Source organism: Kocuria sp. 2SI (assembly GCF_005502825.1).
Taxonomy (GTDB): Bacteria; Actinomycetota; Actinomycetes; order Actinomycetales; family Micrococcaceae; genus Kocuria; species Kocuria palustris.
The window spans coordinates 1-56,732 of the sequence record NZ_SCNB01000018.1; the positions used below are offsets into that span (position 1 = coordinate 1).

General features: G+C 71.4%; 44 protein-coding genes. 28 read left to right on the forward strand and 16 right to left on the reverse strand.

Going from position 1 to position 56,732, the window contains the following annotated elements:
- The 3 genes from FFS25_RS10150 to FFS25_RS10160 all read right to left on the reverse strand — a co-directional run.
- Window positions 1-554: biotin/lipoyl-containing protein (locus tag FFS25_RS10150; RefSeq protein ID WP_283957218.1), on the reverse strand; the 554-nt coding region annotated here is incomplete at its 3' end.
- A gap of 90 nt (window positions 555-644) precedes the next feature.
- Window positions 645-2,012, reverse strand: a complete 1,368-nt coding sequence (lpdA, locus tag FFS25_RS10155; protein ID WP_137802827.1) for a dihydrolipoyl dehydrogenase — start codon at window positions 2,010-2,012, stop codon at window positions 645-647.
- A gap of 201 nt (window positions 2,013-2,213) precedes the next feature.
- Window positions 2,214-3,857, reverse strand: coding sequence for a leucyl aminopeptidase (locus tag FFS25_RS10160; RefSeq protein WP_137802828.1), 1,644 nt, complete (start codon window positions 3,855-3,857; stop codon window positions 2,214-2,216).
- Between the two features lie 327 nt (window positions 3,858-4,184).
- On the opposite strand from FFS25_RS10160, the gene FFS25_RS10165 reads away from it, so the two are divergent.
- The 7 genes from FFS25_RS10165 (at window position 4,185) to FFS25_RS10195 (ending at window position 12,227) form a co-directional block, all read left to right on the forward strand.
- Complete coding sequence (locus tag FFS25_RS10165; protein ID WP_006214866.1) at window positions 4,185-5,105, forward strand: PAC2 family protein; 921 nt, start codon at window positions 4,185-4,187, stop codon at window positions 5,103-5,105.
- Between the two features lie 59 nt (window positions 5,106-5,164).
- Window positions 5,165-6,397, forward strand: a complete 1,233-nt coding sequence (locus FFS25_RS10170) for an MFS transporter (protein WP_249933860.1) — start codon at window positions 5,165-5,167, stop codon at window positions 6,395-6,397.
- Between the two features lie 99 nt (window positions 6,398-6,496).
- Window positions 6,497-7,795: a hypothetical protein gene (locus FFS25_RS10175; RefSeq protein ID WP_137802830.1), complete on the forward strand. Its 1,299-nt coding sequence runs from the start codon at window positions 6,497-6,499 to the stop codon at window positions 7,793-7,795.
- 235 nt (window positions 7,796-8,030) lie between these two features.
- Window positions 8,031-9,680: an RNA polymerase sigma factor gene (locus tag FFS25_RS10180; RefSeq protein ID WP_137802831.1), complete on the forward strand. Its 1,650-nt coding sequence runs from the start codon at window positions 8,031-8,033 to the stop codon at window positions 9,678-9,680.
- A 162-nt stretch (window positions 9,681-9,842) separates the two neighbouring features.
- A complete protein-coding gene (locus tag FFS25_RS10185; RefSeq protein WP_137802832.1) occupies window positions 9,843-10,838 on the forward strand; it encodes a dihydroxyacetone kinase subunit DhaK in 996 nt (331 codons plus the stop codon).
- A gap of 10 nt (window positions 10,839-10,848) precedes the next feature.
- On the forward strand, window positions 10,849-11,556 hold the full coding sequence (dhaL, locus tag FFS25_RS10190; protein ID WP_137802833.1) for a dihydroxyacetone kinase subunit DhaL: 708 nt from the start codon (window positions 10,849-10,851) through the stop codon (window positions 11,554-11,556).
- Window positions 11,557-11,693: 137 nt separating this feature from the next.
- Window positions 11,694-12,227, forward strand: a complete 534-nt coding sequence (locus tag FFS25_RS10195; protein ID WP_137802834.1) for a GyrI-like domain-containing protein — start codon at window positions 11,694-11,696, stop codon at window positions 12,225-12,227.
- A gap of 98 nt (window positions 12,228-12,325) precedes the next feature.
- On the opposite strand, the gene FFS25_RS10200 is transcribed toward FFS25_RS10195, so the two are convergent.
- Entirely contained in the window at window positions 12,326-12,523 is a 198-nt protein-coding gene (locus FFS25_RS10200) for a DUF7455 domain-containing protein (RefSeq protein ID WP_137802835.1), read from the reverse strand.
- Between the two features lie 383 nt (window positions 12,524-12,906).
- Between FFS25_RS10200 and FFS25_RS10205 the strand changes: the two genes are divergently transcribed.
- The 5 genes from FFS25_RS10205 to cydC all read left to right on the forward strand — a co-directional run bounded on the left by FFS25_RS10205 (window position 12,907) and on the right by cydC (window position 22,949).
- Window positions 12,907-15,015 (forward strand): DNA gyrase/topoisomerase IV subunit B, encoded by a 2,109-nt coding sequence (locus FFS25_RS10205; RefSeq protein ID WP_137802836.1) that lies wholly within the window; start codon window positions 12,907-12,909, stop codon window positions 15,013-15,015.
- A gap of 106 nt (window positions 15,016-15,121) precedes the next feature.
- On the forward strand, window positions 15,122-16,156 hold the full coding sequence (locus FFS25_RS10210) for a malate dehydrogenase (protein WP_137802837.1): 1,035 nt from the start codon (window positions 15,122-15,124) through the stop codon (window positions 16,154-16,156).
- Window positions 16,157-16,403: 247 nt separating this feature from the next.
- Window positions 16,404-17,969, forward strand: a complete 1,566-nt coding sequence (locus FFS25_RS10215; protein WP_137802838.1) for a cytochrome ubiquinol oxidase subunit I — start codon at window positions 16,404-16,406, stop codon at window positions 17,967-17,969.
- 11 nt (window positions 17,970-17,980) lie between these two features.
- Window positions 17,981-19,051 carry a cytochrome d ubiquinol oxidase subunit II gene (gene cydB, locus FFS25_RS10220; protein ID WP_137802839.1) on the forward strand — a complete coding sequence of 357 codons (1,071 nt, stop codon included), beginning with the start codon at window positions 17,981-17,983 and terminating at the stop codon, window positions 19,049-19,051.
- Complete coding sequence (gene cydC, locus FFS25_RS10225) at window positions 19,044-22,949, forward strand: thiol reductant ABC exporter subunit CydC (RefSeq protein ID WP_137802840.1); 3,906 nt, start codon at window positions 19,044-19,046, stop codon at window positions 22,947-22,949. The genes cydB and cydC overlap by 8 nt, the downstream gene beginning before the upstream one ends.
- Window positions 22,950-23,008: 59 nt before the next feature.
- Here cydC and FFS25_RS10230 read toward each other — a convergent pair whose 3' ends face one another.
- Window positions 23,009-23,566 (reverse strand): GNAT family N-acetyltransferase, encoded by a 558-nt coding sequence (locus FFS25_RS10230; protein WP_137802841.1) that lies wholly within the window; start codon window positions 23,564-23,566, stop codon window positions 23,009-23,011.
- Window positions 23,563-26,112, reverse strand: coding sequence for a DNA gyrase/topoisomerase IV subunit A (locus FFS25_RS10235; RefSeq protein ID WP_137802842.1), 2,550 nt, complete (start codon window positions 26,110-26,112; stop codon window positions 23,563-23,565). Before FFS25_RS10235 ends, FFS25_RS10230 begins: the two co-directional genes overlap by 4 nt.
- A 118-nt stretch (window positions 26,113-26,230) precedes the next feature.
- On the opposite strand from FFS25_RS10235, the gene FFS25_RS10240 reads away from it, so the two are divergent.
- The 4 genes from FFS25_RS10240 (at window position 26,231) to FFS25_RS10255 (ending at window position 32,723) form a co-directional block, all read left to right on the forward strand.
- Window positions 26,231-28,975, forward strand: coding sequence for a bifunctional acetate--CoA ligase family protein/GNAT family N-acetyltransferase (locus FFS25_RS10240; RefSeq protein ID WP_137802843.1), 2,745 nt, complete (start codon window positions 26,231-26,233; stop codon window positions 28,973-28,975).
- 7 nt (window positions 28,976-28,982) lie between these two features.
- A complete protein-coding gene (locus FFS25_RS13610; protein WP_212742741.1) occupies window positions 28,983-30,812 on the forward strand; it encodes a serine/threonine-protein kinase in 1,830 nt (609 codons plus the stop codon).
- 94 nt (window positions 30,813-30,906) lie between these two features.
- Window positions 30,907-31,497, forward strand: a complete 591-nt coding sequence (locus FFS25_RS10250) for a DUF5998 family protein (RefSeq protein WP_006214884.1) — start codon at window positions 30,907-30,909, stop codon at window positions 31,495-31,497.
- Entirely contained in the window at window positions 31,494-32,723 is a 1,230-nt protein-coding gene (locus FFS25_RS10255; protein ID WP_137802844.1) for an alkaline phosphatase family protein, read from the forward strand. The genes FFS25_RS10250 and FFS25_RS10255 overlap by 4 nt, the downstream gene beginning before the upstream one ends.
- Before the next feature lie 84 nt (window positions 32,724-32,807).
- On the opposite strand, the gene sepH is transcribed toward FFS25_RS10255, so the two are convergent.
- Entirely contained in the window at window positions 32,808-34,436 is a 1,629-nt protein-coding gene (sepH, locus tag FFS25_RS10260) for a septation protein SepH (RefSeq protein ID WP_171004170.1), read from the reverse strand.
- A 389-nt stretch (window positions 34,437-34,825) separates the two neighbouring features.
- Between sepH and FFS25_RS10265 the strand changes: the two genes are divergently transcribed.
- Window positions 34,826-35,128: a DUF4193 domain-containing protein gene (locus FFS25_RS10265; protein ID WP_006214887.1), complete on the forward strand. Its 303-nt coding sequence runs from the start codon at window positions 34,826-34,828 to the stop codon at window positions 35,126-35,128.
- Between the two features lie 127 nt (window positions 35,129-35,255).
- On the opposite strand, the gene FFS25_RS10270 is transcribed toward FFS25_RS10265, so the two are convergent.
- The gene (locus FFS25_RS10270; RefSeq protein WP_006214888.1) at window positions 35,256-35,702 is read right to left on the reverse strand and encodes a DUF3093 domain-containing protein; all 447 of its coding nucleotides are present in this window, start codon (window positions 35,700-35,702) and stop codon (window positions 35,256-35,258) included.
- A 148-nt stretch (window positions 35,703-35,850) separates the two neighbouring features.
- Here FFS25_RS10270 and dut point away from each other — a divergent pair, with 148 nt between their 5' ends.
- The 4 genes from dut (at window position 35,851) to FFS25_RS10290 (ending at window position 38,423) form a co-directional block, all read left to right on the forward strand.
- The gene (gene dut / locus FFS25_RS10275) at window positions 35,851-36,279 is read left to right on the forward strand and encodes a dUTP diphosphatase (RefSeq protein WP_036307953.1); all 429 of its coding nucleotides are present in this window, start codon (window positions 35,851-35,853) and stop codon (window positions 36,277-36,279) included.
- Between the two features lie 100 nt (window positions 36,280-36,379).
- Window positions 36,380-37,144, forward strand: coding sequence for a DUF3710 domain-containing protein (locus tag FFS25_RS10280; RefSeq protein WP_171004171.1), 765 nt, complete (start codon window positions 36,380-36,382; stop codon window positions 37,142-37,144).
- Window positions 37,141-37,614 (forward strand): hypothetical protein, encoded by a 474-nt coding sequence (locus FFS25_RS10285; protein WP_137802847.1) that lies wholly within the window; start codon window positions 37,141-37,143, stop codon window positions 37,612-37,614. Before FFS25_RS10280 ends, FFS25_RS10285 begins: the two co-directional genes overlap by 4 nt.
- On the forward strand, window positions 37,611-38,423 hold the full coding sequence (locus FFS25_RS10290) for a DUF3159 domain-containing protein (RefSeq protein ID WP_137802848.1): 813 nt from the start codon (window positions 37,611-37,613) through the stop codon (window positions 38,421-38,423). Before FFS25_RS10285 ends, FFS25_RS10290 begins: the two co-directional genes overlap by 4 nt.
- A 21-nt stretch (window positions 38,424-38,444) precedes the next feature.
- On the opposite strand, the gene FFS25_RS10295 is transcribed toward FFS25_RS10290, so the two are convergent.
- Together FFS25_RS10295 and FFS25_RS10300 are read right to left on the reverse strand one after the other, a co-directional pair.
- A complete protein-coding gene (locus FFS25_RS10295) occupies window positions 38,445-39,194 on the reverse strand; it encodes a potassium channel family protein (RefSeq protein ID WP_024290332.1) in 750 nt (249 codons plus the stop codon).
- On the reverse strand, window positions 39,191-39,919 hold the full coding sequence (locus FFS25_RS10300) for a potassium channel family protein (RefSeq protein WP_006214894.1): 729 nt from the start codon (window positions 39,917-39,919) through the stop codon (window positions 39,191-39,193). Before FFS25_RS10300 ends, FFS25_RS10295 begins: the two co-directional genes overlap by 4 nt.
- A 58-nt stretch (window positions 39,920-39,977) precedes the next feature.
- Between FFS25_RS10300 and FFS25_RS10305 the strand changes: the two genes are divergently transcribed.
- From FFS25_RS10305 to FFS25_RS10325, 5 genes are all read left to right on the forward strand, one after another.
- A complete protein-coding gene (locus tag FFS25_RS10305) occupies window positions 39,978-42,077 on the forward strand; it encodes an APC family permease (RefSeq protein WP_249933861.1) in 2,100 nt (699 codons plus the stop codon).
- The gene (locus tag FFS25_RS10310) at window positions 42,074-43,543 is read left to right on the forward strand and encodes a class I SAM-dependent RNA methyltransferase (protein WP_137802849.1); all 1,470 of its coding nucleotides are present in this window, start codon (window positions 42,074-42,076) and stop codon (window positions 43,541-43,543) included. Before FFS25_RS10305 ends, FFS25_RS10310 begins: the two co-directional genes overlap by 4 nt.
- A 184-nt stretch (window positions 43,544-43,727) precedes the next feature.
- The gene (gene acnA / locus FFS25_RS10315) at window positions 43,728-46,409 is read left to right on the forward strand and encodes an aconitate hydratase AcnA (protein ID WP_137802850.1); all 2,682 of its coding nucleotides are present in this window, start codon (window positions 43,728-43,730) and stop codon (window positions 46,407-46,409) included.
- A gap of 180 nt (window positions 46,410-46,589) precedes the next feature.
- Window positions 46,590-48,659, forward strand: a complete 2,070-nt coding sequence (dxs, locus tag FFS25_RS10320) for a 1-deoxy-D-xylulose-5-phosphate synthase (RefSeq protein ID WP_137802851.1) — start codon at window positions 46,590-46,592, stop codon at window positions 48,657-48,659.
- A gap of 139 nt (window positions 48,660-48,798) precedes the next feature.
- A complete protein-coding gene (locus tag FFS25_RS10325) occupies window positions 48,799-49,143 on the forward strand; it encodes a YtxH domain-containing protein (protein WP_137802852.1) in 345 nt (114 codons plus the stop codon).
- A 92-nt stretch (window positions 49,144-49,235) separates the two neighbouring features.
- On the opposite strand, the gene FFS25_RS10330 is transcribed toward FFS25_RS10325, so the two are convergent.
- The 3 genes from FFS25_RS10330 to msrB form a co-directional block, all read right to left on the reverse strand.
- Entirely contained in the window at window positions 49,236-50,537 is a 1,302-nt protein-coding gene (locus tag FFS25_RS10330) for an HRDC domain-containing protein (RefSeq protein WP_137802853.1), read from the reverse strand.
- A gap of 71 nt (window positions 50,538-50,608) precedes the next feature.
- Window positions 50,609-51,205 (reverse strand): DUF3000 family protein, encoded by a 597-nt coding sequence (locus FFS25_RS10335; RefSeq protein ID WP_137802854.1) that lies wholly within the window; start codon window positions 51,203-51,205, stop codon window positions 50,609-50,611.
- Between the two features lie 153 nt (window positions 51,206-51,358).
- Window positions 51,359-51,856 carry a peptide-methionine (R)-S-oxide reductase MsrB gene (msrB, locus tag FFS25_RS10340; RefSeq protein ID WP_502704727.1) on the reverse strand — a complete coding sequence of 166 codons (498 nt, stop codon included), beginning with the start codon at window positions 51,854-51,856 and terminating at the stop codon, window positions 51,359-51,361.
- 178 nt (window positions 51,857-52,034) lie between these two features.
- Between msrB and FFS25_RS10345 the strand changes: the two genes are divergently transcribed.
- Window positions 52,035-53,492: an alpha/beta hydrolase family protein gene (locus FFS25_RS10345; protein WP_137802855.1), complete on the forward strand. Its 1,458-nt coding sequence runs from the start codon at window positions 52,035-52,037 to the stop codon at window positions 53,490-53,492.
- A gap of 93 nt (window positions 53,493-53,585) precedes the next feature.
- On the opposite strand, the gene FFS25_RS10350 is transcribed toward FFS25_RS10345, so the two are convergent.
- Together FFS25_RS10350 and FFS25_RS10355 are read right to left on the reverse strand one after the other, a co-directional pair.
- Entirely contained in the window at window positions 53,586-54,050 is a 465-nt protein-coding gene (locus FFS25_RS10350) for a SufE family protein (protein WP_137802856.1), read from the reverse strand.
- Window positions 54,047-54,958, reverse strand: coding sequence for a sulfurtransferase (locus FFS25_RS10355; protein WP_137802857.1), 912 nt, complete (start codon window positions 54,956-54,958; stop codon window positions 54,047-54,049). Before FFS25_RS10355 ends, FFS25_RS10350 begins: the two co-directional genes overlap by 4 nt.
- Before the next feature lie 196 nt (window positions 54,959-55,154).
- On the opposite strand from FFS25_RS10355, the gene zapE reads away from it, so the two are divergent.
- Entirely contained in the window at window positions 55,155-56,219 is a 1,065-nt protein-coding gene (gene zapE / locus FFS25_RS10360; RefSeq protein WP_137802858.1) for a cell division protein ZapE, read from the forward strand.
- 168 nt (window positions 56,220-56,387) lie between these two features.
- Here zapE and FFS25_RS10365 read toward each other — a convergent pair whose 3' ends face one another.
- The gene (locus FFS25_RS10365; protein WP_249933862.1) at window positions 56,388-56,588 is read right to left on the reverse strand and encodes an antitoxin; all 201 of its coding nucleotides are present in this window, start codon (window positions 56,586-56,588) and stop codon (window positions 56,388-56,390) included.
- Between the last annotated feature and the right edge of the window lie 144 nt (window positions 56,589-56,732).

The following is a 56,732-nucleotide window of genomic DNA, read 5'->3' on the forward strand; positions in this document are numbered from 1 at the left end:
ATCTCGAGCAGGGTGCCGGCCACCGGGGAGGGGACCTCGGTGTCGACCTTGTCGGTGGAGACCTCGAGCAGGGGCTCGTCGACGGAGATCTCCTCGCCGATCTCCTTGAGCCAGCGGGTCACGGTGCCCTCGGTCACGGACTCGCCCAGGGCGGGCAGGGTGACCTCGGTGCCGGAGCCGCCGGAGGACTTCTTGGCCTCGGCCTTCGGAGCCTCCTCGGCGGGCTTCTCCTCAGACTTCTCCTCAGCCTTCGGCTCCTCCTTCTCGGCGGAATCATCCGCGGAGTCGCTGGAGTCGTCGGAGCTGCCGGAGCCGGAGCCGTCGCCGATGACGACCAGCGGGGCGCCGACCTCGACGTCCTCGTCCTCCTGGACCAGGATCTCCTCGATCACACCGGCGACCGGGGAGGGGACCTCGGTGTCCACCTTGTCGGTCGAGATCTCGACGATGGCCTCGTCGACGGCCACCTCGTCGCCGACCTCCTTGAGCCAGCGGGTCACGGTGCCTTCGGTGACGGACTCACCGAGTGCAGGAAGGTTCACGGTTTCAGACATGTTCAGATTCTCTTTCTGACGTCAGGTCGATGCAGTGCTGGTGATCGGCCGGCGACGCTGTCAGCAGCGTCGCCGGCCGAGGTGGCCTGATCAGCCGTGCAGCGGGATGCCCGCCAGGCCCATGGCGGCCTCGCCGAGGGCCTCGTTCTGGGTGGGGTGCGCGTGGATGAACTGCGCGACGTCCTCCGGGTAGGCCTCCCAGTTGACGATGAGCTGGCCCTCGCCGATCTGCTCCGAGATGCGCTTGCCGATCGCGTGGAAGCCGACGATCGGGCCGTCCTTCTCGCGGACCAGCTTGATGATGCCGCCGGTGCCCAGGATCGAGGACTTGCCGTTGCCGAGCAGGTTGTACTCGAAGGTCTCGATGTTCTCCTTGCCGAACTTCTCCTCGGCCTTGGGCTGGGTGTAGCCCACCGACGAGATCTCCGGCTCGGTGAAGGTGACCTTGGGGACGTTGATGTCCTCGACGGGGATCGGGTTCAGGCCCGCGATCTCCTCGGCCACGAAGCGGCCCTGCTGGTAGCCGCGGTGGGCCAGCTGCACGCCCGGGACGATGTCGCCGATCGCGTAGATGTTGCCCACGCCGGTGTGCAGGCGCTCGTTCGGGGTGACGAAGCCGCGGTCCATGGGGATTCCGAGGTCCTCGTAGCCCATGTCCTCGGTGCGCGGGGCGCGGCCCACGGCGACCAGGACGACGTCGGCCTCGAAGACCTTGCCGTCGGCGAGGGTGACCTTGGCGCCGTTGTCGTCCTGCTCGACCTTCTCGAAGAAGGTGCCCAGGTTGGTCTTGATGCCCTTCTTCTTGAACTCCTTCTCGAGGTTCTTGATGATGGCGGGGTCCTCGTTGGGGACCAGGTGATCCAGGCCCTCGATGACGGTGACGTCCACGCCGAAGGAGTTCCACATGGAGGCGAACTCGGAGCCGATGACGCCGCCGCCCAGCACGATCGCGGACTTGGGGGTCCAGTCGATCTCGAGGGCCTCGGTGGAGGTCATGACCCGATCGCGGATCTCGATGCCCATGGTCTTCGAGTAGGAGCCCGAGGCCAGGATGATGTGCTTGCCGGTGTAGGTGGTGCCGTCGACGTCGATGGTGTTCTCACCGGTGAGCTTGCCGAAGCCGTCCACGACGGTGACCTTCTTGGACTTCATGAGTCCCTGCAGGCCCTTGAACTTGCCGGCGACGATGCTGTCCTTGTACTCGCGCACCTTGGCCATGTCCACGGAGACCTCGCCGATGCTCACGCCGTACTTCTCCGAGTTCTGGGCCTCGGTGGCCAGCTCGGCGGAGTGCAGGTACGCCTTGGTGGGGATGCAGCCCCAGTGCAGGCAGGTGCCGCCCAGCTTGGACTTCTCGATCAGCGCGACGCTGAAGCCCAGCTGGACTCCGCGAAGAGCTGCGGCGTAGCCGGCGGAGCCTCCGCCGAGCACCAGGATGTCGAATTCGTTGTCTGCCACGGATGACGCTCCCTTGCGATCTGTTCCACGTGCGCCCGGCGTCGTCGCCGTGCGTGCCCCTGACATGCCGTGCAGAGGCCTCGGTTCTGTTCGTCAGTCTAGCCCCGTCGCACGCGCGCGCCATGCGGGTGACGACCGTGCCGCACGGCCTGCCCGGAGGCCGTGCGGCATTGCTCACACGGCGAGCGTGCTCGAGTCTGCTCAGACCGGTCGTTCGGCCACGAGCTCGAGGGTCCGGAACAGGGTCAGCAGGCCCATGCCCGTGCCCTGGCGAGGGGTATAGCCCCACGGGGAGTCCTCGTTGAACGACGGTCCGGCGATGTCCAGGTGCGCCCAGGGGCCGGCAGGGCCCTCGGGGCGCAGATCATCGGCCGAGTCGGTGTGCTCGGCGCCGCCGAACTCCTGCAGGAACAGCCCGGCCACCAGCATCCCGCCCTCGCGGTCGCCGATGTTCTTCAGATCGGCGACGTGCGAGTCCAGCGAGGCGCGCAGGTGATGCGGCAGCGGCATGGGCCACAGGGACTCGCCCGAGTCGACCGAGGCCGACAGCAGCGCCTCGACGGCATCGTCATCGCCCATGACTCCCGCGGTGCGCTTGCCGAGGGCGATCATCTGAGCACCCGTCAGCGTGGCGACGTCGATGAGCAGGCCCGGATCCTCCTCGCGGGCGGCGACGAGGCCGTCGGCCAGCACCAGCCGACCCTCGGCGTCGGTGTTCAGGACCTCGACGGTGCGCCCGCCGCGGATGCGCAGTACGTCGCCGGGGCGGGTGGCGGTGCCCGAGGGCATGTTCTCGGCCAGGCACAGCCAGCCCGTGGTGGCCACGGGAAGCCCTGCCTCGGCGGCGGCCAGCACCGTGGCCAGCACGGTGGCGGCCCCTGACATGTCCGACTTCATGGTCATCATGGACGCCCCGGGCTTCAGCGACAGGCCGCCGGAGTCGAACGTGATGCCCTTGCCCACCAGCGCCACATGGTCGACGGGCTTGGCCGGCTCCCAGCCGATGCGCACCAGGCGCGGCGGGTGCGCCGCTCCCTGGCCCACGCCCATCAGGCCGCCGTAGCCGCCGGCGGCGAGCTCGTCCTCGGCCAGGACCTCGACCGAGAGCCGGCCCTTGGCCCCGGTGGAGGTCGCGGCCGCGAGATCGCGGGCCAGCTCGGCGAAGCTGTGCGGATACACCGTGTCCGGGGACAGATCGGTCAGTGTGCGCGACAGTGCCACGGCCCGCCCCAGGTTCTCCGCGCGGGTCAGAGCGGGAGCAAGCTCGTCCGCGGGAAGGCCCGCCGCGGCGATCGTGGCGCGGCGCAGCGGGGAGTCGCTGGGCTTGCGGGTCGCGTGCTTCTGGGCGGTGAACGTGAAGGCGCCCAGCGCCGCGCCCTCGGCCACGGCTGCGGCCTCGGCCACGTCCTGGGCCGGCAGAGCGAACACGGCGTGCTCGCGGCCGATCAGGGCGCGTGCGGCCGCCCCGGCGGCGCGGCGCAGCGACTCGGCGCGCGAGTCGGTCTCGCGGCCGTCGCCCAGCCCGCTCAGCACGATGACCGGCCAGGCCGAGCCCGAGGGGGCCGGCAGGGTGCGGACCTCATCTGCGGCGCCGGAGACGCGCAGCGCCTCCGCCTGCAGCTGCAGATCGGCGGGAAGGCCCTTGGCCTCCAGCGGCAGGGCCACGACGGGGCCATCGGGGGTCTTCTCCACGCCGAGCACCAGAGCGTCCGCGGACAGGGAGGACAGCTTCTTGGTGCTGCTGGTCAGGCTCAGCCCGCCCGAGGGGACGAGGTCGATGAGCGCGGGCGGGGTCTCGGCGCCGGGGCGTCGGCGGGTGGGAGAGCTGGAGGGGGTGCGGGCCATGGACTGTCCTCATTCCTCTGGAGGGTGATCGGCGCGCAGCGCGCGATCGGGGCGGGGATCGGTTCCTGCAGCGGTGCGGTGCGCCTGGCCTGCCTCCGGGCGATATGCCCGGAGCGGGGCCGGAGCGTCCAGCCGCTGCGTCATGTGCTCGAGGGTAGCGGGCGCCTCGGACGGGGCACGGCGAATGGGCGCTGCTCCTCATGGGTGCGAGACTGGTGGCTCGGCCGTCGCACGGAATAGAACACGCCTGCGGGGCCGTTGCATCCTGCTGAAGCGCCCGTGCCCGTGGAGGGGCGCGGCGCACGGCACGTCGATGGAGGAGCAACTGTGGCTGATGCATCCGAGCTGTACATGGCGAACGGGAGCCTGCTCGATGACCCCCGGCTGCACGGCGCTCCCATGATCGTGGCCCTGTCCGGCTACGCCGATGCGGGGCACCTGGCCGAGCAGGTCCGCGAGACCCTGCTGGGGGGACTGCCCTCGGAGGTCCTGGCCAGGTTCGACTCCGACCAGCTGCACGACTACCGGGCCCGGCGCCCGCACGTGCGCTTCGTCCAGGACCACTTCGAGCGCATCGAGGGCCCGGAGCTGGCCCTGCACCTGGTGACGGACCCTCTGGGACAGCACTTCACGGTGCTCTCCGGGCCGGAGCCGGACCTGCATTGGGAGCGCTTCCTGGACGCGGTCATGGACCTCGTGCAGCGCATGGAGACCTCGATCGTCACCGACGTCACGGGATTCCCCATGCCCGTTCCGCACACCCGACCCTTCCTGGTGACCCCGCACGGCTCACGCACGGATCTGGTGGGCTCGGGCTTCTCCAAGCTGCCGATCATCGAGATGAGCTCCTCGGTCGCCCAGCAGCTCGAGATCCGCCTTGCCGAGGCCGGAATCGACCACGTGGGCTTCTCGGTGCACGTCCCGCAGTACATGGCCGAAGCCGTCCTGCCGCAGATCGCGGTGACCGCGTTCGAGCACTTCTCCGCGGCCACGGCCCTGACCCTGCCCACCGACGCCCTGCGCGACGACTCCCGCGATGCCCTGCAGCGCATCGAGGAGCAGGTGGCCGAGTCGCCGGAGATCCAGGCCGTGATCTCCCAGCTCGAGCAGCGCTACGACGAGGCCGTCGAGGGCGCGCAGCCGCGCTCCCTGCTGGCCGGAGACGCCGACGAGCTGCCCGATGCCGATGAGATCGGGGCGGCCGCCGAGGCCTTCCTGGCGCAGCGCTCGGAGTCTGACGACCTGTGACGGGGGCTGCGTCTGGTCGTCCCCTCCCGCAGCGCGACTCGCGCACAGCCTTCCTCGTCATGGGGGTGGGCGTCTTCGCCTACATGATCGCCGTGGCGCAGCGGACGAGCTTCGGGGTGGCCTCGACCCAGGCCGCGGATCGCTTCGGCGCCGCGGCCTCCGAGCTGTCCCTGTTCACGATGCTGCAGGTGCTGATCTACGCCGGCATGCAGATCCCCGTCGGCGTGCTGGTCGACCGGCTGGGCAGCCGGCGGATGGTCGCCATCGGCGCCGGGCTGATGATCGTCGGACAGCTCATCCTGGCCGTGGCCGAGTCGATCAGCGTGGGCGTTCTGGCTCGCGTGTTCGTCGGCGCCGGCGATGCCATGACCTTCGTGTGCGTGCTGAAGATCGTCCCGGCGTGGTTCTCGCTGCGCTATTCGCCCATGGTCACCATGGCCGTCGGCGCGGTCGGCAACCTGGGCCAGCTGCTGTCGGTCGTGCCGTTCAGCCTGCTGCTCTCGGCGGCCGGATGGGTGCCGTCGTTCCTGTCGATGACAGGACTGTCCGTGCTGACGCTGGTCCTCGTGCTGGCCTTCCTGCGCGACTCCCCGGAGGGCTCGGCCCGCAGCGAGCGGCCCACGACCCTGCGCAGGGTGCGCATCCAGGTGCAGCGCTGCCTGCGCGATCCCTCCATCGGACTCGCGTTCTGGTTGCACTTCACGATCCAGTTCACCGGCAACGTCTTCGGACTGATGTGGGGCTACCCCTATCTGCAGCACGCCCAGGGCCTGTCGATGGGGGAGGCGTCGTTCGTCATGACGTTCTTCGTGCTGGCCAACATCGTCGTGGGCCTCGTGCTCGGCGGGATCGTCTCGCGTGCGCCCGATCGCCGGATGCGCCTGTCCTTCACCATCATCGGACTGGGTGCGGCCGCGTGGCTCGTGCTGCTGCTGTGGCCCGGGCATGCGCCGTTCCTGGTGGTGGTCGCGGCGGTCGTGCTGATCGCGATCTCGCTGCCGGCCTCCATGCTCGCCTTCAACGTGATCCAGTCGTTCGTCCCCGTGCGCCGGGCCGGCACCGCCACCGGGATCGCGAATGTCGGCGGCTTCGTGGCGGCCCTGATCGCGATCTTCCTCATCGGTGCCGCGCTGGATCTGCAGCTGGCGCTGGGGATCACCGACGAGCTGTACTCGCCGGCGTCGTTCCGAGTGGCCATGGCCACGCAGCTGCTGGTGACGGCCGTGGGCTCGGCCTTCTGCCTGCTGTTCACCCGCCGGGTCCGCAGCAAGTACGGCGCCAGCGCGGTCTGAGGGCTCCACAGCCTCCGTCTGCGCAGCCACGCGGGGCGGGATCTCCACGGTCGTCGGCTTCCGGACCCGGTGGCCGGCCCCGACGGCGACGCTGGGCCCATGAGCACAGACGCCGCGCACAGCGATCCCACTCCCTCCTCCCGCGCCGACCCCGGGCAGGACGTCGGCCGCGACCCGTTCACGCCCGTGGCGCGCACCGCCGCGGACATCCTCGCGATCATGCCGCACACGCTGGGGCAGTGGCCCAAGCGCTCGGCGGTGCTGCTGACCTCGACCGATTCGGAGCCCGGCCCGTGCCTGCGCGTGGACCTGCCCGAGGAGCGGGTGCTCGCCGATGAGCTCACGCTGCTCGAGTGGATCGCCGAGCTGTGCCGCCTGCTGGAGCACGATCCGGTGGGCGACCGCCTCTACCTGGCACTGTTCACCGACGGATCCTCCCTGGACGCACGGCAGTGCGAGCAGGTCGTCGACGCCGTGGGGGAGGCCGCGGCCCTGTCCGGGCACAGCATCGCCGGGTGCTGGGAGGTGGGGCCGCGGCAGTGGTTCGATCTGGAGGACTCCGAGCCCCGGATCGGCCGCGACGTGCAGGAGATCCGCTCGAGCGCGGTGTGGACGGCGCTCGTGGTCACCGGAAGCACGGTCGACGAGCCGGCCCCGACTCGGTCCGTCCGCGCCGAGCCGGAGCGCAGCGAGCTGCGGGTAGAGGACTGCCGGGGCCTGGTCCGAGAGTTCCAGCGGCGATGGAGCCTGCGCCGCGGCGCGGCCGGACCTGGTGCCGCCCAGTGCCTCCACCGCGACGTCGGACCCCAGGTGGCCGACTCCCTGGAGGCCTGGCAGCGCCTGCTCGATGACCGCTCCCCTGGCACGGCCGCCGAACGGGCCTCGGCGCTGGATTCGGCCGCGCAGTCGCAGCTGCTGGTCTGCCTGGCGGATCCGGTGGGATCGGACGCGCTCGCGGTGTCCGTGCTCACCGGCCAGCACGGACGCGCCCTGAGGGCCTGGTGGCAGCTGCAGGCCATGGTGCACGGGTCGAGCCAAGGCGAGGACTTCGGCTGGATGATCGAGGTGCTCAAGGGCCGGTGGGACGGGACGCCCGACTGGGAGCGGGTCGAGCAGTGCGAGGGCGTGCTCGAGCTGCTGCTGGACCTGCTGCACGGCGCCGCTGAAGCGGGGCCCGGATCGCCGGCCGGTGCCGATGCCGAGGCCTGGCTGTGGGTGGCCACCGCGCATCTGGAGCGCTTTCGCGCCCGGGGGACGCGGGCGACCCAGTGGCTCGAGCTGGCTGCGGAGGCCGTGCCGGGGCACCTGGGCGTGGCACGACTGCGTGCTCTGGGCACCCAGCATCCGCTGCCCAGCTGGGCGGGAGATCCGCAGCGCAGCTGGCATCGTCGCAGCTGAGCCCCGAAGTCCTGCCGTTGTTCGGACGAAAGCCGTGGGGCGCGCTCCAGCGATGTCAGAAAAAAGATCTGCGACATCCGCGATTCACGGAACAAAAGGCAGCGACCTCTGGTTGGATCCCACGGTAGGCCCTTCAGGATCCTTGGCAGCGCGTGTGCGCGAGCCGAGGGCTTGACAGGGTCATAGGCGTTCTGACGGTGAGTCGGGCGCTTCGTCTAGTGAGGAAAGGTCAACATTGTCCCCTGCTGCCCAGAACAAGTCGGCTGCCGCTGCGAGCGCGAGCGACCCCGCTGAGGTCGACACCGCGGGTGCGGAGTCCACGGGCGCAGCCCCGGCCAAGTCCGCCGCCAAGAAGACGACTGCGGCCAAGAAGACCACCGCCGCGCGCAAGACCACCTCGTCCGCGGCGAAGTCGAGCGCCGCCAAGTCCACGGCCTCCAAGTCGGCTGCCTCCAAGTCGACCGCGTCCCGCTCCACGGCCACCAAGGCCTCGGTCCCGGAGACCGGTGCTGAGGCGGAGGCCAAGACCGAGTCGCTGGAGGAAGCTGTGAAGGCCCCGGCCAAGAAGACTCCGGCCAAGAAGACCGCCGCCAAGAAGACCGCCGCCAAGAAGCCGACCACGCGCAAGACGGCGGCCAAGGCCGCCGAGTCCGACGAGACCGCCGCCAAGGCCGCGCCCAAGACCACCCGCCGCAAGGCGGCCCAAGCCGAGCCGGAGGACAGCGCGGACGAGTACGAGGACGCCTCGGGAGAAGACCTCGACTCGGCCGATGAGGCCGATGATTCCGCGGAGGAGGGCGAGGACGTCGTCGTCCAGGGCGACGACGCCGAGAAGGCCCGCTCCGGCACCGAGGTCATCGCCAAGCCCACGGGCAAGGAGACCGAGTCCAAGTCGGACAAGGTCCGCGGCTTCGTGCTGTCCAACAACGACGATGACGACGCCCCCGCGCAGCAGGTTGTCTCCGCGGGCGCGACCGCCGATCCCGTCAAGGACTACCTGAAGCAGATCGGCAAGGTCGCGCTGCTCAACGCCGAGCAGGAGGTCGATCTCGCCCTGCGGATCGAGGCCGGCCTGTTCGCCGAGCACAAGTACAAGGGCGAGGAAGCGGACAAGCTGTCCAAGGAGGAGCGCAAGGCCCTGCGCTGGGTCATCCACGACGGCAAGCGCGCCAAGAACCACCTGCTCGAGGCCAACCTGCGCCTCGTCGTCTCCCTGGCCAAGCGCTACACGGGCCGCGGCATGCTCTTCCTGGATCTGATCCAGGAGGGCAACCTGGGCCTGATCCGCGCCGTCGAGAAGTTCGACTACACCAAGGGCTTCAAGTTCTCGACCTACGCCACCTGGTGGATCCGCCAGGCGATCACCCGCGCCATGGCCGATCAGGCCCGCACCATCCGCATCCCGGTGCACATGGTCGAGGTCATCAACAAGCTGGCCCGCGTCCAGCGCCAGATGCTCCAGGACCTGGGTCGCGAGCCCACCCCGGAGGAGCTGGCCAAGGAGCTGGACATGACGCCGGAGAAGGTCGTCGAGGTCCAGAAGTACGGCCGCGAGCCCATCTCCCTGCACACCCCGCTGGGCGAGGACGGCGATTCCGAGTTCGGAGACCTGATCGAGGACTCCGAGGCCGTCGTGCCCGCCGACGCCGTGAGCTTCACGCTGCTGCAGGAGCAGCTGCACTCGGTGCTCGACACACTCTCCGAGCGGGAGGCAGGGGTGGTCGCCATGCGCTTCGGGCTCACCGACGGCCAGCCCAAGACCCTGGACGAGATCGGCAAGGTCTACGGCGTGACCCGCGAGCGGATCCGCCAGATAGAGTCCAAGACCATGTCCAAGCTGCGCCACCCCTCGCGCTCGCAGGTCCTGCGCGACTACCTGGACTGATCCTCCTGCGCTGACCGCGCAGCGTCCTTCCGACGGCCCTCCCTCCGGCTGCCCCAGCGGCGGCGGAGAGGGGGCCGTCGTCGTATTCCCCGGGCGCTGCGCCGTCGGAGGCCGCCCGTAGGATCCGCAGCACCGAGAGAACACCTCAGGTGAGGAGCGGCCATGCGCCGAAGCATCGTCAACGATCCCGATCAGCTGGTGCCGCAGGCCCTCGAGGGCCTCGTGCTCAGCCACCCGCAGCTGCTGGAGCTAGAGGCCGAGCACCGCTGCGTGCGCCGCCGCGAGCCCGCTCAGGACAAGGTCGGACTGGTCTCCGGCGGGGGTTCCGGGCACGAGCCGCTGCACGCGGGGATGGTCGGGCGCGGCATGCTGGACGTGGCCGTTGCGGGCGCCGTGTTCACGAGCCCCACCGCGCTGCAGGTCCTGGAGGCCACGCGCGCCGCCGATTCGGGCCGCGGTGTCGTCCAGATCGTCAAGAACTACACCGGCGACGTCCTGAACTTCCGGATCGCGGACGAGATCACCGGCGACGATGACATCGAGACCGAGATCGTGCTGGTCGACGACGACCTGGCCACCGACTCCCCGCACGGCGGACCGGGCCGCCGGGGGACCGCCGCCACCCTGATCGTGGAGAAGCTGTGCGGGGCCGCAGCCGAGCAGGGAGCCGAGCTGAGCGAGGTCTCCGAGATCGGCCGCCGCGCCGCGGCCTCGGCGCGGACCATGAGCCTGGCGCTGTCCGCGGGCACCCCGCCGGCGGACGGGCGCCCCCAGTTCGAGCTCGAGGACCACGAGGTCGAGCTCGGCGTCGGCATCCACGGCGAGCGCGCGGCCCGCCGTGGCGAGTTCACCGACGCCGACGGGCTGACGGACCAGCTGCTTGACCCGCTGCTCGAGCAGCTGGGCCTGGAGCAGGGGCAGGAGCTGCTCGTGGTGGCCAACGGCCTCGGCTCGGCCACGCAGCTCGAGCTGAGCCTCGTGGCGCGAGCGGCGCACCATCGCCTCCGCGGCGAAGGACTGTCCGTCGGGCGCTGGCTCGTGGGCTCGTACGTCACGAGCCTGGACATGCACGGCGTGTCGATCACGCTGATGCCGCTGGATCCGCAGACCCGTCAGCTGTGGGACGCCCCCGTGCGCACCCCCGCCCTGACCTGGTGAGGAGCAGAAGATGACCGAGCAGGAGAGTTCCGGGACGGCTCAGGGCCTGGGCGAGGACTTCGGGCGCCGATTCGTGCAGGGCGTGCAGCGGCTGCTGGGCGAGAACGCCGAAGCCCTGGGCGAGCTGGACCGTCGAGCAGGCGACGGCGACTTCGGCACCAGTGTGCGCACCGCGCTGTCGCAGCTGGACAGGGAGACCGAGCAGGAGCAGCCGAGCACCTACCGGCAGTGGCTGAGCTCGCTGTATCGCGGCTGGCTCGCCGTGGGCGGCACCAGCGGTCCGCTGTTCGGCGTGTTCTTCCGAGAGCTGGCCAAGGCCGGTGAGGCGGACGGCACTCCGCAGGTGGAGGAGCTCGTCGAGGCCCTGGCTGCGGGGCAGGCGATCGTGCAGCGCTACGGCGAGGCCGAGGTCGGGGACAAGACGATGGTCGATGCCCTGGCTCCCGCAGTGGAGGCCATGCGCCGAAGCCTGCACGACGGCGAGCCTTCGGAGCACATCCTCGAAGCCGGCGAGGCCGCAGCGGTCAAGGGCGCTCGCAGCAGTGCTGAGAGCCTCGCCCGACGCGGTCGAGCCAGCTATGTGGGAGAGGCTTCGCAGGGGGTGATCGACCCGGGCGCCGCGGCCATGGCACTGGTGCTGGGCGCGGCTCGTGCCGCCGCTGACGCCGGTCGGGGCGAGCAGCACCCGCGGGAGGTCGACACCGCCTGGTTCGTCTGAGGGACGGGCCTTCCGGCGCAGACGCAGGGGGAGGGTCCTCTCCTACGTCACCGGGACGACGACCTAGCATGAGCCCAGAACCGTGTCGCATCCGGAAGCCGCCCGCGCTGCGGGGGCACGATATACAGGAGAGACCCATGACGCAGGAATCCACCCTCTCCGGATCGCCCATGGGCCTGAGCCGGGAGCCCGTGAGCAGCCTCGAGGTCTTCGAGGCCCAGCAGGTCCCCACGCTGGTGCTGAAGGTCCACGGCCAGCCGATGGACCGGATGCCGGAGGTCTTCGACACCGCCTTCCGCGCGATCTTCCCGGCCATGGCGCAGCACGGGCTGGCCCCCAGCGGACCGGCCTTCGCCCTGTACCACCGCGCCCCGGACGAGACCGCGGACTTCGAGGTCGGCATGCCCCTGACCGAGCCGAGCGAGTCCGTGATCGACGCCGCGGACGGAGTGCGGCTGGAGCCGTCGTGGCTGCCAGGAGGACGAGCGGCGCGGATCTCCCACCTGGGCGGGTACGACCAGCTGTCGACCGCCTGGGCCGGGTTCATGGGTCAGGTCGCCTCCGCCGGTGAGACCCCCGAGCTGCCGTTCTGGGAGGTCTACGTCACCGAGCCGACCCCGGAGATGGATCCGGCGGACCTGCGCACCGACCTGTTCACGCGGCTGGGCTGAGCCCGAGGCCTCCGGCACAGCCGAGGGCCCCGTTCACCGATCGGTGAACGGGGCCCTCGTGCCGGCTCAGCGCCCGCGCTGCAGGGGATCCTGAGTGTTCAGGAGATGCGCTCGGTCTCGTCCTGCCACTGGGCGGCCATGGGGCGCAGCTTGTCCTCGTTGGCACGGGCGTGGTGAGCGCAGAAGAGCAGCTCGCCTCCGGTGGACTCGAGGACCACGCGGACGTAGGCCTGGGCTCCGCAGGCGTCGCAGCGGTGGGTGGCGTTCAGTTCTGGGGTCTCAAGTGTTGGGTTCACGATTCCTCCTCGTGCTCGGAGTCCGTCGGATCGTGCGATGTCCGCGACGGATTCGTCTGGTCCAGCATCGACGCTGGGCCGATACCGCGCATCCGATGTGCTCGGTCCTGCGAGGCAGGGGGTGCGGCGGTTCGGACTATAGAACCACGCCGAGCCCCCGGGAGCTTCCCCGCGGCACGCGATTTCGCCCACCGCGCATCCGGTGAGCGCCGCGTCACGGTGGGGGCCCGTCGTCGATCGCAACGGGCAGCGGCCCGCGCGGTGTCGCCGAGCCGGTCTAGAGTGGTCTGGCCCGCGCGCCGCCGGGCGGCCGCGCCGTGTGCGGCCACCGCCGGCAGCCGCACGCACGATCGACATCAGCGAACCGCAGGAGCCTCCCCGCCGTGACCCCCTCGACCTCCGAGTACAACGCCCGCCACCTCTCGGTGCTGGAGGGCCTCGAGGCTGTGCGCAAGCGCCCCGGCATGTACATCGGCTCCACCGACGGCCGCGGGCTCATGCACTGTCTCTGGGAGATCATCGACAACTCGGTGGATGAGGCCCTGGCCGGCTACGGCCAGCAGATCACGGTGATCCTGCACAAGGACGGCTGCGTGGAGGTCCACGACGACGGCCGCGGCGTGCCGATCGACAAGGAGCCGCGCACCGGGCTGTCCGGTGTGGAGGTCGTGTTCACCAAGCTGCATGCCGGCGGCAAGTTCGGCGGCGGCTCCTACACGGCCTCCGGTGGCCTGCACGGCGTGGGCGCCTCGGTGGTCAACGCTCTGTCCTCGCGCCTGGACGTCCAGGTGGATCGCGGCGGCAAGACCTACCAGATGTCCTTCCGCCACGGGGAGCCGGGCCGATTCGAGGACAAGGGCGCTCCGAGCCCGCGGGCGGCCTTCGAGCCGTTCGTCTCGGGATCGGAGCTCGACGTCGTCGGCAAGGCCAAGCGCGGCGTCACGGGCACCCGCGTGCGGTACTGGGCGGACCAGCAGATCTTCACCCCGGACGCGCAGTTCTCCTACCAGGAGCTGGTCCAGCGCGCCCGCACGACCGCCTTCCTGATCCCGGGGCTGCGCATCACCGTGCGCGATGAGCGCCGCCTGCCGGGCACCGCCGGCGAGCTGGGCCCCCACGAGGAGGTCTTCCAGCACGACGGCGGCATCTCCGAGTTCGCCGAGTTCCTGGCCTCGGACGAATCCGTGACCGATGTCTGGCGCTTCCAGGGCGAGGGCACCTTCACGGAGACGGTTCCCGTGCTCGATGACTCCGGGCAGTCGCGGCTGCAGGACGTCGAGCGCACGTGCGAGGTCGATGTGGCTCTGCGGTGGGGGATCGGCTACGACACCGAGATCCGCAGCTTCGTGAACATCATCGCCACGCCCAAGGGCGGAACGCACCTCAGCGGCTTCGAGCAGGCGCTGGTCAAGGTCTTCCGCAAGCAGGTCGCCGCGAATGCGCGCAAGCTCAAGGCCGGCAGCGACAAGATCGAGAAGGACGACATCATGGCCGGGCTCACGGCCGTGCTGACCGTGCGCCTTGCGGAGCCGCAGTTCGAGGGCCAGACCAAGGAGGTGCTCGGCACGCCGGCGGTGCGCCAGATCGTCTCCAAGGTCGTGGAGAAGGAGCTCACGGCCGCGCTGACCTCTGGCAAGCGGGAGCAGAAGAACCAGGCCGGACAGGTCCTGGAGAAGGTCGTCGGCGAGATGAAGTCCCGGATCTCGGCGCGCCTGCACAAGGAGACCCAGCGGCGCAAGAACGCCCTGGAGACCTCGTCCATGCCGGCCAAGCTGGTCGAGTGCCGCTCGACCGACGTGCAGCGCTCCGAGGTCTTCATCGTGGAGGGCGATTCCGCGCTGGGCACCGCACGCTTGGCCCGCGATTCCGCCTATCAGGCGCTGTTCCCCATCCGCGGCAAGATCCTCAACGTCCAGAAGGCCTCGCTGCCGGACATGCTCGCCAACGCCGAGTGCGCCGCGCTCATCCAGGTCATCGGAGCGGGCTCGGGGCGCACCTTCGACCTCGACGCCGCCCGCTACGGCAAGGTCATCATGATGACGGATGCGGATGTGGACGGCGCCCACATCCGCACCCTGCTGCTGACCCTGTTCTACCGCTACATGCGTCCCCTGGTGGAGGCGGGCAAGGTCTATGCCGCCGTGCCTCCGCTGCACCGCGTGGAGATCATCAACAGCGGCTCGAAGGCCAACGAGATGGTCTACACCTACTCGGAGGCCGAGCTGCATCGCCTGCTGACCCGCCTCGAATCCGAGGGCCGCTCCTACAAGGAGCCGATCCAGCGCTACAAGGGCCTGGGCGAGATGGACGCCGATCAGCTGGCCGAGACCACCATGGACATCCGCCACCGCCTGCTGCGCCGGGTGACCATGAGCCAGGCCGAGGACGCCGAGCGCGCCTTCGGGCTGCTCATGGGCTCGGAGGTGGCCCCGCGCCGCGACTTCATCATCGAAGGCGCCGCTCGACTGGACGCCGAGCAGATCGACGCCTGAGTCCTTCGGCTCGGGCTCGATGCCCATTTCGTGCAACGCCGTGCCTGCGGCAGCTCCTGCGACCTACGCTGAATCCACACCCGCCCGGCGCAGCGCAGGAGCACCCATGGACACCACCGCCACCTCACAGGACCGCCGCCCGATCACCGTCACCGTTACGGGAGCCGCAGGGCAGATCGGCTACGCCGCGCTCTTCCGCGCCGGAGCCGGAGACCTGTTCGGTCCCCACCAGCCCGTGCGGCTGCGCCTTCTCGAGGTGCCGCAGGCGGCACGGGCGGCAGAGGGCGTGGCCATGGAGCTGTCGGACTGCGCCTTCGACCTCCTCGCCTCCGTGGACGTGTTCGACGACCCCGTCGCCGCCTTCGAGGGCAGCGAGCTCGGGCTGCTGATCGGAGCCCGGCCGCGCAGCAAGGGCATGGAGCGCGCCGATCTGCTCGAGGCCAACGCGGGGATCTTCTCCGAGCAGGGTCGGGCTATCGCCGCGGGGGCGGAGGAGAGCTTCCGGGCCGTCGTGGTGGGCAACCCGGCGAACACCAACGCGCTGATCGCGGCCTCCCACGCCCCCGAGCTGCCCGCCCAGCGCTTCACGGCGCTGACGCGACTGGATCATCTGCGGGCTCAGGCCCAGCTCGCCCAGGCCTGCGGCGGGGCGGCGCCGGACGTCGACGGCGTGGCGATCTGGGGCAATCACTCCGCGACCCAGTTCGTGGATCTCTCCCGAGCCACCGTGCGCGGCGTGCCGGCCGAGCAGGCGCTGGCCGAGCACGGACTGGGGCAGGACTGGATCGCCGAGACCTACATCCCGGCCGTGGCCCAGCGCGGCGCCGAGATCATCGAGGTGCGCGGCGGCTCCTCCGTGGGCTCCGCAGCCCACGCGCTGATCTCGCACGTCCGCCAGTGGAGCCAGGGCACGCCGGAGGGAGAATGGACCTCCATGGCGGTGGCCTCCGACGGCGCCTACGGCGTGCCGGAGGGGATCGTCAGCTCCTTCCCCGTGACCTGCTCGGACGGGCAGTGGTCCATCGCGGACGACTGGCGGATCGACGACTTCGCCCGCGAGCGCATCGATCGCTCGGTGGCCGAGCTTCTCGCCGAGCGCCAGGCGGTGGCCGACGCAGGGCTGCTGGGGCCCGGCCGCTGAGCCCACCGGCTCGGTGAGGCTGCGCCCTGCGCGCCGGGCCCGGGTTGCCAGGGATTGCCAGTGCCGCAGGGCACGAGAGGAGCTCGGCACGGCCCTGACCTGGTGCGCTGCGGCTGTGATCGACGTAACACCGCGCCGGCCCCGTCCGAGCCTCGAGGCGCTCGCGGGCGAGCGTAGGCTGGAAGTCGTCTGAGGCGAGGCCCGTGATCGTCCGGCGCACAGCCGGCAGGGCCCCGCGAGGAGTCGCATGGACATCGTCGAGATCGCTCGGTGGCAGTTCGGGATCACCACCGTCTACCACTTCATGATGGTTCCGCTGACGCTGGGACTGGGTGCCGTCGTCGTGTGGTTCAACCTGCGCTGGGTGCGGCTGCGCCGCCCGGAGGACCTGCGGCTGACCAAGTTCTGGGGAAAGCTCTTCCTGATCAACTTCATCATGGGCGTGGCCACGGGCCTGGTCCAGGAGTTCCAGTTCGGGATGGCCTGGTCGGAGTACTCGCGCTTCGTGGGCGATGTCTTCGGCGCCCCGCTGGCCATGGAGGGACTGCTCGCGTTCTTCGTGGAGTCCACGTTCCTGGGCCTGTGGATCTTCGGCTGGGACAAGCTGCGCCCGGCGGTCCACGCGGCCTGCCTCGCCATGGCGGTGATCGCCTCGTGGCTCTCGGCGTTCTTCATCATCGTGGCCAACTCGTGGATGCAGCATCCGGTCGGCTACGAGATCATCGACGGCCGCCCCATCCTGAATGACATCGGCGCCGTGCTGACGAACTCGACAGCGGTGGTGGCGATCATCCACACCCTGTTCGGGGCGATCGCCGTGGCCGGGTCCTTCCTGCTGGGCATCGCCTGGTACAAGCTGTGGCGCCGCCGGGCGGACGGCCTCGACACCGTGGATGCCGACGGCGTCGTCGTCGTGGGGGAGCTGCCCACCGGGGGACGCGACCGCACCGACTACCGGGTGTGGTGGCGCTCGCTGCGCGTGGGGATCCTCATCGGGATCATCGGCTTCCTGGGGACGGCGTTCTCCGGACATGCGCAGGCGCAGCTGATGATCCACCAGCAGCCCCTGAAGATGGCCTCCGCGGAAGCGGCCTGCCACGACGGCACCGCGTTCTCGGTGCTCACGATCGGCTCGCCGGGCGACGCGTCCTGCGACAACGTGCACACCCTCCTGGAAGTGCCCAGCCTGCTGTCCTTCCTGGCCTACAACAACTTCACGACCGACGTGGCGGGGCTGAACACGCTGCAGCCCGAGTACGAGCAGGAGTACGGCACGAACCTGGCCGACGACGAGCTCTACGGCGACCGAGCCGGTGAGCAGATCGAGTACCAGCCCCTCATGGAGGTCACCTACTGGGGCTTCCGCCTGATGATCACCTTCGGCGCTCTGGCGGCCGTGGCCTGCGCCGGTGCCTGGTGGCTCACGCGCAAGGGCACGGTGCCCCTGTCGAAGGGGCTGATGGGCCTGGGCGTCGTGGGCATCCTGGCCCCGTTCGGGGCCAATGTGGCGGGCTGGGTCTTCACGGAGATGGGCCGGCAGCCCTTCGTCGTAGCACCCAATCCGGACCTGCCGCTGGATCAGCGGATCTTCATGTTCACCGAAGCCGCGGTCTCGCCGAACGTCACGGCCGGGGAGCTGCTGTTCTCGCTCGGCAGCCTCCTGCTGCTGTACGGGGTGCTCATGGTCGTGGAGGTCGCGCTGATCGCCAAGTACGTGCGCACCGGCGTGGTCGCGGCCATGCCCGAGCTGGTCGAGCACGAGGACCACGACGACGACGGCTCCCGGGACGACGTCCTGGCCTTCGCCTACTGAGGAGACGAGAGATGTTCGAGCAGTTCGCGGGACAGCCGGGTCTGGCCACGGCGTGGTTCCTCGTCATCGGCTTCTTCTGGATCGGCTACGTGGTCCTGGACGGCTTCGATCTGGGCGTCGGCATGCTCATGGGGCGGATCTTCGCCCGTGACGACCGGGAGCAGCGCGTGCTGCTCAACACGATCGGGCCGGTGTGGGACGGCAACGAGGTCTGGCTGGTCACCGCCGGAGCGGCCACCTTCGCCGCCTTCCCGCACTGGTACGCGGCCCTGTTCTCCGGGCTCTACCTCCCTCTGACCCTGGCCCTGATCGCGCTGATCCTGCGCGCGGTGTCCATCGAGTACCGCGGCAAGGGCTCCTCGGAGGCGTGGTCGCGGCGCTGGAACGCCATCACCGCGTGGTCCTCCCTGGCGATCGCGTTCCTGATCGGCGCGCTGCTGAGCATCACCGCCACCGGTCTTCCGCTGAACGACAACGGCGACCGCGTGGGCGGGCTGCTGTCGTGGCTGAGCTGGCAGGCGGTGCTCGGCGGGCTCGGCATGGTCGGCTTCTGCCTCATCCACGGCCTGGCCTTCGTGGCCCTGAAGACGGACGGGCCCGTGCGCGAGCGCGCCGGCGCGCTGCTGGTGCGCGCCCTGCCCGCGGGCGTCCTGCCGCTGGCCGCCCTGGTCGTCGTGGTGCAGCTGGCCACCGGCTCGACGCTGTCCTGGCTGAGCACCTGCCTGGCGGTGATGTCGGTCGCGGCGGCCTGGCTGGCGGGGACGCGCCGGCGCGAGGGCTGGAGCTTCGCCGGGATGGCCGGGTTCGCGGCTCTCGGCCTGCTGGCCGTGTTCACCGCCATGTACCCGGCCGTGCTGCCCACCACACTGGCCGGCGCGCCCGATCTGACGATCACCTCGGCCTCTTCCTCGCCGTACACGCTCACGGTCATGACGTGGGTGGCCGGCTTCGGGGTCCCGTTCCTGCTGGCGTATCAGAGCTGGACGTACTGGGTCTTCCGACGACGCCTGCGCGCCGAGCATCTGCCCTCCGGCGGCGATCATGCGGATCTGACCACCATGCCCACGCGCGCCGGTGCCTGAGCGCAGCGCGTCGCAGCACACCGCTGCCGGGGCGAGCTCTCCCGAGCAGCCCGGTGCGCAGCATCCGAGCGACGGCGGGCTGGGCCCTGAGCAGCCGGGAGCCGCGCGCCGCGCTTCGGGCCGCCCGCCGCTGGGCCCGCAGGCCCGTCGCATCCTGCCGCTGCTGGGTGCGCTGAGCCTGGTCCGGACGCTGGGCATGATCGCCTTCGCCACCGGGCTCGGCGCCCTGATCGCGGCCCTGGCCGCCGACGGCTTCGCCGCCCAGGCCGCGCAGGGCACGACCAGCTCGCAGGGACTGGCCGAATTCATCGGCACCGGCCTGGTCCGCATCGACGGACTGCTTCCGGGAGCCTGGCTCGGCGACGGCCCGTGGTGGAGCTGGCCCGGGCTCTGGCTCGCCGCGCTCGGCGCGACGCTGCGGGCACTGGCGCAGTGGGGCACCGCGGTGGCAGCCCGTCGTGGCGCTGCCGGCACCATCTCCCAGATCCGCTCGCGCCTGATCCTGCGCCTGCTCGAGAGCGGATCGTCGACCACCGGCTCCGAGGCCCCGTCGGCCGGGCCCGAGGACCACGCGGGGGCTGCCGCAGTGCTGGTCTCGCGCGGGCTCGGGGCGCTCGACGACTACTACGTCCGCGCCGTGACCGCCATGGTCGCCACCGGGGTCGCTCCGGCAGTGCTGTGGCTGTGGATCCTGCTGCACGACGGGGTCAGCGCCCTGATCGTGGCGCTGACGCTGCCGCTCGTGCCCGTGTTCATGATCCTCATCGGGCGCACCACGCAGGATCAGACGCGGCGCGCGCAGGACGCCCAGCTGCGCCTGTCGCGCCACATCGTGGAGCTGGCTCGCGGGCTGCCCGTGCTCGTGGGCCTGCGCCGCGACCGCGCCCAGGCCCGCGCGCTCGCGGATCTGGACGACGAGCACCGTCGCAGCACCATGCAGACCCTGCGCTCGGCCTTCCTGTCCTCGCTGGCCCTCGAGCTGATCACCACGCTGTCGGTAGCTCTGGTGGCCGTGTTCATCGGCGTGCGGCTGGTCGAGGGCGGCATGGGCCTGGACACCGCCGTGATGGTCCTGCTGCTGGCCCCGGAGTGCTATCAGCCCCTGCGCGATGTCGGCACCGCCTACCACCAGTCGCAGGAGGGCGTCGAGGCCCTGCGCCGCTCCGAACGGCTGCTGTCGAGCCCGTCCGGAGAGCCGGCGACCGAGCGGGCCTCCGCGGCCGAGCGGCCGGAATCGGCAGGCACCGCAGCGGTCGCGACTGAGGGGCAGCCCGCTCAGCTGCTGGTGGAGGGGCTGCGAGTCCGCAACGACGGCCGCGCCGAGACGATCGGGCCGCTGGATCTCAGCGCCTCGGCAGGGCGGATCACCACGCTGAGCGGCCCGTCCGGGGCCGGCAAGACCACCGTCGTCTCGGCGATCGCCGGGCTGATCCCTCGGGCTCCTCGTCGTGGCGCCGATCGGCGCGACCGGTCCGGTTCGGGCGCCGAGCCGGGGCACCAGGACCCCGCGGCCGCCGGCGTGATCGACGGGCGCATCGTGCTGCCCGGCCCGGTGCGCCTGGTGCCTCAGGCGCCGGCCTTCGTGGCGGGGACGGCGCTCGATGAGATCGCCCTGTGCCTGGCGCCCGAGCACGCGGCGGCCTTCCTCGAGGCGCAGCCCACGATCCCGAGTCGCGGTGCGCAGCCGGAGCCGGGCTCCTCCGAGCATGCCCTGACGGAGGGGCCGAGCGGACCGTCGGTGCTCGCAGGCCGCACGCGCGCGGCGTCGCTGCTGGCCGGCGTCGGGCTGTCCGGTCTGGAAAAGCTCGCCCCGGAGGCTCTGAGCGCGGGCCAGGCCCGGCGTCTGGCCGTTGCCCGCTGCATGGCCTCCGTCGAGGCGCTGGAGCGCACCAGCCCCGGGGAGACCGTCACCGTGCTGGTCGACGAGCCGACCGCCCACCTCGACCAGGACGCCGCCGGCATGATCACCGCCGGGCTGCGGGGGATGGCACGGGCCGGTGCGATCGTCGTGGTCGTGACGCACGACGAGGGCCTGACCGGCGACGCCGATCACCGCCTCGAGCTCTCGGCACGGGGGGCCCGGGTCCTCCCGGACTCCGATCGGCGGCCGTCGTGCTCCGGACCCCATGAGAACGCGGACCCCGTCGAGACCGACGCAGTGCAGCGCGGACACGCTGCGGAGGCGGACGCGCCGGGCGAGCAGCCGGACGACCGCGGGCAGCGGCTGCCAGGACCCTTCGCCACGGTGCGCACGGTCCTGCGCCTGAGCGGGATCTCCTGGTCCCGGGCCGTGCTCAGCGCAGCCCTCGCCGTGGCCGCGATCGGCTTCGGCGCCGCGCTGACCGCGCTGTCGGGCTGGCTGATCGTGCGGGCGGCACAGCAGCCCGGGATGATGTACCTGCTGGTCGCGGTCACCGGGGTGCGCTTCTTCGGTCTGGGGCGTGCCGTGCTGCGCTACCTCGAGCGGCTCATGAGCCACGACGTCGCCCTCCGGGCAGCCGGGCGCCTGCGCCTGGGGGCATGGGAGGCCACCGGCCGCACAGCGCTGGGGCTGCGCGCCATGCTCACGGGGGAGGTCTTCCTGGACCGGCTGATCACCCGCATCGAGGACCTGCGCGATGCGCTGCCCCGGATCCTGCTTCCCCTCGCCGCGCTGGGCCCGGTGCTCGCGGGATCCGTCGTCGTCTGCCTGCTCACGGTCCCTCAGGCCGTGGCACCCGTCGCCGGCGCGGCGGTGCTCAGCGCCGCGGCGGGGCCGACGCTGCTGCGCGGGCTCGACGCGCGCGCGGAGGCCCGTCAGCACGAGGCCGCGGCGGCCGCGCTGCGCCTGAGCTCACGGGCGCTGCAGGCCGCACCGGATCTGCGGGTCGCGCAGCTGGGCGCCGCCGTGGGTGCCGCCGTGCGAGCCCAGGACAACCGGGGGCGGCGCGCCGCCCAGCGCGCGGCCTGGGTCAGCGGCCTGGGCGAGGGGCTCGCCGTGCTGATCTGGTTCGCGGCCGCGATCGCCGTCGTGCCCCTGGCCTGGGGGCCCGTGGCCTCGGGGGAGGTCTCGGCCGCCGTGGCCGCGATCCCCGTGCTGCTGTGCACCGCCATGGTGGAGCCGGTCGCCCAGGGCTTCGAGGCGGCGCGCCAGTGGCCGCACTTCGCAGCACTGGTGCGGGCGGTCGGACGGACCCAGCCTGCTGCGCATCCCGCTCGGCCGGAGGAGACGGACGAGCCGGGGGCGCGGGACGGCATCGTGGACGGGTTCGAGCGCCTGGAGGTGGAGGGGCTCAGCGCTCGGTGGCCCGGGATGCACCGCGATGCCTTCTCGCGGCTCAGCGGGCAGATCCGTCCGGGACGCTGGTGGGGCATCACGGGGCCGTCGGGCTCCGGCAAGTCCACCGCGCTGGCCGTGCTGCTGGGCTTCCTCCCACCGAGCTCCGGGACGATCCGCCTCGACGGGCAGCCGATGCCGTCGCAGCGTCTGCGCGGTGTCTCCGCGTGGTGCCCGCAGGACGCATACATCTTCGACTCCACCCTGCGCGGCAACCTCTCCCTGGCCCGGGAGCGTGCGGAAGCCCCCACCGACGCGCAGATGCTCGAGGCGCTGGAGAGGGTGGGCCTGGGCGGATTCGCGGCCGGTCTGCCCGAGGGCCTCGAGACGAAGGTGGGAGCAGGCGGTCAGCGGCTCTCGGGAGGACAGCGCCAGCGACTGGCCGTGGCCCGCGCCATGCTCACGCGCTCGCCGGTGCTGCTGCTGGACGAGCCCACGGCGCACCTGGACGCGCCCACAGCACGTCAGGTCATGGCCGCCCTGCACGAGGGCGCGCATGCGGCCGACGCCCAGGGCGTGGTGATCATCTCGCACCGGCCGGAGGACGTGCGCCGCTGCGATGCCCTGACCCGGCTGAGCTGAGCAGGGCTCCGCTCGTCCTGGGAGGGGCAGGGCTCAGACGAGACCGCCTCGGACGGGCTTCAGAGCCGCGCGGCGCGCAGGAAGTCGCTGTGCACCTGAGCACCGAGCTGGAACGTGGCCGTCCCCACCCGCTGCAGCCCGGCGCGCTCGTAGAAGGCGTTGGCGCGCTCGTTGCGGTCGTTGACCTGCAGCCACAGGAAATCGGCGCCGATCCGCCGCCCCAGCTCGAAGCACTCCCGCATCATGGCGGTGGAGGCTCCCGTGCCGCGCGCCTCGGGCAGCAGGTAGAACTTGGACAGGAACAGGCCCCTGCCCTGCACGAGCGGCTGGGAGCGGTCCAGGCCGTCGTCATCGGGCAGGGCCTTGTCGAGCAGCAGCAGGGCGTAGCCGATCGGCGTGCGCTCCTGACGGGCGATCAGCACCCGGCTGGCCGCAGCGTCCAGGTGGCCGCGGAAGGCCTCCTCGGACAGGCTCGTGGCCACGAACTCGTCGATCGCGGCCGGGTCGGCATTTTCGGGCGTGGCGTGCACGAAGGTGCGCCGGGCGATCTCGTGCAGCGCGGCGGCATCATCCAGCTCCGCGCGCTCGATCACGACCTGGGGCTGCTCGGGGCTCATGCCTGCTCCTCGCTCTCGGCATCGCCGTCGGCGCCCTCGGCAGCGGACGCGGCGGAGGACACCGGGCTCCACGCAGGGCCGATCGCGTCCGGCAGCTGCTCCACGCCCACGCCGGAGCCGTCGCGGCGTCCGAACTCGGTGGGCAGGCTGCGGGCCACGCCGGCGGCGGAGACCGCCTTGGCGGGCCCGTGCCCGGCCCAGGCGAGCACGAGGCCGGTCTCTCCGCTGAGCAGCCGCTGGCAGCGCACACCGGCGGTCGCGCGGCCCTTGGACGGGTACTCGGACAGGGGAGTGACCTTCACGGAGTAGCCGCCCATCTCTGGCAGCGCCTCGGAGGAGCGCGCGTAGGTGACCACGCGGGCGTCGGGATCCTGCGAGGCCACCGGCCCGAAGAACACGACGGAGTCGTCGTCGGCGAGCTTGATGCCCGCCACGCCGCCGGCGGTGCGGCCCTGGGCGCGCACCAGCTCGGCGGAGAACGTCAGCAGCTTGGCCTGCGCGGTGATGAACACGAGCTGGGCCGAGTCGGGAGCCGGGCCCATGCCCACGACCTCGTCGCCGTCCTTGAGGCTGATGACCTCCCAGTCGTCGCGGTTCAGCGGGTGATCCGGGTTCAGCCGCTTGACCACACCCTGACGGGTGCCCATGGCCACGACCTCGTTCAGCGCGGCGAGTCCGATCAGGCGCTCGCCCTTGGCCAGGGACAGGAAGTCCTTGGCGGCGGTGCCCTCCTCGAGCCGGGGCGCGCCGTCGTAGGAGCTCAGCGCCGGAAGGTCCATCACGGGCACGCGGATCATCCGCCCGCTCGAGATCAGCGCGCCGATCTCCCCGCGGGCGGAGGTGGCCACCACGGAGCGGAGGGCATCGTGCTTGAGCCGGCGCCCCGGCTCTGCCAGCGGCGTGCGGTCGTTCGTGCGCGCCATGCGCCCGGTGCTGGAGAGGAAGACCCAGCAGGGGTCGTCGGCGATCTCCAGCGCGGGCCCGGCCGCGGCCTTGGCGGCGGGGGCGGCCAGCAGCGCGGGAGCCTCATCGGCCTCGAGCAGGCGGGTGCGGCGGTCGTCGCCCAGCAGCTCGGCGACGGCGGCGAGCTCACCGGAGACGACCTCGCGCAGCCGGTCCTCGGAGTCCAGGATGGCCTCGAGCTCTGCGATCTCCCGCTCCAGCTCCTCCCTCTCCCGCTCGAGCTCGATCCGGGAGAACTTCGTGAGCTGGCGCAGGCGCAGCTCGAGGATGTGATCGGCCTGCAGCTGCGTGAGATCGAAGATCGTCATGAGGCGCTCGCGGGCCTCGGCAGTCTGATCCGAGCTGCGGATGATCTGGATGACCTCGTCGATGTCCACGATCGCGATCAGCAGGCCCTCGACCAGGTGCAGCCGGTCGCGGCGCTTGCCCAGGCGGTGCGCGGTGCGACGGCGCACGACCGTGAGCCGGTGCTGGTTGTACACGCGCAGCATCTCGAGCAGCCCCAGCGTCTGGGGGCGGCCGTCGACCAGGGCCACGTTGTTGATGCCGAAGGACTCCTCGAGCGGCGTGTGCTTGTACAGCGCCGCGAGCACCGCCTGCGGATTGAAGCCGTTCTTGATCTCGATGACCAGGTTCAGCCCCTTGGTCCGGTCGGTCAGATCCACCACGTCCGAGATGCCGGTGAGCTTCTTGGACTGGACCGCGGACTTGATCCGGTCGATGACCTTCTCCGGGCCGACCATGTACGGCAGCTCGGTGACCACGATGCCCTGCTTGCGGGCGTTGACCTGCTCGATCGAGACGGCGGCCCGCGTCTTGAAGGAGCCGCGGCCAGTGCGGTAGGCGTCCCGGATCCCGTCCAGCCCCACGATCTGCCCGCCGGAGGGCAGATCGGGCCCGGGGATGTGCTTCATGACGTCCTCGAGACTGGCCTCGGGGTGCTCGAGCAGGTGGCGCGCGCCGGCGACGGCCTCGCGCAGGTTGTGCGGGGCCATGTTCGTGGCCATGCCGACCGCGATGCCGGTGGTCCCGTTGACCAGCAGGTTCGGGTAGGCGGCCGGCAGCACGGAGGGCTGCATGAACTGGTTGTCGTAGTTCGGCACGAAGTCCACGACGTCCTCGCCGAGATCCGCCGTGAGCTGCAGCGCCGCCGGCGCCAGCCGGGCCTCGGTGTAGCGCGAGGCCGCCGGGCCGTCGTCGAGGGAGCCGAAGTTGCCGTGCCCGTCCACCAGGGGCATGCGCTGGGCGAAGGGCAGGGCCATGCGCACCATGGCGTCGTAGATCGCGGAGTCGCCGTGGGGGTGCAGCTTGCCCATGACCTCGCCGACCACGCGGGCCGACTTCACATGACCGCGATCCGGGCGCAGGCCCATCTCATCCATCATGTAGAGGATGCGCCGCTGGACGGGCTTGAGGCCGTCGCGGGCGTCGGGCAGGGCCCGGGAGTAGATCACGGAGTACGAGTACTCGAGGAACGAGTCCTCCATCTCCCGCGTGACGTCGATGTCGACGACGTTGCCCTCGAAGTCCGCGGGCAGCTCGTCGAGCGCGGACTTCTGGGCCTTGCTCCTGCGTGGGGCCATGGGGTGGTGCTTCTCCTCAGCCGCGGTCCGGCGCCGCGATCGATGGGCGCGGAGACCGCGCGCGGAACTGTTGCCCGAGACCAGTGCTCGGGAGCGAATCCTCTGTAGCCTTCAGTCTATGGTCCCGGATACCGCACCCGCCGACAGCCCCCAGCCCTCCGGCCAGCAGACCGCGCCCGACTCGGGCTATCCCAAGCACTGGGAGGCGGACGTCGTCCTTCGCGACGGCGCCACCGCGCACCTGCGGCCCATCCGCCCGGAGGATCAGCAGCTGCTGCTGGACATGTTCCACCAGCAGTCCGAGAACACGATCTACCTGCGGTTCTTCTCCCACAAGACCACGCTGACCCGCCGCGAGCTGGCCCGCTACACCACGGTGGATCACCGCGACCGCGTGTGCTTCGTGATCCTGCTGGGCACGCAGCTGATCGGCGTGGGCCGCTACGACCGTGCGGGCAGCGCCCCGGAGGCCGAGGTCGCGTTCCTGATCTCGGATGCGCACCAGGGCCGCGGGATCGGATCCATCCTGCTCGAGCACCTGGCGGCCGCCGCCCGGGAGAACGGCATCGACCGCTTCACGGCGGAGGTGCTGCCCGAGAACCGCTCGATGCTGCACGTGTTCGTGAAGGCCGGCTACGACGTCGCCCGGCGCTTCGACGACGGCGTGGTGGCCCTCGACTTCTCGATCGACCCCACGGAGCGGTCCCTGTCCGTGATGGCCTCGCGCGAGCACCGCGCCGAGGCCCGCTCCACGGCCCGGCTGCTCACCCCGAGCTCGATCGCTGTGGTGGGCGCGTCGTCGGATCCGACGAACGGCGGGCACACGGTCGTGGCGAACCTGGTAGCCGGCGGGTACACGGGCAGGCTCTACGGCGTGAACCCCACGCCCTTCGAACAGGAGGGCATGACGTACGCTGCGAGCCTCGAGGACATCGACGGCGAGCTGGACCTGGCGATCGTCACGGTGCCCATGGACGCGGTGCTCGAGGTCGTCGAGGCGTGCGGGCGCGCCGGTGCCCACGCGGTCGTGGTGATGACCGGCGGCTGGGCGGAGTCCGGCCGCGAGGGCGCCCAGCGCCAGCAGCGGCTCGTGGCCGTCGCCCGCCGCCACGGCATGCGGGTCGTCGGGCCGGCTTCGCTCGGCGTGGCCAACCACAGCGCGGAGATCTCCATGGACGCCACGGTGCTGCCGGCCGTGCCGGGGGAGGGAACCCTGGGGCTGTTCAGCCAGTCCGGCGCTCTGGGCATGCTGCAGACCTCGGCTGCGCTGCGGCATCGCGTGGGCGTGTCGACCATGGTCTCGGCCGGCAACCGCGGCGACGTCTCCGGCAACGACATGATGCAGTTCTGGGAGGACGACCAGGCCACCGCGGTGTGCGGGCTGACCCTGCAGTCCTTCGGCAACCCCCGCAAGTTCTCGCGCATCGCCCGTCGCCTGGCCCTGACCAAGCCGGTCGTGGTCGCCAAGTCGGACGTCGCCGGGCTGCGCCTGCCGCCCGGGCACACGGGCCGCACCACCGAGGCCCCCGCTGGGGCGCTGGATGCCATGCTCGACCAGGCCGGGGTCATCCGGGTGCCCACCTCCGATCTGCTGATGGACACCGCGGCGGTGGGCACCTCCCAGCCGCTGCCGCGCGGTCAGCGCACCTCCCTGGTCTCCAACGCCATGGCACTGGCCAGGCTCATGGAGGACACCGCCACGGGGCTGCAGATGCCCCTGGCCCGCCTGCGCGACCGCGTGGACACCTCCATGGGCGGCCAGCAGGCCCTGCAGGCCCTGGTGCGCGAGGTCGCCGAGGCCGTGGCGGATCCGCGCAGCGACGCCGTGGTGGTCGCGACCATGCCGATCCGCGGCATCTCCGGCGACGAGCTCGCCGACGCCGTGTGCGCCGCGATCGCGCAGCGGGGCGAGGACGACGAGTGCGCCGCCAAGCCCGTGGTGCTGGCCGTCACCGGCGATATCGCCGACGGCGCCTCCTCGCGGGTGCACACGGACCCGCAGGGCCGCACGCTGCCGGTCTTCCAGGCGCCGTCGGCGGCCGTCTCCGCGCTGCACGGCCTGCAGCGCTGGGCCCGCTGGCGCGACGAGGAGGACGATCTGGTCACCGTCCCGGAGGACATCGACGCCGAGGGCGCCGAGGCCATGATCGAGCGCTGGTCGCAGGAGGTGCGCGGCGAGATGCTGCTGCGCCTGGACCGGGAGCGGACGGCGCAGCTGCTGGGCGCCTACGGCATCTCGGTGCTGCCCACCGCGCGCTTCACGGACATCGACGACGGCCTGGCCGCCGCGGCACGGATGGGCTACCCCGTGGTCCTCAAGGCCGCCGACGAGCATCTGCGCAGGCGCCTGGATCTGGGCGGCGTGCGTCTGAGCATCGACACGCCCGAGCAGCTGCGCGAGGCTGCGACCTCCATGCGCAGGGAGATCGGCGCGGGCACCGAGCAGCTGGACGTCCAGGCCATGGCACCCACCGGCCAGGCCGTGGTCCTCACGGCCACGGAGGACCCGCTGATCGGCCCCGTGCTCTCCTTCGGCGTCTCAGGAGACGCCGTGTCGCTGCTGGATGACCTGGCCCATCGCGTGCCGCCGCTGACCGATCTGGAGATCCGTCGCATGGTGCGCGAGCCCAAGGCCGCGCGGAAGCTCTTCGGCCACGAGGGACAGCCGCCGCTGGATGTCGCACGGCTCGAGGAGCTGATCATGCGGGTCTCGCTGCTGAAGGATCGCCACCCGCAGATCGCCCGGCTCGAGCTGAACCCGGTACTGTTGTCCAGTCAGCGGCTGACGGTGCTGGATGCCGACATCCGACTGGGCAACGCCCAGGACCGAACGGACAGTGCACGACGAGCGATGCGGAGGTGAGCGGGCCATGAGCGATACCATCGCCGGCCGGTACACGCTCATCGATCCCATCGCCCGCGGCGGCTCCGGGACGGTCTGGCGGTCCTGGGACCAGCGGCGCAACCACGTGTGCGCCGCAAAGGTCCTGCGCCAGCGCGACTCCGCCGACCTCCTGCGCTTCGTGCGCGAGCAGTCCGTGAAGATCGATCACCCGCATGTGCTGGCCCCCTACGGCTGGGCGGCCGAGGACGAGCACGTCGTGATCGCCATGGATCTCAGCGACGGCGGCACCCTGGAGAACGCGATCCAGGACCACGGCGCCTTCTCGGACAAGGTGGCCGAGGAGATCCTGCGCCAGCTGATCTCGGCTCTGCAGTTCGTGCACGCGGAGGGCTGGATCCACCGCGACGTCAAGCCCGCCAACCTCATGATGGATGCCACGGGCACGGGGCGACCCCTGGCTCGACTGGCCGACTTCGGCATCGCCACGCAGGGCGAGGACGCCCGCCTGACCCGTATCGGCACGGTCGTGGGAACACCCGGCTACATCGCCCCCGAGCTGCTCGAGGGAGCGGATCCGGATCCCTCGCAGGACCTCTTCGCCGCCGGCGTGGTGGCCATGCGCATGGTCCGCCCGGACGCCGAGCGCGGCATCACCCCCACCCCCGGGGACGCCCTCGAGGCCTTCGGCGAGGACTCCCTGCTGGGTGCCGAGGTGGCGGCGCTGCTGGACCCCGATCCCGCGGTGCGCCACGACGGCGCCCTGTCGCTGATGGAGCGGCTCGAGTCCTCTGCCGAGGAGGACTTCGGGCAGGCGACCACCCGCGACGGCGAGACCTTCGAGATCTTCCAGACCCTGGACCCGCTGCCGGAGGCCTGGCAGGACATCGTCTCGGGCCACGCCGAGCCGCCCAAGCAGGAGCGCACCGGGGAGAACATCTCGCAGTCCGGTGAGGCCGGAGAGCGCACCCCGAGCACCACGATCGTCCCGCAGCAGCCCGGCGCCCAGCGGATCGACGCCCCCGCGGGCGGCCGCCTCAGCGGAGGCTTCGGCACGCCTCCGCCCGGTGGCGTGCCGCTCGTCGGGCCCAGCTCAGGCCCGGCCGGCACGGCGCTGAGCGGCATGCCCTCGGGCCTGGGCGGCGATGGCCGTGAAGTCCCGGCGCAGGCCCCGCCCGTGGGCGGCGGGACGGCGAGCGCTGCCGTGCAGGGTCCGCTGCCGCAGGGCCAGCACAGCCGAGCTGCTCTGCTGGGCACCGTCCCGGCCGCGGATTCGGGCCGTGCGACGGCCCCTCAGCGCAGCATCTCGTGGGCCGGCGCCCACACGCCGGCCTCGGTCCCCGTCCGCCCGCAGGATCAGCCGGCCCACGTGCCGGGCGCTGCAGGAGGAAGCGCCGGGGCGACCCTGCGCGAACAGCCCTCGAGCCCCAGCACCGCCCCCGGGGCGCAGGTGCCGCTCGGCGGTGCGTCCCAGGGCAGCGCCCCTGCTGGCGGCGCCTCCCGGACCACCGGCTACACGGCGGCGTCGGCCTATTCCGGGGGTGCCTCAGGGAGCCCGGCCGCGGGGTCGTCGCGCTCCGGTGCCAAGAGCGGTCCGCTGTCGTTCATGGGAGTCAACGGCGCCGGCGGCTGGGTCGTCATCGGCTGCGTGGGCGCGGTGCTCCTCGCGGCCGCGATCCTGATCGTGGTGCTGATGAGCCCCGGGGGCAGTGAGGACCCGCCCCCGGCCGATCCCACCTCGAGCGGCACGGAGGAGTCCACCGGCGTTCCCACCACGTACGTCACCCAGGACCCCGAGGACGGCGGCATGGGCGGCACGCAGCTCGGCGGCTCCGGCGGCGACTCCTTCGGCGGCTGATCCCCGGCAGGCGGTGACAGGGCGAGTACCCGCAGCACGAGCAGCGCCCTTCTCGCAACTCGCAGACACGTCCCTTCAGGAGGGAACCAGGCAGATGACGCAGTCAGGACCGCGCGGCGAGCAGCTGCGCCAGGACATCGAGCGCGCCGGCTACTACCCGCAGCTCGTGATCGACGTGATGGCCGACGCCCTGGACGGGGCGGCCCCGGAGTCGCACCTGGTCCAGCTGGAGACCACCTTCGACCGCGATGAGGTCCACCGCCACATCACAGTGCTCGTGCTCGCAGAGGGCCTGCTGCACATCACGCACGTCGATGATCAGGAGTACGACCAGGAGGGCCAGGAGGTGCTGGCCCTGGCCTCGACCGAGTCCGTGGCCGCCTCCCGGGTGAACTCCGTGACGCTGACCTACGCGTACTACAAGCCGCAGCAGTACCGCACCGGCCACCCGATCAGCGAGGTCAACCTCAACATCGCCTGGACCGGCACCCGGAACATCGATCTGCAGCCGGCCGGCTGCGAGGACCCCCAGTGCGAGGCCGACCACGGCTACACGGGAGTCAGCGCCGTGCAGGACGTCTCTCTGCGGATCAGCGCCGAGGCCGACGGCGTCGAGGCGGTCGAGGGCGCCCGCGAGTTCGCCCGCAGCCTGCGCCGCAGCGCCGTGGAGCGGGTCGGACGATGACCGGCTCCGCCGGCGACTCAGCCGGGGCGGACTTCTGGGCCGTCCCGCCGGAGCAGGAGCCTCAGGCCGCGATCGCGCGCCCTCCTCGCTACGGAGCCCGCAGCATCGCCGACGTCATGACCTCGGCGGCCGCAGCGATCGGGGCCGAGGGCTTCGAGGACGTGCTGGGGCTGCCGGCCTCCCAGCGCATGGTGGTCGTGCTGGTGGACGGGCTGGGGCTGGAGCAGCTCGAGGCCCGCAGCTCGTACGCCCCGTTCCTGCGCGGTGCCGAGGACCTCGGCGAGCTCGACGCCGCCTTCCCGTCCACGACCGCCTCGTCGCTGGCGGCGCTGGGCACCGGGCTGCCGGTGGGCGTGCACGGTCTCACCGGCTACGACTCCTACTCCCCGCAGCTGGGGCAGACGGTGAATATGCTCGGCGGCTGGGATCCGCGGGTGGATGCGCTCGTGTGGCAGCCGCGCGACACCGTGCTGCAGCGCCTCGAGGCGCAGGGCCTGGACGCCGTGACGGTCAGTCGCGGCAAGTTTCAGGACTCGGCCCTGACGCGCGCGGCGCTGCGCGGCGGGCGCTTCGTGGCAGCGGACGGCGTGTTCGCCCGTACCAAGGCGGCCCAGGAGAACCTGCGGGCCGGTCAGCGCGCACTCATGTACTTCTACTGGGACGACCTGGACAAGACGGGGCACCGCCACGGCTGGGGCTCCTCAGAGTGGATCCACGAGCTGGAGGAGCTCGACAGCTCCCTGCGCCGCCTGTGCGCGCGCCTTCCCGGGTCCACCTCCGTGGTCCTCACCGCCGATCACGGCATGGTCGACGTCCCCCGAGAGGGCCGCGTGGATCTCACCCAGGTGCCCGGTCTGCTCGACGACGTCCGCACCAGCGCCGGTGAGCCCCGCTGCCTCCAGCTGCACCTGGAGCCCTGCGAGTCCGCGCAGCAGCGTCAGCAGCTGCAGGAGCGGGTCCGTCAGCGCTGGAAGGCCTCGGAGCTGGGGGAGCGGGTGCGTGTTCAGACGCGGGAGGAGCTGCTCGACGGCGGCTGGTTCGGCCCCGTCGAGGACCTGCGCCCCGAGGTCGTCGGACGCATCGGCGACCTGGTGATCACGCCGCTGGAGGATGACCTGGCGCTGCATGACCTCTCCCGCATCGGTCCGCAGACGCTGCAGATGGTCGGTCAGCACGGCGCCGTGACGCCAGCCGAGACCAGGGTCCCGCTGCTGCGCCTGGCCTGAGGCCGCAGACGAGCCTCCGACAGGCGATCGGCCCCCCTTCCTCCTCGAGGAGACAGGGGGCCGATGCGCATCCCGGGAGGGTCCTCAGTCGTTCTTGGCGCCGAAGACGATGTCGTCCCAGCTGGGCACGGACGACCGGGTGCGCTTGGCGCCGCCGACCCGACCGCGCGGGCGAGGACGACGATCGCCGTCCTGCTGGCTGTCCTGCGACTCGTCCTCGGGCTGATCCTGCGGGGAGGCCGCAGCCCGGGTGGGCTGCTCCCGAGAAGCGTCGCGCCGATCGTCGGCAGCGGAGGCGGGGTCCTCGTGATCGTCAGCGGCAGGCTCGGACTGCTCGGGGGACCGCACGGCGCTCAGGTGAGGCGCTGCCGGCTCGGTGTCCTCGTCGGTGATCTCCACGATGTCGGCGTGGTGCTGCGGGGCACCGGCATCCGCCCGGCCCAGGTGGTGGATCGTGGCCTCGTGGTGGCGCGTCGGATCCGAGTCCTCGACCGGCTCCGTCGGCCGGTCCTGATCGACCGGCCGCTGGACGCGCGCGTCCTCCTGGGACTCGGCGGGTGAGGCGCTGCGGTCCTGGCCCGCCGACTCGTCCGGCTCGACGGGGTCGCCGCCGGCGGAGGACTCGGGCTGGGCACGGTGGCCCGGCTGGATCGTCCGGTCGAAGAGCCGAGCATCGTCCGGGGCGGAGATCGGGCGCGGGCGCGAGTCCACGTGGCCCATGGAGCGGCCGAGGATCTCTGCGAGCTGGTCGTCGGAGCCCTCGTCGGCCCCCAGGCGCTGGCCGCGGCGGGCCTCCAGGACCTCGAGCAGCTCCTCGGTGGTGCGGGCCTCGTCCTCGCGGCGCAGGCGATCGGCACCCGGGTGCGATCCGCCCTGCGCCGCCGGGGCGGGCTCGTCGGCGCTCGGAGCTGACGAGGCGTCGCCGTCCGAGGCGCCCGGATGGGCGTCCTCGGTGGAGGAGGCCGTGCGGGCGGCAGTCTGGCTCGAGGCGGACGGACGGGCGGCGTCGTCGCTCGAGGTGCCGACAGCGGCTGCCGAAGCCGCCGGGCGGCGCTGGCCGAAGACATCGTCGCGCGGGGCCTCGGGCTCGTCGTCGCCGGTGAGGTGCTGGGCCCAGCCGGGCTCAGGGCTCACGGAGAGGTTGGCGGGGTTGAAGACCCACTGAGCCAGCGACTGCTGGTCCACGAGGTCCTGCGGCGCTTTGGCGGGATCGACCACCCGGAAGCGCACGGCCACGGTCCACAGCAGATCGGGACGCTGCCAGGCATCCCAGTCGAAGGAGGTGGGGGCGATCCCGAGCTGAGGGGCGCGGGACTGCAGCGTCTGGGCCAGGCTCAGCGGCGCGCTGTCGAAGGCGGAGCGGTAGCCCTCGGTGCGGCGCGCTCCGAGCTCGACCTTCTGGGCCTCTCGGGCCATGTGCGAGCGCTCGGCGATGATCGGCCATTCGTAGCGGCGCACGCGCTCCGGCTCCCAGCCGGACTCCTCGACGATCTCCTCGACGGACGCGCCCGAACGGAACCGGGCCTGGATGTCGCGGGGGCCGAAGTCAGCGCCCTGGCGCTGGCGGCGCGCAGGGACGCGGCGTGCGCGCTGGACCGCCTGGCGCAGGTGCTGATCCACTGCCAGGAGGCTGCGGCGTCCGGAGGAGTCGCTGAGCACCAGGTGCTCGCCGTCGTCGTGGACGCCTTCCAGGCGCAGCTCGTCCATGCTCATCCAGCCTTCCGCAGGTCTCTTGCTCCGGGGGACGCCGTGGTCGGCTCCGCCTCTCGGGGGAGCCGGTGCCGGCCCAGCCGGCGGACGCGTCCCGGTCCGCATCTGCGCAGAGTCTAGTGGTCGTGGGCAGACTGCGCGCATCGGGGGCCTGCACGGCGCGCTGCGCCCGGACTCCACGGACCCTTCGGAGCCGGCTGGAAGCTGCGCGGAGGCAACCGACCGGCAACAATTCTGTCGTGAGCGGACGCATTGGTCTTTCCGAGGCCCATAGTGAACAATCCTCCACACGTGAGGCAGGTATGCGCCCGCGAGCCCGCCCTCCACGGACCGCGGCCGGCTGTCGCCGCGCCTCATGTCGACGTCTTCACTGCAAGGATTAGGGATCACATATGGCAACTGATTACGACGCTCCCCGCAAGCAGGAGGAGGAGCTCAAGGAAGACTCGATCGAGGAGCTGAAGACTCGTCGCAACGAGACCCAGCACCCCAATGCGGACGAGGACGATGAGGCCACGGCCGCTGACAGCTACGAGCTGCCCGGTGCCGATCTGTCCCACGAGGAGCTCTCCGTCGTGGTGCTTCCGGCTCAGGAGGACGAGTTCACCTGCGGGTCCTGCTTCCTGGTGCGCCACCGCTCCCAGATCGCGGAGGAGAAGGACGGGATGAAGATCTGCGTGGAGTGCGCAGGCTGAATTCGACGAAGACTGACTGCCGGAACGCAGGCCGCTGAAGCCTGAGGCCCGCACAGGACAGAAGAAGCCCTCGACCGCCGCGGCGGTCGAGGGCTGTTTCGTCTGCGCGCCCGTCGGCTCGAGGGCCTCAGCCGACCAGGGCCTGGGCGAGCTCGTGCGGATGGCGAGTGGCGGTGAGCCAGTACGGGGTGGGATCCACGGGGTCGATGATCTCGATGCGGCACATTCCCGAGGCCGAGGCCGAGAAGTTCATGTAGGCCCGGGCATCCAGCTCGGGACCGCGGACGCGGCGGACGTCGTCGGGATCGGTGAAGGCCTCCACCTCACCCACGAATCGGCGCTCGATGCTCGCCCGGCCCACCCGCAGGAGATCCTCGGTGACCACGATCGAGGAGGCCCGGGAGTAGACGATGACGGGGGCCAGGATCAGCGCGATGACACCGCCGAGGATCCCGAGCCAGGTCGCGATGGGGGCCAGTGCGATCACCACGGAGCCGGCCAGGCCCAGGAACAGCAACCACATCCACCACGCCGGGTTCAGCTTCTCCCGGTAGAGCACCTCGTCGTCAGTCATGGGCACCATCATCCCATGAGCGGATGGCTCGGCCGGACGACCGGGTCCCGTTCCCGAGTGGCTGGAGGCGGCGCGGCGTCTACAGTGGGGCACTGTGCTGACCGACCCCTCACGCCCCCAGGACCACGACGACTCCGCCGCGCTGCGGATGCAGGTGCGCCGGCTGGACGCCGATCTGCCGCTGCCTCGCTATGCCAAGCCCGGCGACGCGGGGCTGGACCTGCGCGCCAGCTCCGATGCCGTGCTCGATCCCGGTGCCCGCGCCCTGATCGGCACCGGGCTGGCCATCGCCGTGCCCGTCGGCTGGGTGGGCCTGGTCCATCCGCGCTCGGGACTTGCCGCCAAGCACGGCATCACCGTCCTCAACGCGCCGGGCACGGTGGACTCCGGGTACCGCGGCGAGATCATGGTCACGCTGCTGAACACCGATCTGCACACGCCCTTCCGCATCGAGCGCGGCGACCGCATCGCCCAGCTGCTGCTGCAGCGCGTCGGCACGGTCGAGCTGGTCGAGGTCGACGAGCTCGAGGACAGCGACCGCGGCGAGACCGGATTCGGGTCCTCCGGGACCCGCTGAGTACGCGCCGCGCCCCGCGCGGCCACTGACAGGCTCCGGGCCGTTCCCGGGCACCGCCGCCCCGACCGGGCGGCGCATGACGCATCGAGGAGGCACCGACGTGTTCGGACGCAAGAAGAAGGACGCCGAGCCCACGGCTCCGGCAGAGGAGCAGGTCGAGCAGGACGGCGCCGAGGCGCAGGACGACGTGCGCGCCCGCGGGCCGTGGGACATCTCGGAGATCGAGGACCGCGAGGGGCGCATGGACTTCGGCTCGCTGCTGATCCAGCAGCAGCAGGGGATCGGCATCCGCCTGGAGGTCACTGAGAAGGGCAACCGCCCGCGGGCGGTGAACCTGGATCACAAGGGCTCGACCGTGCAGCTGCAGGCCTTCGCCGCCCCCCGCACGACCGGGATCTGGGCGGAGATCCGCAAGGACCTCGTGGACTCGCTCAAGCGCAGCGACGGCGCCCCGCTGGCCGTCGAGGGCCCGTTCGGCACCGAGCTGCGAGCCCGCTTCCCCGCGACCACCAGCGACGGCACCAAGGGCTACCGGCCGGCGCGCTTCATCGGGATCGACGGCCCCCGCTGGTTCCTGCGCGCCGTGATCTCCGGTCCGGCGGCGATCGAGCCCACGGCCTCGGCCGAGTTCGACGAGCTGATCCGCGCCGTGATCGTGCGTCGCGGCGGGGACCCCATGCCTCCGCGCGATCTGCTGCCGCTGCAGGTCCCCGAGGGCGTGGAGCCCAAGGCCGTGGCCAAGCGGCGCGCCGTCCGCCGGCAGGCCTCGGGCCAGGGTCAGTCCCAGGGCACCGGCTCAGCCGCAGGCGGTCCTGCTCCGAAGGCGCCGCCACAGCGCGGGCCGGAGATCACCGAGACGCGATGAGCACCCAAGCCACCGGCGACGCCGACTCCCGGCTCGGCAGCGATCACGAGACCGCTCCCGAGGACTGCCTGCACCCCGGTCCGGCACCGGTCACGGCCTCGCACCCGCGCATCGTGGCGCTGGAGGAGCCTGCGGCCTCGCTGGCCGAGGCTCGGGCGGCGTGCGGCGAGGACCGCGCCTCGCGCGGCGGCGCGCGCCGCCGCGTGCGCGCCACGGGGCGGGTCGCCGAGATCCGCGTGGCAGCGGCCACCGAGCGTCCCGCCAGCGAGGCCCTGCTGCTGGTCCAGGACCGCAGCGACCCGGAGGGCCGGCCCACCCTGCTGCGCCTGGTCTGGCAGGGCCAGCGCTCCGTGCCCGGCGTGCGCGCCGGAACGGAGCTGTCGTGCTCCGGGCTGCTGTGCAGCGCCGGGGACCAGCCCACCATCTTCAACCCGCGCTTCGAGATCATCGCCCGGAGGACCTCGTCATGACCACGCCGGCCCCGGGTCCCGAGCAGGACCCGCAGCACGAACCGGAGCAGGCCCGCGATCAGGACCCGACGCCCGAGCAGCGCCCCACGCTGGCGCAGTCCATGACGGCCTACGCCCAGAGATCCCGCGTACGCCGCGGCGAGACGGGTCAGCTCGACGTCCTGCACGCCGTGGGCGGTTGGCGCGGGCTCGCCGAGGCGATCGTGCCCGGTGCCGTCTTCCTGAGCGTCTACATCTTCAGCCAGTCGCTGGCCGCCGCGCTGATCTGCGCGCTGGGCGCTGCCGCGCTGTTCACGATCACCCGCCTGGTGCAGCGCCAGACGCTCATCCAGGCGCTGGCCGGTCTGATCGGGGTGCTGGTCTGCGCCTTCTTCGCCTGGCGCAGCGGCGATGCGATCGACTACTACGTGACCGGACTGTGGATCAACCTGGCGTACTTCCTCGGCCTGGCCCTGTCGATCGTCGTGGGGTGGCCGCTGCTGGGCGTGCTCTTCGGCTTCGTGCGCGGCGAGGGCATGGACTGGCGCCAGGACCCGCACCGGATGCGCGGCTATCGGCTCGCCACCGGCCTGCTCGTGGCCATGTTCGCCGCCCGCCTCATCGTGCAGGTGCCGCTGTACCTGACCGATCACGTGACCGGGCTGGGCATCGCCCGGCTGGCCATGGGCGTGCCGCTGTACGCGGCGGTGCTGTGGATCGCGTGGCTGATCTCGCGCCCGGCGGCAGTGGATCCCGATGTTCCGGAGGACGCGCTGCAGCGCTCCGATTCCGAGCCCCGTGAGCCGAAGGATCCCGACAGCACCCGCTGAGGACGGCGGGCGCGGCCCGCGTCACTGGAGCGCGGGGCCCGAGGGCTCGCCGGGGATCTCCTCCTCGAACGGGTCCTCGGCGGCCCAGGGCAGCTGCTGAGCGCGGGAGTGCGTCGCCGAGCCCAGCAGCTGCCTCAGCTCGTCCTCACCGGTCCCGGAGACCAGGAAGAACAGCTCGTCGTCGGCTTCGATGACGTCGTCGCGGCTGGGGGCCAGCGGCTGGCCGTCGCGCAGGATGGCCACGGGCACGGCCTGGGCCGGCCACGGGACGGTGCCCACGCGGGAGCCGATCGAGGGGTGATCCGAAGGCACCGTGAAGGCGCTGAACGAGGCCGAGGCCTGCTGCATGGTCAGCACGCTCACCACGTCGCCGATCTCCACGGCCTCCTCCACGAGCGCGGTCATCAGCCGCGGCGTGGACACGGCCACGTCGACGCCCCAGGAGTCGTCGAAGAGCCACTCGTTGCGGGGGTTGTTCACGCGCCCGACGGTGCGCGGCACGCCGAACTCCGAGCGCGCCATCAGCGAGACCACCAGGTTCACGCGGTCGTCGCCGGTGGCGGCCACCACGACCTCGGTCTCGTCCAGCCCGGCATCGGCCAGCACGCGCAGGTCGCAGGCATCGCCCACGCTCCAGCTGGCGCCGGGAGCATCGACCCGGCCCACGGCCTCCGGCTTCTCGTCGATGATAAGGACCTCGTGACCGCTGCGCGCCAGCTCGCGGGCGATCGAGGAGCCCACGGCCCCTGCTCCGATGACGGCGACCTTCATCGTCGTGCCTCCGCTGAATCGACGGGTCCGAGCAGGCCCTCCTGGCCGGCATCGCGGATCTCGGGGGAGGGCTCCGCGGCCAGGACGCGCACGATGTCGTCGATCTCATCGACTCGCATCATCGCGTGGACCAGATCGCCCTTCTGATAGGTAGTGCGGGCGCCGGGCAGAACGCCCTCGCCGAAGCGGGTGATGAACGCGACGCGGACGTCTGCGGCCTTCTCGATGGCCGACAGCCGCAGCCCGGCCCAGCCCTCGTGCAGGGTCAGCTCGCCGAGCTGCAGGCGGCCCGAGGCCTCCTGGAAGTCCCCGGAGATCGACTGCTCGGGAAGCAGCCGGCGCAGCACCTGATCGGCGGTCCAGCGCACGGCAGCCACCGTGGGCACGCCCAGGCGCTGATAGAACTCGGCGCGGGCGGGGTCGTAGATGCGGGCGACCACGTGGGCCACGTCGAAGGTCTCGCGGGCCACGCGGGCGGCCAGGATGTTCGAGTTGTCCTCCGAGGACACCGCCGCGAAGGCGTAGGCGCGCTCGATCCCGGCCCGGCGCAGGACGTCGCGATCGAAGCCGTGACCGGTGATGGACTCGCCGCCGAAGGAGCCGTGCAGCTTGCGGAACGCCTGCTCGTCCTGGTCGATCAGGGCGACGGTGTGCCCGGAGTCCTCGAGGGCCCGGGCTGTCATCGCACCGACGCGTCCAGCGCCCATGATCACGAAATGCGGCATGGGGCCAAGGGTAGGTCACGCGGGCGGGCCGGGCCTGCCGAGCCACTAGCCTGTCCCCGTGACGAAACTGCGCGCGCTGCGGACCGCTCTGGTGGGCAGGCCCTACCACAACGAGCGCTACGAGGACACGGCCCTGTCCAAGCGCGCGGGGCTTCCGGTGTTCTCGGCGGACTCCCTGTCCTCGGTGGCCTACGCCCCGGACGAGATCGTGCTGACGCTGGCCCTGGCCGGGGCCTCCGCCGTGCTGCTCTCGCCGTGGGTCGGCCTGGCCGTCGTCGTCGTGACCGTGATCATCGTGCTGGCCTACCGGCAGAACCTGCGCGCGTACCCGTCCGGGCAGGGCGATTACGAGATCGCGACCTCCAACCTGGGCGATCGCGCCGGCGTGGTGGTCGGCGCGTCGCTGATGATCGACTTCACCCTCGTGGTCGCGGTGTCCATGTCCGCCGCGGCGCAGTACCTGGCCGCCGCCTTCCCGCGGCTGATCGACCTGCGGCTTGAGCTCGCGCTGGCCGGGATCCTGATCGCCGGGCTCCTGAACCTGCGAGGGCTGCGGTTCATGGGCCGCGCCGCAGCCGTGCCCACGTACCTGTTCGTGGCCGTGCTGCTCGCCATGATCGGCACCGGCCTGTACCAGTCGGCCACCGGCACCCTGGACCGCGCGGCCTCCGCGGACTGGGAGGTCCTGCCGGTGGAGGTCCCCGACGGCGGCTGGACGGGCATGGCCCTGGCGATCCTGGTGCTGCGGGCGTTCTCCTCGGGTGCTGTGGCGGTGACCGGCGTGGAGTCGGTGGCTGGCTCCGTGCCGTTCCTGCGCCGCCCGCGGGCCGCCAACGCCCGGATCATCCTGACCGTCATGGGCGGGCTCTCCGTCGTGCTGCTGCTGGGCACCGTGTACCTCGCACGCGCCACGGGGGTCCAGCTCGTGCTGGATCCCGAGCGCCAGCTGCGCATGGACGGCCACGCCCCGGAGGCGGACTTCTATCAGAACCCCGTGCTCGGGCAGCTCGCCCGGGCGATCTTCGGCCTGGACACGCCGCTGTACTACGTCGTGATCCTGGCAACCGTGCTCGTGCTCGTGCTGGCCGCCTCGACCGCCTTCACGGGCTTCCCGGCGCTGGCCTCGAGGCTGGCACGGGATTCGAGCCTCCCGCGGCAGTTCGCCGCTCGCGGCGATCGCTTCGCGTTCACGAACGGCATCGTGGTGCTGCTGGTGGTGGCGGCGGTGCTGACCGCCGTATTCGGCGCCAACGTCAACGCCCTCGTGCAGCTCTACGTGGTGGGCGTGTTCCTCTCGTTCACGCTCACCCAGTTCGGCATGGTCCGGCACTGGCGGCGCCACCGGCGCGCCGAGCCCACGACCTCCGGGCGGCGCCGGATCGTGGCCTCGCTGGGGCTGGCCGTGCTGGCCGCGGTGATCTCGGCCGCCGTGCTGGTGGTGGTCATGACCACGCGGTTCACCCAGGGCGCCTGGATCACCGTGGTGTGCATCGTGGCGCTGTCGCTGTTCATGAGCGGGATCCGCCGCCACTACGACGCCGTCGACGAGGCCCTGCGCCTGGCCCCGGACTCGCCCGTGCTGGCCCTGCCCTCGCGGGTGCACGCCATGCTGATCGTGCCCTCGGTGCGCAAGCCGGACATGCGCGCGCTGGCCTACGCCCGGGCCTCGCGGCCCTCTACGCTCGAGGCGCTCGTGGTGGACGTCTCCGCCGCGCGCACCGCGCAGATCCTGGAGGAGTGGCAGCGCCTGGAGATCCCCGTGCCGCTGCGGGTGCTGGATGCGCCCTACCGCAGCTCGACCCAGCCGGTGATCGATCACCTGCGCCGGGTCCGCAGGCGCTCGCCGCGCGATCTGGTGGTCGTCTACCTGCCGGAGTACGTGGTCTCCACGTCCTGGGAGCGCTTCCTGCACAACCAGGCCACGGGGGCCCTGCGCAGCCGGCTGCGCCACGAGCGCGGCGTCATGATCGCCTCCGTGCCCTGGCACCTGAACACGCTGGGCGCGCAGGTCTCCTCCGCCGAGGAGGTACCGCACGATGACCCCGTCGAGGACCACCCCCAGGCGACCGGGCGCACCGCACGACGCCGCCGCCGTGCCGATCGCGAGGCCCTGGCCGCCCGCTCCCGCACCGCACCGACCGATGGAGACGACGCATGACCGACAGCCCTCAGCACCTCGAGCTCGAGCTGGGACCGCTGGCCCACGGAGGGCACACCGTGGCGCGCACCCAGGAGGGACGCGTGGTGTTCGTGCGCCACGGGGCCCCCGGCGAGCGGGTGCGCGTGCGGCTGAGCGAGGCCCAGGACGAGGCGCGGTTCTGGCGCGGCGATGTGGTCGAGGTGCTCTCCCCGGTGCAGGGGCGCCGGGCGCGGCATCCCTGGGAGCCGGCAGATTCGATGCTGAGCTGGGCCTCCGGGCGCGCTCCGGTCGGCGGGGCCGAGCTCGGGCACCTGGAGCTCGAGCTGCAGCGACGGCTGAAGACCGAGGTCCTGCGGGAGCTGCTCGGCGGGATCGGGGGCTTCGAGCCAGAGCAGCTCGAGGCGCTGGACCCGAGGGTCGAAGCCCTGCCGGGGGAGACGGACGACGGACTGGGCTGGCGCACGCGCGCCCATTTCGCGGTCGATGAGCAGGGCCGGGCCGCCATGCATCCCCACCGCAGCGACGAGCTCGTGCCAGTCCAGGACTTCCCCCTGATGACTCCCGCGCTGAGCGCTCTGCGGATCGGCGAGATCGACTGGTCCGGGGCGACACGGCTCGATCTGGCGGGTCCCTCTGCAGACGCCCCCACGGTGGTCGTCACCGCCGCGCACCCGTTCGACGAGGACCTCGTCCGGCGTCTGCGCGAGCACGCGCTGCCGGCTCTGCAGGTCGCCCACGCCCGGACCGGCGGGGAGGGGGAGATCGGACTCGTGCTCAGCGCCGACACCTCCGCCGGCTCCCCGCGCCGCGAGCCCCTGGTGCTCAGCGGGACCGGACGCACCGTCGAGCGGATCGGGCAGCGCACCTGGGAGGTCTCCGCCGGCGGATTCTGGCAGGTCCACCGCAGCGCGCCCCAGCATCTGCTGGGGCTCGTCGAGCAGGAATCCGGGCTGAGCGCGGGCGAGGACGCCCTCGATCTCTACTCGGGCGCGGGGCTGCTGACGGCTGCCCTGGCCGAGGCCGTGGGGGAGGCCGGCTCGGTGCTCGCCGTCGAGGGCTCCCCGCTGACCTCCACGGATGCGGCCCGCCGCTTCGGCGAGGACCCACAGGTCGAGGCAGTCACCGGCTCCGTCGAGGACGTCCTGGCCCGCCGCTGGCCGGAGCTGGTGCGGATCCCGCAGCGGAGGCGACGCGGCGGCCGTCCGTCGCGGGGCCGGCGCGGCGCAGCGTCGTCGGTGCCTTCGCGGCGACCGGACGTCGTCGTGCTGGATCCGCCGCGCGCCGGTGCCGGCAAGGTCGTGGTGGATGCGATCGCAGCCCTCGAGCCCCGCCGGATCGTGAGCGTGTCCTGCGATCCGGCCACTGCCGCGCGCGATCTGGCTCGGTTCCGCCACCGCGGCTGGCAGGTGCGCAGCCTGCGCGGCCTGGACCTGTATCCGAACACGCATCACCTCGAGACGGTGACCGTTCTCGAGCGCAGCTGAGGGTTGCCTTACTTACCATAGATCGAGCCCGAACGGGAGGTTCGGTGAGAAATCCGTGTCCGGATGGGGATATATTGGCAGGAGTCCGCCGAACCCGCGCTGCAGCTGTCCGGCCCTCGACCGAGGCTCCGACAGCGTTCCGCGCTCGGCGATCCACCACCGCGGCGAGAGGAGTTCCGGGCACATGAGCACCGTGGACAGCTTCGGGGCCAAGGACGTCCTTGACGTCAATGGCACCCAGTACGAGATTTACCGCCTCAAGGCGCTGAAGGGGGCCGAGAACCTTCCCTACAGCCTCAAGATCCTGCTGGAGAACCTGTTGCGCACCGAGGACGGTGCCAACGTCACGCAGGAGCACATCAAGGCCCTGGCCGAGTGGGATCCGGAGGCGCAGCCGAACACCGAGATCCAGTTCACGCCCGGCCGCGTGATCATGCAGGACTTCACCGGCGTCCCCTGCATCGTGGACCTGGCGACCATGCGCGAGGCCATCGAGGACCTCGGCGGCGACGCCGCCCGTGTCAACCCGCTCTCGCCCGCCGAGCTGGTCATCGACCACTCCGTGCAGATCGACTCCTTCGGCAACGCCGATGCGATCGAGCGCAACATGGACATCGAGTACCAGCGCAACGGCGAGCGCTACCAGTTCCTGCGCTGGGGCCAGACCGCGTTCGACGACTTCAAGGTCGTGCCCCCGGGCATGGGCATCGTGCACCAGGTCAACATCGAGAACCTGGCCCGCGTCGTGATGACCCGCGAGGTCGACGGCGTGAACCGCGCCTACCCGGACACCTGCGTGGGCACCGACTCCCACACCACCATGGAGAACGGCATCGGCGTCCTGGGCTGGGGCGTCGGCGGCATCGAGGCCGAGGCCGCCATGCTCGGCCAGCCGATCTCCATGCTGATCCCGCGCGTGGTGGGCTTCAAGCTCACCGGCGAGATCCCCGCCGGCGCCACCGCCACGGACGTCGTGCTCACGATCACCGAGATGCTGCGCAAGCACGGCGTCGTCGGCAAGTTCGTGGAGTTCTACGGCGAGGGCGTGGCGGCCGTGCCGCTGGCCAACCGCGCCACCATCGGCAACATGTCCCCGGAGTTCGGCTCGACCGCTGCGATCTTCCCGATCGACGACGTCACCATGGACTACCTGCGCCTGACCGGCCGCCCCCAGGAGCAGATCGACCTGGTCGAGGCCTACGCCAAGGAGCAGGGCCTGTGGCACGACCCGCAGGAGGAGACCCGCTTCTCCGAGTACCTCGAGCTGGACCTGTCCACCGTCGTGCCGTCGATCTCCGGGCCCAAGCGCCCGCAGGACCGCATCGAGCTGGACAAGGCCAAGGGCACCTTCGAGCGCGACGTGAAGAACTACGTCTCGGACAAGACCCCCGAGTCGGCCGGCGTCTCCATGGAGGACGGCCGCGAGTTCGAGCTGGAGAACGGCGCGGTCTCGATCGCCTCGATCACCTCCTGCACGAACACCTCGAACCCGTCCGTGATGATGGCCGCGGCCGTGCTGGCCCGCAACGCCGTCGACAAGGGCCTGGCCTCCAAGCCCTGGGTCAAGACCTCGATCGCCCCGGGCTCCAAGGTCGTCACCGACTACTACGAGAAGTCCGGCCTGATCCCGTCGCTGGAGGCCCTGGGCTTCTACATCGTCGGCTACGGCTGCACCACCTGCATCGGCAACTCGGGTCCGCTCGAGTCCGAGATCTCGCAGGCGGTCCAGGACAACGACCTGGCCGTGACCTCGGTGCTGTCGGGCAACCGCAACTTCGAGGGCCGCATCAACCCTGACGTCAAGATGAACTACCTGGCCTCCCCGCCGCTGGTGGTCGCCTACGCCCTGGCCGGGACCATGGACTTCGACTTCCAGAACGAGCCGCTGGGCCAGGACTCCGAGGGCAACGACGTCTACCTCAAGGACATCTGGCCGGATCCGACCGAGGTCCAGCAGATCATCGACGACTCCATCGAGACGGAGATGTTCAACGACTCGTACGGCACGATCTTCGACGGCGACGAGCGCTGGCAGTCCCTGGAGACCCCGACCGGCAAGACCTTCGAGTGGGACGCGGAGTCCACCTACGTGCGCAAGCCCCCGTACTTCGAGGGCATGACCATGGAGACCGCCCCGGTCACCGACATCGAGGGTGCGCGCGTGCTGCTCAAGCTGGGCGATTCGGTCACGACCGACCACATCTCCCCGGCCGGCTCCTTCAAGTCGGACACGCCCGCGGGCAAGTACCTCATCGAGAACGGGGTCGAGCGCAAGGACTTCAACTCCTACGGCTCGCGCCGCGGCAACCACGAGGTGATGATCCGCGGCACCTTCGCCAACATCCGCATCAAGAACCAGCTCCTGGACGGCGTGGAGGGCGGCTTCACCCGCGACTTCACCCAGGAGGGCGGCCCGCAGGCCGCCGTCTACGATGCCGCGATGAACTACCAGGAGGCCGGCGTCCCGCTGGTCGTGCTGGGCGGCAAGGAGTACGGCTCGGGATCCTCCCGCGACTGGGCGGCCAAGGGCACCAGCCTGCTGGGCGTCCGCGCGGTCATCACCGAGTCCTACGAGCGCATCCACCGCTCCAACCTGATCGGCATGGGCGTGCTGCCGCTGCAGTTCCCGCAGGGCGAGTCGGCCAACTCGCTGGGCCTGGACGGCACCGAGACCTTCTCGATCTCGGGCGTCACCGAGCTCAACGACGGCCGCACCCCCAAGACCGTGAAGGTCACGGCGACCAAGGAGGACGGCTCCACCGTCGAGTTCGACGCCGACGTGCGCATCGACACCCCCGGTGAGGCGGACTACTACCGCAACGGCGGCATCCTGCAGTACGTGCTGCGCCAGATGGCCAGCAAGTGATCTGAAGATCCCTCCGCGCGAGAGCGCCCCGTCAGGCTCCGGCCCGGCGGGGCGCTCGTGCGTGCGAACGTCCTCGCGGCAGGTCCCGGCCTGGTGCGTCGGATGCCGGCGGTAGCATCGGCTGATACGAAGATTCGCTGTGCGCGGCCTCGTCGACGAGGCTGCGCTGCAAGGAGAACCATGTCGATCTTGGAGGGCATCCGCGGCCCGGAGGACCTCAAGGGCCTGGCGCCCGAGCAGCTGGGGGAGCTGGCGGAGGAGATCCGCAGGTTCCTGGTCACCAACGTGTCGGCCACGGGCGGCCATCTGGGCCCGAACCTGGGCGTCGTCGAGCTCACGCTGGCTCTGCACCGCGTCTTCGACTCGCCCCGGGACCCGATCGTCTACGACACCGGGCACCAGTCGTACGTGCACAAGCTGCTGACCGGCCGCCAGGACTTCTCGACCCTGCGCCAGCAGGGCGGTCTGGCCGGCTACCCGGACCGCGGCGAGTCCGAGCACGACGTCGTGGAGTCCTCGCACGCCTCGTCGTCGCTGTCCTGGGCGGACGGCATCTCCCGTGCCTTCGCGCTCACCGGCCAGAACGATCGCACCACCGTGGTGGTGGTCGGCGACGGCGCCATGACCGGCGGCATGACCTGGGAGGCCGCGAACAACATCGCCTCGGATCCCGATCGCCGCGTGGTGATCGTCGTCAACGACAACGGGCGCTCCTACGCCCCCACGGTCGGCGGGCTGGCGCGTCAGCTGCAGGAGCTCAAGGCCGAGGTCCAGCAGTCGGTGGACACCGTGCGCACGGACCGGCGCTACGAGCGCGTGCTCACCCAGGTCAAGGAGTCGCTGCAGAACTCCGGGCCGGTGGGCCAGGCGACCTACCGCGGGCTGCACGGCATGAAGGCCGGGCTCAAGGACGTGGTGGTCCACAACGGCCTGTTCGCCGATCTGGGCATGAAGTACGTGGGCCCGATCGACGGCCACGACCAGGACGCCCTGGAGCACGCTCTGCGACGAGCCCGCGACTTCGGCGGACCGGTGCTCGTGCACACGATCACGCAGAAGGGCCACGGCTACGCCCCGGCGATCGCCGACGTCGACGACATGTTCCACGCCGTGGGCACGATCGACCCGGAGACCGGCCAGCCCACCAGCGCCAGCTCGGGCCGGTCCTGGACCTCCGTGTTCGCCGAGGCCATGGCAGAGGCCGCAGATGAGCGCGACGACATCGTGGGCATCACGGGCGCTATGACCATCCCGGTGGGGCTGAACCTGATGCAGGCCAAGCACCCGGAGCGGGTCTTCGACGTGGGGATCGCCGAGCAGCACGCCCTGACCATGGCCGCCGGCATGGCCTACGGAGGGCTGCACCCGGTGGTCGCGCTGTACGCCACGTTCCTCAATCGCGGGTTCGATCAGCTGCTGATGGATGTGGCGCTGCACAAGGCCGGCGTCACCCTGGTGCTCGACCGGGCCGGGGTCACCGGTCCGGACGGGCCCAGCCATCACGGGATGTGGGACCTGGCGCTGCTGCAGATCGTGCCCGGGCTGCACCTGGCGGCCCCGCGTGATGAGCCCAGCATGCGCGAGGAGTTCCGCGAGGCCCTGGACGTCAGCGACGCCCCCACGGTGCTGCGCTACCCCAAGGGATCCGTCTCCGAGCCGATCCCCGCTCTGGAGCGGCTCGACGACGGCGTGGAGATCCTCCTGCGCACCACCGGAGCCGTGGAGCGGGAGGCCGAGGAGGAGATGGCAGCCGGCCAGGGCTCTGCTGACGAGAAGCGTGCGGAGCGCCCTTCGGGAAGCGATCAGGACACCGACGTCCTGCTGGTCGCCGTGGGCGCCATGGCCCCGCTGTGCCTGGAGGTGGCCCGGCGCCTGGGAGATCACGGGATCTCGGCCACCGTCGTGGATCCGCGCTGGGTCCTGCCCGTGCCGGCCTCGCTGTCGGAGCTGGCCGCTCAGCACCGCTTCGTGGTGGTGGTCGAGGACGGCGTGCGCTCCGGCGGCATCGGCAGCCTCATCCGCCAGTCCGTCCGCCGGGCCGGCGTGGACACTGCGCTGAACGAGGTCGGGCTGCCCACCGAGTTCCTCACTCACGGCTCCCGGTCGCAGGTGCTCGAGCGGGTGGGCCTGACCGCCCAGCAGATCACCCGCGACACCGTGGACTCGGTGCTCGGGACGCGGGTGCCCTATGCCCGCCCGGTCGGCGAGGACGCGTCCGCTCTGCGCTTCGAGGACCGCACCGGGGCCTGAGATTGACGCTCGGTGTGCAATGGCGGCAGATCGCGGGGCCGCCGCGCCGAGGGCTTCGTTGTCCGGCCCGTTCGCCGTCAGTAGGCTTAGCGGCAGAACGCGGGCGATGAGGCCCGTGACACGACGAGAGGCAAGAGACATGTTCAAGAAGGCCATCTTCGTGGCGGGTCTGGCCATCGGCTTCGTCGCCGGCTCGGCTGCCGGTCGCGAGCCGTTCGATCAGATCAAGTCCCAGGTCCTGGGCGTGACCAATGACCCGGAGGTCCGCCGCAAGGTCTCCGAGGGCGCCGAGAAGGCCAAGGCCACCGTGCAGGAGCAGGCGCCGGTCGTGGCCGAGAAGGCCAAGGAGACCGCTTCCAACGCCGCCGACAAGGCCAAGCAGACGGCCTCCAGCGCCGCCGACAAGGCCAAGGGCTCCTCCCAGGGCGACGCCACCGGCAACCTGAGCGCCTCCACGAACTCCCCGGAGACCAAGCACCTCTGAGCCACTGCGGCCTCCTTGCACAGGAAGCCCCGCCGCGCGCATGAGAAGGAGCCGCCGAGATCACCTCTCGGCGGCTCCTTCCACGTCCGGACTCAGCCTGCGGCGGCGGAGCTGTGGTCGTCCTGCTGCTCGGTCTGCGGCAGGCGAAGCGCCTTCTGGATCGTCGGCGCCACGTTGTCGATCTGCCACCGCCGGGCACCGATCTCGGCGAGCCGCTCGGCGATCTGACCGAGCTCGGCCGAGGCCGGGGGATCCCAGCTGAACCGGCGCAGGTGCTCGGGGACCACGAGGTTCTCGGTGGGCATCCCCAGCTCGGCGGCGCGCTCGGCCACCGCGGGCTTCAGCGTGCGCAGGCGCTCGGCGGCGGCCGGTCGCTTCACGGTCCAGGACTTCACCGGCGGCAGGGAGTCGGAGGAGACCGACTGGGGGACCAGCTCCTCGGCCTGGCGGGCCTCCGAGAGGGCACGCAGCCAGCGCGGTGCCTCCTTGGAGGCGGCGCGGCCGTGGAAGCCCGGCGTGCGCAGCAGCTGCGGCACGGAGCGGGGCATGGCCTGGGCCACCGCGACCAGGGCGGAGTCGGGCAGCAGCCTCCCTGGAGAGATGTCCTTGTGGCGGGCGAGTTCCTCGCGCTCGGTCCACAGGTTGCGCAGGGCGGTGAGCTGGCGTCGTCCGCGGATCTTGGTGATCCCGGAGGTGCGCCGCCACGGATCCTTGCGCGGGGCGGCGGGCGGTGCTGTGCGCACGGCCTCGAACTCCTCGAGCGCCCATTCGAGCTTGCCTTGGGAGCGCAGCAGCTCCTCCATGGCGTAGCGCAGCTGGACCAGGACCTCGACGTCCAGGGCGGCGTAGGTCAGCCACGGCTCCGGCAGGGGGCGGGTGGACCAGTCCACCGCCGAGTGCTCCTTGGCCATCGTGAAGCCGAGCAGCTCCTCCGTCTCTGCGGCCAGCCCCACACGGCTCAGCCCGGCGATGCGTCCGCCGAGCTCGGTGTCGAACAGGGCGTCGGGGTGCATGTCCAGCTCGCGCAGGCAGGGGAGGTCCTGTGTGGCGGCGTGCAGGACCCATTCGGTGCCGCGCAGCGCCTCGTCGATGATCGCCAGCGATCCGGTGGCCTCGGGGTCGATGAGCACGGTGCCGGTGCCCTCGCGGCGCAGCTGGACCAGGAAGGCGCGCTGGCCGTAGCGGAAGCCGCTGGCCCGCTCGGTGTCCAGGGCCACGGGGCCGGTGCCCTCGCTGAGCTGCTCGGCGGCCAGCTCGAGGCGCCGGGTCGTGTCCACCAGAGGGGGCAGGCCGTCCATGGGCTGATCCAGGAAGACGGAGTCGGGGATCTCGAATTCCTCGAAGCCCTCGACGACGGTGGGGCTCGGATGCTGGGAGGGGCTCGTGCTGCTCACTGCGGCTGTCAGATCCTCTTGCTGCTCGGATGGTTCGGGGGTGGCCGGTGTGCTCGCGGCTGCCGTGGGGGTCAGCGCCGCAGGACGGTGACCGACTCGGTCACCGGCGGCAAGCCGGCGAACGTGCAGACCATGTCCGCCCAGGCCTCCAGGTGCACGGAGAGGTCCTCGCCGCGAGGCGTCCAGGAGGCCCGCAGCTCGACGTCGATGTACTCCTCTGTGTCGGCCAGCTGGCCGAAGCCCTCGGAGAGCACCCGTGAGGCCGTGCCGCCCTCCCGGATGTACTGCGCGCCGCTGCGATTCAGTGCCTCGAGCAGCCAGCTCCAGGCGATCTGGGCGAGCATCTCGTCGTGGCCCAGCTCGCGCTCAACCTCCGCCTTCACATAGGTCACGATGCGGAAGGCATCTCCCCACTCGGCGCCGCGGTCCGGGGCGTGGATGAGCAGGAAGCGGCCGGTGGCCAGCTCGCGGGCGTCTTCAGCGGAGCCCTGGGAGCTGGGATGCGCCGACACGGGCTCGAGCACGGTGGCCGAGAAGGCCACCGAATCGGCGGCTCGGGGCGTGGGCGCCGAGATCTCGACGAGCTCGATCTCCGGTCGGCACTGGGCACGACGCAGCGATGCCGCTGCTCGTGGGAACCTTCCGACCAGATCGCTCTGAGCTGTCACGAGGCCCAGCCTAGGCCCGCCTCACCTCGCGGTCGGGCCTGCCACGCCGTCCGGTGCGCAGCGATGACGCGCTCCCGACATGAGGCCGGATCCGGCGCGGCCCTGGGCACCCGCGCGACGCAGCCGCGACGGCTGCTCGGCAGGCGTAGGGCCTCACGACTGTGTGCCCGCGTCCCCGGTGCCCTGTGCCGGCTCCAGGCGCATGGACAGCGAGTTGATGCAGTAGCGCAGGTCCGTGGGCGTGGGGTAGCCCTCGCCCGCGAAGAGATGGCCCAGGTGGGAGTCGCAGGCCGCGCATCGCACCTCCACGCGCTCCATGCCCAGCGACGAGTCGCGGATGTAGCGCACGCGGTCCTCGGCCAGCGGCGCGAAGAACGACGGCCATCCGCAGTGCGAGCCGAACTTGGTCTCCGAGCGGAACAGCTCCGCGCCGCAGGCCCGGCAGGAGTAGACGCCCTCGGTCTCGGTATCCCAGTACTCGCCGGTGAAGGGCCGCTCGGTGCCGGCCTCGCGCAGGACGTGGAACTCCTGTGGGCTGAGCACTGCGCGCCACTCGTCCTCGGTGCGCTGCACGCTGGGCTTGTTCTCGGCGGCCTGCTCGTCTGCGTTGGCCTGCGGGTCGGTGCTGCGCTGGTCGGTCTGCTCGGACACGGTGTCCTCCTCGCCTCGATGTCGTGGTGACCCGCTGTGCCGCAAGAGCCAGGGGCCTCACGGGTGCAACAGCGCATGTGCCCCGGATATTCACGAAATCGGTTCCGCGCGTGCGGGTAGAGCTCGCGGGGATCGTCGTTCCCGGCCGACGCCGAGGCTCACATGACAGAATGTGACTATGCCCGGTTCCCTGCGCTCATCGACCCACCCCGCCCGATCACGTCCGCTTGCCGCCCTGCGCGGGCAGCCGCGGGAGTCGTCGTCGGTGTGGGCCCGCGGAGCCGTGGCGGGCACGGCGCTGACGGTGGGGGCGGCGTCGCTGTCCTTCGGCGTCTCCTCGGCGATCGCCGCCTACGTGGCGCGTCAGGTCGTCGTGCCGCCCCGGTACCGCTCTGAGGACCTGGCCATCCACCAGTACACCCCGGTGGATCCGGCGCAGCATCCCGAGGCGCTGCCCGGAGCCGGCGAGGTGCGCCTGGCGGCCACGGTGGAGACCACCGTCGACGGCGTCTACAGCCTGCGCTTCGGCGGGGGAGAGGGCCACGCTCGGATCGGCGAGATCCTCTCCTGGTCACCGGCCGCCGGCGAGGTCGTGCGGGAGGTCCAGGAGGTCTACAGCGGCGACCTCTCGGCGGCTTCGCGCGGCTGGTGGGCCGGGACGGTCTACCCGGACCCCGCCGCGGCCGGATACCGCTTCCACGAGGTCGAGCTGCCCATGGAGATGGGCGCGGCACCCTGCTGGGTGGTCCCGGCGGGGCAGAGACGGGATCCGCAGGCGGGCAGCGCGCGCCCGGGGACGGACCGCGGCTTCCGCCCTCGCGGTGCCGGAGGCCACGACGACGACGCGCACCGCGAGGACGACCACCGCGAGAGCGTGTCCCGCGACGACGAGCAGACCGCGGCCGAGGACCCCGCCGCCCAGCAGCTGCCCGGCCCCTGGGCGATCATGGTCCACGGCCGCGGCGCCCAGCGCATGGAGGCCATCCGCGCCCTGGACACCGCCCAGCGCATGGGCCTGAACTCGCTGCTGATCTCCTACCGCAACGACCGAGAGGCTCCGGCCTCCCCGGACGGACGCTACGGGCTGGGGTTCACGGAGTGGAAGGACGTCCAGCTGGCGATCTCCTACGCCAAGCTGCGAGGGGCCACCCGGATCGTGCTGTTCGGCTGGTCCATGGGCGGGGCGATCTGCCTGCAGACCGCGGACCTGTCGATCTACCGGGCGGATATCGCGGGGATGGTCCTCACCGGGCCGGTCGTGGACTGGTTCACGCTGTTCACCCACCACACGGCGTCGCGACACATCCCCTCAGCGATCACCACCATGGCCCAGTCCCTGATCACCTCGCCGCGCGGGCTGTGGCTCACGGGCCTGGCCGCACCGCTGGACCTGGGCTCGCTGGACTGGATCACGCGCGCCGATCAGCTGCAGACCCCCACGCTGATCCTGCACTCCGCCGACGACGAGTTCGTCCCGGACACCGCCTCCAAGCGCTTGGCGGAACTCAGCGACCGGGTCGAGATGGTGGGCTTCCAGCGCGCCCGCCACACCAAGGAGTGGAACGTGGACCCGCAGCGGTGGGAGTCCTCCGTGGAGGAGTGGGCCGCGCGCGTGCTGCCGGACCTGCACGACTGAGGCCGGCTGCGGCGCCGCCCCTGCTGAAGACCAGCGCAGCCCCCGTCGGGACGACCCGACGGGGGCTGCTGCGTGTGCCGCCCAGGGACCTGCTCAGCGCGGCAGGTTCGCGATCTGACGACGGATGCGATCCAGCATGGCGGACATGCCGCGCATGCGCAGCGGCGAGACCAGCTGCGTCAGCCCGAAGCGCTCCGTGAGATCGCCGGGCAGATCGCGGATCTGCGCGGCCGGCAGCCCGTCGAGCCCCTCGTGCAGGATCGAAGCGAAGCCGCGGGTCGTCGGCGCCTCCTGGGGAGCGGAGAAGAACAGGCGCACGGGGGTGTCGTCGTCGCCGGTCTGGGCCTGGCCGTCCCATTCGACCGTCAGGAACAGCGGCGACTGGCACTCCACGACCTGCTCGAGCTGCTCGGGATGCTCCCCGTAGCGCTCCGGCAGATCCGGCAGGGAGCGGGAGAACTCGAGCAGCAGCTGGAGGCGATCCGCGTCCGGAACGGCGTGGAAGTCCTCGATCAGCTCCTGCACGGACTCCGGGATGTTCGCGTCCGCCCCGCTCATCGACGGGCCTCCGGAGCCTCGCCGCGCTCCTCGCCCATCACGACGGGCAGACCGACGGAGTTGCCCCACTCGGTCCAGGAGCCGTCGTAGTTGCGCACCTGCGGGTAGCCCAGCAGGTGCTCGAGCACGAACCACGTGTGGGAGGAGCGCTCGCCGATGCGGCAGTAGGCGATGACCGGCTCCTGCGGATCCAGCCCGATCTCGTCGCGGTAGATCGCCTCGAGCTCCGAGCGGGTCTTGAAGGTCGAGTCCTCGGCGGCGGCGCGCGCCCACGGGACGGAGGCCGCGGTGGGGATGTGGCCGCCGCGCAGCACGCCCTCCTGCGGGTAGTCGGCCATGTGCGTGCGCTCGCCCGTGTATTCCGGGGCCGAGCGGACGTCCACCAGGGGAGTGCGCCCGATCTCGTCCAGGACGTCCTGACGGAAGGCGCGGATGCGGGAGTCGTCGCGTTCGACGACGGGGTAGTCGGTGCGCTCGCGCGACGGGGTCTCGGTGGACAGTTCGCGGCCCTCGGCGATCCACTTGTCGCGGCCGCCGTCCATCAGGCGCACGTCCTGGTGGCCGAAGAGGGTGAAGACCCACAGGGCGTAGGCGGCCCACCAGTTGGACTTGTCGCCGTATACCACGATCGTCTGCTCGCGCGAGATGCCCTTGGCGCTCATCAGCTCAGCGAACTGCTGCCCGCCCAGGTAGTCGCGCACGGCCTGCTGGTTGAGCTCGGTGTGCCAGTCGACCTTCACGGCGTCCGGGATGTGGCCGGTCTCGTAGAGCAGCACGTCCTCGTCCGACTCCACGATGACGACCTGCGGATCTTCGAGGTGCTGGGCCACCCACTCGGTGGAGACCAGGCGCTCGGGGTGGGCGTATTCGGCGAACTTGGGGTCGGTGGTGTCGGGATCGACAGCCATGTGCGTCCTCTCAGAAGGGTCGTAGGGGGCGGCCCCGATCGCTGGGGCCGGCCTCGAGGGATCTGGTTCCACTGTACCCACGGGTCTGCGCGGTCGAGCCGGCCCGCGGGCCATGTGCGCGGCGGGCGAACCGCAGCGGCTCGCCTGCCGGTAGGCTCGGTCGCGCCCCCACCGGTCGCACCTGAAGAGGTCCTTTGTGAGTCCCAAGATCGAGCGCCTGTCCGAGCGCGCACCGTCCGTCTCCGCGGAGCAGCTGCTCGAGGGCTTCCGCCCCTCGGAGCGCTTCGGCGAGGTCTCCTTCGACACCTACCGCCCGGACCCCTCGCAGCCCTCGCAGGCGGAGGCCGTCGAGGTGCTCAAGCGCTTCGCCGCCTCGATCCAGGCGCCCTCCCAGAAGAAGAGCGGCGGCTTCCTCTCGCGCATGTTCGGCGGCGGGCAGAAGCAGACGGCGGCCCAGGGCATCTACCTCGACGGCGGCTTCGGCGTGGGCAAGACGCACCTGCTGGCCTCGCTGTGGCACGACTCCCCGGGGCCGAAGTCCTTCGGCACCTTCGTGGAGTACACCAACCTGGTCGGCGCTCTGACCTTCCGCAAGACGGTCGAGGCGCTGAGCGGCTATGCGCTGGTGTGCATCGACGAGTTCGAGCTCGACGATCCCGGCGACACCGTCCTGATGTCCCGGCTGATGCGGGAGCTCTCGGATGCTGGGGTGCGCCTGGCCGCGACCTCCAACACGCTGCCCGGTTCGCTGGGGGAGGGCCGCTTCGCCGCGCAGGACTTCCAGCGCGAGATCCAGGTGCTCTCCGATCAGTTCGACGTCCTGCGCATCGACGGCGAGGACTTCCGTCACCGCGGCCTGCCCGAGGCACCCGCGCCGCTGGCGGACGACCAGCTCGAGGCGGCCGCCGCGCAGCGCTTCCCGGACGACGCGACCATCGCGGTCGACGACTTCGAGGACATCCTGGAGCACCTGATCCGCGTGCACCCGTCGCGCTACCGGGCCATGGTCCAGGGCCTCGACGGCATCGTGTGGCGCGGCGTGCGCACGGTCGACGAGCAGGCCCTGGCGCTGCGTCTGGTCGTGCTGGCCGACCGCCTCTATGACCGTGACCTGCCGATCATCAGCTCGGGCGTGGCCTTCGATCAGATCTTCACCCCGGAGATGATGGCCGGCGGCTACCAGAAGAAGTACTCGCGCGCCGTCTCGCGACTGACGGCCCTGGCCCGCGAGGGGCAGATGCCGGAGCAGCCCTCGGTCTGACGCGTCTGAGGGCTCGACCGTCGTCGTCCGGTCCTCCGATGTCGGCCGGAGGGCGCCGGCCGGGATGCGAGCATCTGCAGATGCACTGAGGGGCGGCACCGTGATGGTGCCGCCCCTCAGGCGCATGAGGACCGACCCTTGCGGGCCGGTCGACCGCTGATCCGTGGATCAGTTGTCGTCGTTTCCGCCAGTGAGCTTGTCCTTGGCGGAGTTGATCTGGTCCTCGTGCTGGCCGCCGGTCTTGTCGTTGGCCGTGTCAGCAGCCTTGTCGACGGCCTCGGGGTTGTCCGAAGCTGCCTGCTTGGCCTTGTCTGCCATTCCTCCGAGATCCACCATGATGGTCTCCTCTCGTTCGATGTCATCTGACATCGCATACTCTCCACTGCCCGCGGTCCATGTCGCAACATCAGAGGTCCCCGGGCGCGTCGCCCCCTCCCGCCGAGTGGATACCTAGTTGCGCTATCTGGCCCCTTGGCGCAACTAGGTATCCACTCGGCGGGGGGGGGGGGGGGG

Excerpts from the sequence above, each read along its gene's own strand:
- dhaL (WP_137802833.1), top strand. The coding sequence starts at position 10,849 with ATGACCGAGCAGGAGAGTTCCGGGACGGCTCAGGGCCTGGGCGAGGAC.
- FFS25_RS10175 (WP_137802830.1), top strand. The coding sequence starts at position 6,497 with ATGAGCACAGACGCCGCGCACAGCGATCCCACTCCCTCCTCCCGCGCC.
- FFS25_RS10300 (WP_006214894.1), bottom strand. The coding sequence starts at position 39,919 with ATGCCGCATTTCGTGATCATGGGCGCTGGACGCGTCGGTGCGATGACA.
- FFS25_RS10215 (WP_137802838.1), top strand. The coding sequence starts at position 16,404 with ATGGACATCGTCGAGATCGCTCGGTGGCAGTTCGGGATCACCACCGTC.
- FFS25_RS10270 (WP_006214888.1), bottom strand. The coding sequence starts at position 35,702 with ATGACTGACGACGAGGTGCTCTACCGGGAGAAGCTGAACCCGGCGTGG.
- FFS25_RS10185 (WP_137802832.1), top strand. The coding sequence starts at position 9,843 with ATGCGCCGAAGCATCGTCAACGATCCCGATCAGCTGGTGCCGCAGGCC.
- sepH (WP_171004170.1), bottom strand. The coding sequence starts at position 34,436 with ATGAGCATGGACGAGCTGCGCCTGGAAGGCGTCCACGACGACGGCGAG.
- FFS25_RS10310 (WP_137802849.1), top strand. The coding sequence starts at position 42,074 with ATGACCGACAGCCCTCAGCACCTCGAGCTCGAGCTGGGACCGCTGGCC.
- FFS25_RS10365 (WP_249933862.1), bottom strand. The coding sequence starts at position 56,588 with ATGTCAGATGACATCGAACGAGAGGAGACCATCATGGTGGATCTCGGA.
- FFS25_RS10210 (WP_137802837.1), top strand. The coding sequence starts at position 15,122 with ATGGACACCACCGCCACCTCACAGGACCGCCGCCCGATCACCGTCACC.
- dxs (WP_137802851.1), top strand. The coding sequence starts at position 46,590 with ATGTCGATCTTGGAGGGCATCCGCGGCCCGGAGGACCTCAAGGGCCTG.
- FFS25_RS10250 (WP_006214884.1), top strand. The coding sequence starts at position 30,907 with ATGACGCAGTCAGGACCGCGCGGCGAGCAGCTGCGCCAGGACATCGAG.
- FFS25_RS10350 (WP_137802856.1), bottom strand. The coding sequence starts at position 54,050 with ATGAGCGGGGCGGACGCGAACATCCCGGAGTCCGTGCAGGAGCTGATC.
- FFS25_RS10230 (WP_137802841.1), bottom strand. The coding sequence starts at position 23,566 with ATGAGCCCCGAGCAGCCCCAGGTCGTGATCGAGCGCGCGGAGCTGGAT.
- FFS25_RS10295 (WP_024290332.1), bottom strand. The coding sequence starts at position 39,194 with ATGAAGGTCGCCGTCATCGGAGCAGGGGCCGTGGGCTCCTCGATCGCC.
- FFS25_RS10235 (WP_137802842.1), bottom strand. The coding sequence starts at position 26,112 with ATGGCCCCACGCAGGAGCAAGGCCCAGAAGTCCGCGCTCGACGAGCTG.
- FFS25_RS10160 (WP_137802828.1), bottom strand. The coding sequence starts at position 3,857 with ATGGCCCGCACCCCCTCCAGCTCTCCCACCCGCCGACGCCCCGGCGCC.
- FFS25_RS10255 (WP_137802844.1), top strand. The coding sequence starts at position 31,494 with ATGACCGGCTCCGCCGGCGACTCAGCCGGGGCGGACTTCTGGGCCGTC.
- FFS25_RS10240 (WP_137802843.1), top strand. The coding sequence starts at position 26,231 with ATGGTCCCGGATACCGCACCCGCCGACAGCCCCCAGCCCTCCGGCCAG.
- FFS25_RS10325 (WP_137802852.1), top strand. The coding sequence starts at position 48,799 with ATGTTCAAGAAGGCCATCTTCGTGGCGGGTCTGGCCATCGGCTTCGTC.
- FFS25_RS10285 (WP_137802847.1), top strand. The coding sequence starts at position 37,141 with ATGAGCACCCAAGCCACCGGCGACGCCGACTCCCGGCTCGGCAGCGAT.
- cydB (WP_137802839.1), top strand. The coding sequence starts at position 17,981 with ATGTTCGAGCAGTTCGCGGGACAGCCGGGTCTGGCCACGGCGTGGTTC.
- FFS25_RS13610 (WP_212742741.1), top strand. The coding sequence starts at position 28,983 with ATGAGCGATACCATCGCCGGCCGGTACACGCTCATCGATCCCATCGCC.
- acnA (WP_137802850.1), top strand. The coding sequence starts at position 43,728 with ATGAGCACCGTGGACAGCTTCGGGGCCAAGGACGTCCTTGACGTCAAT.
- FFS25_RS10265 (WP_006214887.1), top strand. The coding sequence starts at position 34,826 with ATGGCAACTGATTACGACGCTCCCCGCAAGCAGGAGGAGGAGCTCAAG.
- FFS25_RS10345 (WP_137802855.1), top strand. The coding sequence starts at position 52,035 with ATGCCCGGTTCCCTGCGCTCATCGACCCACCCCGCCCGATCACGTCCG.
- FFS25_RS10290 (WP_137802848.1), top strand. The coding sequence starts at position 37,611 with ATGACCACGCCGGCCCCGGGTCCCGAGCAGGACCCGCAGCACGAACCG.
- FFS25_RS10355 (WP_137802857.1), bottom strand. The coding sequence starts at position 54,958 with ATGGCTGTCGATCCCGACACCACCGACCCCAAGTTCGCCGAATACGCC.
- FFS25_RS10170 (WP_249933860.1), top strand. The coding sequence starts at position 5,165 with ATGGGGGTGGGCGTCTTCGCCTACATGATCGCCGTGGCGCAGCGGACG.
- dut (WP_036307953.1), top strand. The coding sequence starts at position 35,851 with ATGCAGGTGCGCCGGCTGGACGCCGATCTGCCGCTGCCTCGCTATGCC.
- FFS25_RS10195 (WP_137802834.1), top strand. The coding sequence starts at position 11,694 with ATGACGCAGGAATCCACCCTCTCCGGATCGCCCATGGGCCTGAGCCGG.